General features: G+C 59.3%; 48 protein-coding genes (1 of these 48 running past the window's edge). 20 read left to right on the top strand and 28 right to left on the bottom strand.

Annotated elements, in window-relative coordinates; all coding sequences use genetic code 11:
- Window positions 1-36: 36 nt before the first annotated feature.
- On the top strand, window positions 37-756 hold the full coding sequence (locus VF684_RS00005; RefSeq protein WP_088869933.1) for a substrate-binding periplasmic protein: 720 nt from the start codon (window positions 37-39) through the stop codon (window positions 754-756).
- A 75-nt stretch (window positions 757-831) separates the two neighbouring features.
- Here VF684_RS00005 and VF684_RS00010 read toward each other — a convergent pair whose 3' ends face one another.
- Window positions 832-2,124, bottom strand: coding sequence for an HAAAP family serine/threonine permease (locus tag VF684_RS00010; RefSeq protein ID WP_005338498.1), 1,293 nt, complete (start codon window positions 2,122-2,124; stop codon window positions 832-834).
- A 498-nt stretch (window positions 2,125-2,622) separates the two neighbouring features.
- Between VF684_RS00010 and VF684_RS00015 the strand changes: the two genes are divergently transcribed.
- Window positions 2,623-3,561: a LysR family transcriptional regulator gene (locus tag VF684_RS00015; RefSeq protein WP_058057374.1), complete on the top strand. Its 939-nt coding sequence runs from the start codon at window positions 2,623-2,625 to the stop codon at window positions 3,559-3,561.
- Between the two features lie 73 nt (window positions 3,562-3,634).
- Window positions 3,635-5,047: an MATE family efflux transporter gene (locus VF684_RS00020; RefSeq protein ID WP_139440054.1), complete on the top strand. Its 1,413-nt coding sequence runs from the start codon at window positions 3,635-3,637 to the stop codon at window positions 5,045-5,047.
- 113 nt (window positions 5,048-5,160) lie between these two features.
- Here VF684_RS00020 and alsS read toward each other — a convergent pair whose 3' ends face one another.
- Entirely contained in the window at window positions 5,161-6,831 is a 1,671-nt protein-coding gene (gene alsS, locus VF684_RS00025; RefSeq protein WP_005338504.1) for an acetolactate synthase AlsS, read from the bottom strand.
- 18 nt (window positions 6,832-6,849) lie between these two features.
- Window positions 6,850-7,644: an acetolactate decarboxylase gene (budA, locus tag VF684_RS00030; RefSeq protein ID WP_005338506.1), complete on the bottom strand. Its 795-nt coding sequence runs from the start codon at window positions 7,642-7,644 to the stop codon at window positions 6,850-6,852.
- Between the two features lie 108 nt (window positions 7,645-7,752).
- Between budA and VF684_RS00035 the strand changes: the two genes are divergently transcribed.
- Complete coding sequence (locus VF684_RS00035; protein WP_113738965.1) at window positions 7,753-8,688, top strand: LysR family transcriptional regulator; 936 nt, start codon at window positions 7,753-7,755, stop codon at window positions 8,686-8,688.
- A gap of 42 nt (window positions 8,689-8,730) precedes the next feature.
- On the opposite strand, the gene tyrS is transcribed toward VF684_RS00035, so the two are convergent.
- Window positions 8,731-9,930 carry a tyrosine--tRNA ligase gene (gene tyrS / locus VF684_RS00040; protein ID WP_376898847.1) on the bottom strand — a complete coding sequence of 400 codons (1,200 nt, stop codon included), beginning with the start codon at window positions 9,928-9,930 and terminating at the stop codon, window positions 8,731-8,733.
- Window positions 9,931-10,039: 109 nt separating this feature from the next.
- Here tyrS and VF684_RS00045 point away from each other — a divergent pair, with 109 nt between their 5' ends.
- Both VF684_RS00045 and VF684_RS00050 read left to right on the top strand, forming a co-directional pair.
- Window positions 10,040-11,365: a peptidoglycan DD-metalloendopeptidase family protein gene (locus VF684_RS00045; protein ID WP_376898848.1), complete on the top strand. Its 1,326-nt coding sequence runs from the start codon at window positions 10,040-10,042 to the stop codon at window positions 11,363-11,365.
- Between the two features lie 312 nt (window positions 11,366-11,677).
- Window positions 11,678-12,799, top strand: coding sequence for an anhydro-N-acetylmuramic acid kinase (locus tag VF684_RS00050; protein WP_139440051.1), 1,122 nt, complete (start codon window positions 11,678-11,680; stop codon window positions 12,797-12,799).
- A 22-nt stretch (window positions 12,800-12,821) separates the two neighbouring features.
- Here VF684_RS00050 and VF684_RS00055 read toward each other — a convergent pair whose 3' ends face one another.
- A complete protein-coding gene (locus tag VF684_RS00055) occupies window positions 12,822-13,694 on the bottom strand; it encodes a hypothetical protein (protein WP_213386747.1) in 873 nt (290 codons plus the stop codon).
- A gap of 1,175 nt (window positions 13,695-14,869) precedes the next feature.
- Between VF684_RS00055 and VF684_RS00060 the strand changes: the two genes are divergently transcribed.
- Window positions 14,870-16,135 (top strand): RidA family protein, encoded by a 1,266-nt coding sequence (locus VF684_RS00060; RefSeq protein WP_376898850.1) that lies wholly within the window; start codon window positions 14,870-14,872, stop codon window positions 16,133-16,135.
- Window positions 16,136-16,263: 128 nt separating this feature from the next.
- Here VF684_RS00060 and VF684_RS00065 read toward each other — a convergent pair whose 3' ends face one another.
- The 3 genes from VF684_RS00065 to VF684_RS00075 all read right to left on the bottom strand — a co-directional run bounded on the left by VF684_RS00065 (window position 16,264) and on the right by VF684_RS00075 (window position 18,807).
- Window positions 16,264-16,929, bottom strand: a complete 666-nt coding sequence (locus VF684_RS00065; protein WP_376898852.1) for a PA1136 family autoinducer-binding transcriptional regulator — start codon at window positions 16,927-16,929, stop codon at window positions 16,264-16,266.
- Window positions 16,926-17,789, bottom strand: a complete 864-nt coding sequence (gene hchA / locus VF684_RS00070) for a glyoxalase III HchA (protein WP_376898854.1) — start codon at window positions 17,787-17,789, stop codon at window positions 16,926-16,928. Before hchA ends, VF684_RS00065 begins: the two co-directional genes overlap by 4 nt.
- Before the next feature lie 145 nt (window positions 17,790-17,934).
- Complete coding sequence (locus tag VF684_RS00075; protein WP_042055160.1) at window positions 17,935-18,807, bottom strand: LysR family transcriptional regulator; 873 nt, start codon at window positions 18,805-18,807, stop codon at window positions 17,935-17,937.
- A gap of 135 nt (window positions 18,808-18,942) precedes the next feature.
- Between VF684_RS00075 and VF684_RS00080 the strand changes: the two genes are divergently transcribed.
- Window positions 18,943-19,971, top strand: coding sequence for an NAD(P)H-quinone oxidoreductase (locus tag VF684_RS00080; RefSeq protein WP_376898856.1), 1,029 nt, complete (start codon window positions 18,943-18,945; stop codon window positions 19,969-19,971).
- A gap of 179 nt (window positions 19,972-20,150) precedes the next feature.
- Here VF684_RS00080 and VF684_RS00085 read toward each other — a convergent pair whose 3' ends face one another.
- Both VF684_RS00085 and tkt read right to left on the bottom strand, forming a co-directional pair.
- A complete protein-coding gene (locus tag VF684_RS00085) occupies window positions 20,151-20,723 on the bottom strand; it encodes a hypothetical protein (RefSeq protein WP_440173423.1) in 573 nt (190 codons plus the stop codon).
- Window positions 20,724-20,948: 225 nt separating this feature from the next.
- Entirely contained in the window at window positions 20,949-22,940 is a 1,992-nt protein-coding gene (gene tkt / locus VF684_RS00090) for a transketolase (RefSeq protein WP_376898860.1), read from the bottom strand.
- Window positions 22,941-23,289: 349 nt separating this feature from the next.
- Here tkt and metK point away from each other — a divergent pair, with 349 nt between their 5' ends.
- The 7 genes from metK to ruvX all read left to right on the top strand — a co-directional run bounded on the left by metK (window position 23,290) and on the right by ruvX (window position 28,954).
- Entirely contained in the window at window positions 23,290-24,441 is a 1,152-nt protein-coding gene (gene metK / locus VF684_RS00095; RefSeq protein ID WP_033116068.1) for a methionine adenosyltransferase, read from the top strand.
- 68 nt (window positions 24,442-24,509) lie between these two features.
- Window positions 24,510-25,037 carry a SprT family zinc-dependent metalloprotease gene (locus tag VF684_RS00100; protein WP_376898862.1) on the top strand — a complete coding sequence of 176 codons (528 nt, stop codon included), beginning with the start codon at window positions 24,510-24,512 and terminating at the stop codon, window positions 25,035-25,037.
- A 73-nt stretch (window positions 25,038-25,110) separates the two neighbouring features.
- Window positions 25,111-25,815, top strand: coding sequence for an endonuclease (locus VF684_RS00105; protein WP_216956118.1), 705 nt, complete (start codon window positions 25,111-25,113; stop codon window positions 25,813-25,815).
- 119 nt (window positions 25,816-25,934) lie between these two features.
- A complete protein-coding gene (rsmE, locus tag VF684_RS00110; protein WP_005343824.1) occupies window positions 25,935-26,666 on the top strand; it encodes a 16S rRNA (uracil(1498)-N(3))-methyltransferase in 732 nt (243 codons plus the stop codon).
- Between the two features lie 114 nt (window positions 26,667-26,780).
- A complete protein-coding gene (gene gshB / locus VF684_RS00115) occupies window positions 26,781-27,731 on the top strand; it encodes a glutathione synthase (RefSeq protein ID WP_376898864.1) in 951 nt (316 codons plus the stop codon).
- Between the two features lie 202 nt (window positions 27,732-27,933).
- Window positions 27,934-28,488, top strand: a complete 555-nt coding sequence (locus VF684_RS00120) for a YqgE/AlgH family protein (RefSeq protein ID WP_005349793.1) — start codon at window positions 27,934-27,936, stop codon at window positions 28,486-28,488.
- A 43-nt stretch (window positions 28,489-28,531) separates the two neighbouring features.
- Window positions 28,532-28,954: a Holliday junction resolvase RuvX gene (gene ruvX / locus VF684_RS00125; protein ID WP_005343821.1), complete on the top strand. Its 423-nt coding sequence runs from the start codon at window positions 28,532-28,534 to the stop codon at window positions 28,952-28,954.
- A 60-nt stretch (window positions 28,955-29,014) separates the two neighbouring features.
- On the opposite strand, the gene dtpB is transcribed toward ruvX, so the two are convergent.
- The 3 genes from dtpB to VF684_RS00140 form a co-directional block, all read right to left on the bottom strand.
- Window positions 29,015-30,520 carry a dipeptide/tripeptide permease DtpB gene (dtpB, locus tag VF684_RS00130; RefSeq protein WP_376898866.1) on the bottom strand — a complete coding sequence of 502 codons (1,506 nt, stop codon included), beginning with the start codon at window positions 30,518-30,520 and terminating at the stop codon, window positions 29,015-29,017.
- Window positions 30,521-31,230: 710 nt separating this feature from the next.
- Window positions 31,231-32,193: an HTH-type transcriptional regulator YidZ gene (gene yidZ / locus VF684_RS00135; RefSeq protein WP_127006425.1), complete on the bottom strand. Its 963-nt coding sequence runs from the start codon at window positions 32,191-32,193 to the stop codon at window positions 31,231-31,233.
- 18 nt (window positions 32,194-32,211) lie between these two features.
- Complete coding sequence (locus tag VF684_RS00140) at window positions 32,212-33,384, bottom strand: MFS transporter (RefSeq protein ID WP_376898869.1); 1,173 nt, start codon at window positions 33,382-33,384, stop codon at window positions 32,212-32,214.
- Between the two features lie 351 nt (window positions 33,385-33,735).
- Between VF684_RS00140 and VF684_RS00145 the strand changes: the two genes are divergently transcribed.
- Genes VF684_RS00145 through VF684_RS00155 form a run of 3 tightly spaced genes read left to right on the top strand, consistent with a single transcriptional unit; the run spans window position 33,736 to window position 37,662 of the window.
- On the top strand, window positions 33,736-34,665 hold the full coding sequence (locus tag VF684_RS00145; protein ID WP_372592606.1) for an AAA family ATPase: 930 nt from the start codon (window positions 33,736-33,738) through the stop codon (window positions 34,663-34,665).
- Window positions 34,665-35,660 carry a DUF58 domain-containing protein gene (locus tag VF684_RS00150; RefSeq protein WP_139440040.1) on the top strand — a complete coding sequence of 332 codons (996 nt, stop codon included), beginning with the start codon at window positions 34,665-34,667 and terminating at the stop codon, window positions 35,658-35,660. Before VF684_RS00145 ends, VF684_RS00150 begins: the two co-directional genes overlap by 1 nt.
- Window positions 35,647-37,662, top strand: coding sequence for a transglutaminase family protein (locus VF684_RS00155; protein WP_139440039.1), 2,016 nt, complete (start codon window positions 35,647-35,649; stop codon window positions 37,660-37,662). Before VF684_RS00150 ends, VF684_RS00155 begins: the two co-directional genes overlap by 14 nt.
- Before the next feature lie 66 nt (window positions 37,663-37,728).
- Here the strand turns inward: VF684_RS00155 and VF684_RS00160 are convergent, their stop codons facing one another.
- A complete protein-coding gene (locus VF684_RS00160) occupies window positions 37,729-39,159 on the bottom strand; it encodes an alanine/glycine:cation symporter family protein (RefSeq protein WP_013724018.1) in 1,431 nt (476 codons plus the stop codon).
- 701 nt (window positions 39,160-39,860) lie between these two features.
- On the opposite strand from VF684_RS00160, the gene tal reads away from it, so the two are divergent.
- Both tal and VF684_RS00170 read left to right on the top strand, forming a co-directional pair.
- A complete protein-coding gene (gene tal, locus VF684_RS00165; protein ID WP_139409993.1) occupies window positions 39,861-40,811 on the top strand; it encodes a transaldolase in 951 nt (316 codons plus the stop codon).
- A 160-nt stretch (window positions 40,812-40,971) separates the two neighbouring features.
- Window positions 40,972-41,154, top strand: coding sequence for a DUF3545 family protein (locus tag VF684_RS00170; protein WP_005338547.1), 183 nt, complete (start codon window positions 40,972-40,974; stop codon window positions 41,152-41,154).
- Window positions 41,155-41,468: 314 nt separating this feature from the next.
- Here VF684_RS00170 and accA read toward each other — a convergent pair whose 3' ends face one another.
- The 14 genes from accA to frr form a co-directional block, all read right to left on the bottom strand.
- Window positions 41,469-42,419 (bottom strand): acetyl-CoA carboxylase carboxyl transferase subunit alpha, encoded by a 951-nt coding sequence (accA, locus tag VF684_RS00175; RefSeq protein WP_005338549.1) that lies wholly within the window; start codon window positions 42,417-42,419, stop codon window positions 41,469-41,471.
- Window positions 42,420-42,434: 15 nt separating this feature from the next.
- Window positions 42,435-45,914, bottom strand: a complete 3,480-nt coding sequence (gene dnaE / locus VF684_RS00180) for a DNA polymerase III subunit alpha (protein WP_042081101.1) — start codon at window positions 45,912-45,914, stop codon at window positions 42,435-42,437.
- A gap of 68 nt (window positions 45,915-45,982) precedes the next feature.
- Entirely contained in the window at window positions 45,983-46,573 is a 591-nt protein-coding gene (rnhB, locus tag VF684_RS00185) for a ribonuclease HII (RefSeq protein WP_139440038.1), read from the bottom strand.
- Window positions 46,574-46,692: 119 nt separating this feature from the next.
- Window positions 46,693-47,832: a lipid-A-disaccharide synthase gene (gene lpxB / locus VF684_RS00190; RefSeq protein ID WP_139440037.1), complete on the bottom strand. Its 1,140-nt coding sequence runs from the start codon at window positions 47,830-47,832 to the stop codon at window positions 46,693-46,695.
- Window positions 47,825-48,616, bottom strand: coding sequence for an acyl-ACP--UDP-N-acetylglucosamine O-acyltransferase (gene lpxA / locus VF684_RS00195; RefSeq protein WP_005338557.1), 792 nt, complete (start codon window positions 48,614-48,616; stop codon window positions 47,825-47,827). Before lpxA ends, lpxB begins: the two co-directional genes overlap by 8 nt.
- A 5-nt stretch (window positions 48,617-48,621) precedes the next feature.
- Window positions 48,622-49,083 (bottom strand): 3-hydroxyacyl-ACP dehydratase FabZ, encoded by a 462-nt coding sequence (gene fabZ / locus VF684_RS00200; protein WP_005338559.1) that lies wholly within the window; start codon window positions 49,081-49,083, stop codon window positions 48,622-48,624.
- A 24-nt stretch (window positions 49,084-49,107) separates the two neighbouring features.
- Window positions 49,108-50,127 carry a UDP-3-O-(3-hydroxymyristoyl)glucosamine N-acyltransferase gene (lpxD, locus tag VF684_RS00205; RefSeq protein WP_139440036.1) on the bottom strand — a complete coding sequence of 340 codons (1,020 nt, stop codon included), beginning with the start codon at window positions 50,125-50,127 and terminating at the stop codon, window positions 49,108-49,110.
- 3 nt (window positions 50,128-50,130) lie between these two features.
- On the bottom strand, window positions 50,131-50,643 hold the full coding sequence (locus tag VF684_RS00210) for an OmpH family outer membrane protein (RefSeq protein ID WP_005338563.1): 513 nt from the start codon (window positions 50,641-50,643) through the stop codon (window positions 50,131-50,133).
- A 149-nt stretch (window positions 50,644-50,792) separates the two neighbouring features.
- The gene (bamA, locus tag VF684_RS00215; protein WP_257725388.1) at window positions 50,793-53,324 is read right to left on the bottom strand and encodes an outer membrane protein assembly factor BamA; all 2,532 of its coding nucleotides are present in this window, start codon (window positions 53,322-53,324) and stop codon (window positions 50,793-50,795) included.
- A gap of 34 nt (window positions 53,325-53,358) precedes the next feature.
- Complete coding sequence (gene rseP, locus VF684_RS00220; RefSeq protein WP_107682444.1) at window positions 53,359-54,711, bottom strand: sigma E protease regulator RseP; 1,353 nt, start codon at window positions 54,709-54,711, stop codon at window positions 53,359-53,361.
- Window positions 54,711-55,907 carry a 1-deoxy-D-xylulose-5-phosphate reductoisomerase gene (gene ispC / locus VF684_RS00225; RefSeq protein ID WP_257725390.1) on the bottom strand — a complete coding sequence of 399 codons (1,197 nt, stop codon included), beginning with the start codon at window positions 55,905-55,907 and terminating at the stop codon, window positions 54,711-54,713. The genes rseP and ispC overlap by 1 nt, the downstream gene beginning before the upstream one ends.
- Window positions 55,907-56,764, bottom strand: a complete 858-nt coding sequence (locus tag VF684_RS00230; RefSeq protein WP_026034918.1) for a phosphatidate cytidylyltransferase — start codon at window positions 56,762-56,764, stop codon at window positions 55,907-55,909. Before VF684_RS00230 ends, ispC begins: the two co-directional genes overlap by 1 nt.
- A 27-nt stretch (window positions 56,765-56,791) precedes the next feature.
- On the bottom strand, window positions 56,792-57,568 hold the full coding sequence (uppS, locus tag VF684_RS00235) for a polyprenyl diphosphate synthase (RefSeq protein ID WP_181269129.1): 777 nt from the start codon (window positions 57,566-57,568) through the stop codon (window positions 56,792-56,794).
- A 72-nt stretch (window positions 57,569-57,640) separates the two neighbouring features.
- Window positions 57,641-57,671, bottom strand: the final stretch of a protein-coding gene (frr, locus tag VF684_RS00240) for a ribosome recycling factor (protein WP_005338576.1). It continues 527 nt past the right edge of the window; only the last 31 of its 558 coding nucleotides appear in the window; its start codon lies beyond the right edge, outside the window; it ends in the stop codon at window positions 57,641-57,643.

A 57,671-nucleotide genomic window follows, 5' to 3' on the forward strand; every position in this document is an offset into this window, starting at 1 on the left:
TCTTTAAGGGGTGTTTGACCACAAGGAGTTATCTCTATGAGCCTGAAATGGAAGCACCTCGCCCTGGCCACTCTTCCCTTGTTCGGCATGTCGGCCGCTCAGGCGGCGGTGTTGACCAGCCTTGAATGGCCCCCTTACACCAGCGCAAGCCTCCCTGAGCAGGGCAAGAGCAGTCAGGTGGTGACCGCAGCCTTTGCCCTGGCTGGCGACCCGCTGACCATCAAGTTCTATCCCTGGCAACGGGCCGTGGACGAGGCGACCAACAACCCCGAGGTACTGGGTTATTTCCCCGAGTATCTCGACCCCAAGAGCAGTTGCCTCTTCTCCGACCCCATAGGTAACGGCCCTCTCGGCTTTGCCCAGCGAGCCGATCAGCCGGTCACCTGGCAGACCCTTGATGACCTCAAGGGCAAGAAAATTGGTGTCGTCACCGGCTATGTGAATACCACCGAGTTTGACGAAAAGGTGGCCAGCAAGGCGCTCTCGGCCGACGCCACCAGCTCGGACAGCCAAAACCTGCTGAAACTGGGCAATGGTCGGCTCGATCTGGCGGTTATCGACCAGAATGTGATGACCTATCTGCTGGAAAGCGATCCCCAGCTCAAGGACGTTGCCGCCAACCTCGGCTTCAACGGCAAGATCCTCGAGGACAAATCCCTCCACGTCTGCTTTACCAACTCCGCCAAGGGGAAAGAGGCGCGGGACAAATTCAACAAGGCGCTGGCCAGCGATGAGGTGAAGAAGCTGATGAAGTAGCGGTGCCGCATCCGCTCCATAAAAAAGCCGCCTCTTGCGAGGCGGCTTCTTCATTCAACTTGGTAACCGGAGTTATCAGGCAATCAGCTTGTAGATGATACCGGACATGGCGATCAGGCCGATGATGGTCACGAAGCCGTTGCTGATGTTGCCAGCATATTTGCGCATGGCCGGAACCTTGGTGATGGCGTACATCGGCATCAGGAACAGCAGCATTGCGATGATCGGGCCGCCCAGGTCTTCAATCATGCCGAGGATGCTCGGGTTGATGGTGGCGATGGCCCAGGTGGTCAGGATCATGAACACGGCAGTGACTTTGTTCAGTTGCTTGGTGTCAACGTTCTTGCCCTTCTCGCGCAGCGCCTTGGCCATCAGGCCGTTCATGCCTTCTTGCGCACCCAGGTAGTGACCCAGGAAGGATTTGCTGATGGCAACCATGGCGATCAGCGGAGCCACAGTACCGATAACCGGGTTATCGAAGTGGTTGGCCAGGTAGGACAGGATGGAGATGTTCTGTTCTTTGGCAGCAGCCAAGTCAGCCGGGGAGAGGCTCAGTACGCAGCTGAATACGAAGAACATAACGGTCATCACCATCATGACGTGGGCGCCCAGCAGGATGTTGCTGCACTTCTTCTCGGCACCTTCACCGTAACGACCTTTGTTGTCCACCGCGAAGGAGGAGATGATCGGGGAGTGGTTGAAGGAGAACACCATTACCGGGATAGCCAGCCACAGGGTCTTGATGAAGTCACCGTTGAAGGCGTCGGACAGGGCCGGAGCTTCAGTGATGATGGCACCGTTCCAGTGCGGGATCAGGTAGAACGCCAGACCCATCAGGGTGAGCACGAACGGGAATACCAGCACGCTCATCGCTTTGACGATAACCTGGCCGCCCAGACGAACAACCGCCATCAGACCGAGGATCAGGGCCAGTGACAGAACGGCACGGGGAGGTGCAGACATACCCAGCTGGTGAACAATCACGCTTTCGACGGTGTTGGTGATGGCGACTGAATACATCAGCACGATCGGGTAGATGGCAAAGAAGTAGAGCAGGGTGATGAATTTGCCTGCGGTCTTGCCGAAGTGCTCTTCTACTACTTCAGTGATGTCGCCATCACGGGTAGAGCCGGACAGCACGAAGCGGGTCAGACCACGGTGAGCAAAGAAAGTCAGCGGCAGCGCCAGGATCAACATGGCAACCAGCGGCCACAGGCCACCTACACCGGCGTTGATTGGCAAGAAGAGCACACCGGCACCGATCGCGGTACCGTACAGACCCAGCATCCAGACCACATCGGCCTTGTTGACGCCGCGGGAGGTGTTGCTGGCTAAACGACCATCAGCTGCAATATTCATGTCAGACATACGTTGTTCCTGTCATCTAGGAAAATGGGATTCTTGTTTGGTCGGGCCTTGGCCCGGTTCCATCTCCCTGGAACGCCTGCTGTCCGTCCTTGATAATAACCTCTCGCCCCCCGGCAACCTGGCCATCACTCCTTGTGACAACAGGATTGCAACAAACAACAGTGCGAGATTTTGACCCTGAGGGTCGGCGACCGTCTCACTTAACAACTGATTAACGTGCGCCACTCTTGATGGGCTGACTTTAATTAAATGCCCTTATTAATCACAGCGTTTTTTTGAATTAATCAACCAAAGTTTGATTTTGGTCGCCTTTCGGACGACCAAGATCACACTCAAGGCGCCTTATTGTGAGTTTTTTTTAACAATTCAACTTAGTTTCACTGGAATCAATGGCCTGCGAGCAGCTACATATTTGCAACAAGCCACCCATTTAGCGCGGATTGTGTGCAGCACGGCCTTGGCGTACCCTTGTGACTCACGCCTTTTTGTTGATTGATGATGACCATTACCCGTACCGATCTCGCCGAACTGGCGGTGTTTGCCGCCGTCGCCCGTCACCGCAGTTTCAGCAAGGCCGCCCTCGAACTCGGGGTCTCCGCCTCCGCCCTCAGCCATAGCCTGAAGGGGCTGGAAGCCCGTCTGGGAGTACGGCTGCTCAACCGCAGCACCCGCGCCGTGGTGCCGACCGAAGCGGGCCAGCGGTTGCTCAAGCAGCTGCTCCCCACCCTCAATACCCTTGAAGAGGCGCTTTGCGAGCTGGCCCGCAACAGCGATGAACCGGTGGGACGACTCAAGCTCTGCGCCCCCCGCGGCGCCATCGACAGCCTGCTGGCACCGGTGCTCATCGACTATCTGGCCCGTTATCCGCGGATGCAGGTGGAGGTAGTGGAGCAGGAGCTGATGCCCCGGCTGATTGAAGATGGTTACGATGCCGCGCTCTTTTATGGGGATCTGCTGCCCAAGGAGATGATCGGCATCCCCCTCGGCCCGCCCCAGCGCTATCTGGTGGTGGGCTCCCCGGCCTATCTGGCGGAGCACGGCGCGCCAGAGCACCCGAGCGAGCTGAGCCGCCACGCCTGCATCGGCTATCGCCTCACCCCGCACCACCACTATCGCTGGGCCTTTGCCGCCGACGGCACCATGCTGGAGATTGAAGTGACCGGGCCGCTCACCACCAGCACCCCGGCCCTCTATCTGGGCGCCGCCGAGGCGGGGCTAGGGCTCGCCTACTGTCTGGAAGAGGAGGTAAGCCAGAAGGTCGCGGAGGGGAAACTGCTCACCGTGCTGGAGCCCTGGTGCCCCACCTTTGCCGGCTTCTATCTCTTCTATCCCAGTCGGCATCAGCTGGGCAGCGGCCTGCGCATCCTGATCGACATGCTCAAGGCGCACTACCAAAACCCCGGATTAGTGAGTAATACTCAGCAATTCATCAAGTGAAACCCTGATTATCACCAAATAAGTATTAATCTAGACTAGCTGTTCGATAATCGAACTCCCCGAGAGAACAGATATGTCTGCCTATTTAACACTGCGGCAACGGGCCATGACCCGTCGCTTCTGGGCTTACGCCCTCCCCTCCATTCTTGCCATGCTGGTCTCGGGGGCCTACTACCTCATCGACGGCATCTTCGTCGGCCACTATGTCGGCGCCGCAGGCCTCGCCGGGATCAACCTGGTCTATCCGGTCATCATGGTGCTGATCGGTCTGGCCGCCATGATCAGCATGGGGGCGGCCACCGCCATCTCCTTCCAGCAAGGGGCGAAAAACGACACGCTGGCCCGTCAGGCGCTGGTCAACGCCCTCTGGCTGCTGGCCGGACTCGGGGGCGTTGCGCCGGTGCTGCTCTATTACACCCACACCGATATCCTGCTGGGGCTGGGGATTGAACAGGGCACCGAGACCTGGAAGCAGGCGAGCGACTACCTCACCTGGATTGGCGGCGGTACCCTGCTGCTGGCCAGCAATCTGGCTGTCCCCTATCTGCTGCGCAACGATGGTCGCCCGAAACTGGCCATGGTGCTGGTGAGCAGCGGCGCCGTGCTCAATATCATCCTCAACTACATCATGGTGGGTCGGCTGGGGCTGGGATTGATCGGTACCGCGCAAGCCACCCTGATGGCAGAGGGTGCGGTGAGCCTGATCGGCCTTGGCTACTTCTTTACCCCCTGGGCGCGGCTGCGCCTCAGCTGGCGGGATCTGGTGCCCAACCTCCCCGCCATGCCGCACCTGCTCTTTACCGGTCTGCCGAGCCTGATTGCCCAGTTCAACCTCGGCCTGCTGCTGATGCTGCACAACAGCCAGCTGATGGTGTATGGCAATGTGAAGGATCTGGCGGGTTTTACCGTGGCCGGTTACACCGAGGCGGTCTTTATCGTCATTCTGCAGGGGCTCGCCTTCGGCATTCAGCCGCTCATCAGCAAGGCGGCGGGGGCCAAGCGCCATCGCAACCTCAAGTACCTGATGGAGATGGGGCTCAAGTTCACCTTTATCTACGGCATGCTGGTGTGGCTCACCATCCAGCTGCTGCCGGGACAGGTCGCCATGCTCTATACTGGCGACAAGGATCCCGAACTGCTGGCCGCCGCCATCAGCAGCCTGACCCTCAACCTCGGCGCCATTCCGCTGGAGGGGATCATCATGTTCGGCATAGTGCTGCTGCAATCCATGGCGCGTACCCGTCAGGCGCTGGTCATCTCCATCGCCAAAACCGTGTTGCTGCTGCCGCTCATCTTCCTGCTGCCGCAACTGTGGGGCCGTGATGGGGTGCTGATGGCCCAGCCCGCGACCGTGCTGCTGCTCACCCTGCCGCTCTGCTGGCTGCTGTGGCGCGAGTGGCTGCGCCTGAAGATGGCCTGCGCGCCAAAAGCCAAACACCGCCCACAACCGGCCCGCGCACGCGCCGCCGTCCAGCTGGCCCGTTAAGGCCACCCATCCCGCGTAGCAATAAAAACCGGCATCACCTGATGCCGGTTTTTGCTATATGGGCGGGTCTGCCTGCTCTTACACGAGGATTCAGGTCAACACCGCGGCCCACACTATGCCAATACTTCTGGCCTGAGCTGGGCCATCAGCCCCGGGTTGTCGGAGTAATCCACCGGGATCGCCACCACCGCAGGCCCCTCCACCGCCAGCGCGGCCCGCAGGGTAGCGCGCAGCTCGTCGGCCGAGCGCACCGCAAACCCGGCCGCCCCGAACGATTCGGCATAGCGTTTGAAGTCGATGGGACCAAAAGAGACGCCGGAAGTGCGGCAATACTTCTGCTGCTCCTGCATCGCGACCATGTTGTAGCCGTTATCAACCCAGATGATGTGGACGATATTGCTCTTGAGCCGCACCGCCGTCTCCAGCTCCATGCTCGACTGCATAAAGCTGCCATCACCCGATACCGAGATCACCTTCTCACCCGGCCGCACCAGCGCCGCACCGATGGCCCACGGCAGTGCCACCCCCATGGTCTGCTGACCGTTGGAGATCAACACCTGACGAGCACGGAAGCTGTAGAGGTAGCGGGCAATCCAGATGTGGAAGCTGCCCATGTCGACGCAGAGGGTCATGTCGTCGCGCACCAGATCCTGCAGCTCGCGCACGATACGCAAGGGGTGAACCGGATTGCCGTGCAGATCGTCGGCCCGCATTGCCAGTCGCAACCGCTGCTGGCGTACCCCTTGCAGCAGCCGATCCACCTCGGGGGGACGGATTTTCGGATTGCCCATGATGCGGGTCAGCTGCAACAGGTTGGCGCGGATCGACCCCACCAGCTCGGCGGTCGGGCAGTAGCTGCTGTCGATATCGGCTGGCAGCACGTCGATATGGAGGATGCGCCGCTCCCGATCGCCATTCCACAGCACGGGGTCGTACTCGATGGGGCTGTAGCCGATGCAGATCACCAGATCGGCCCCTGCCAGCAGCTGATCCCCCGGTTGGTTGTTAAAGAGCCCGACCCGTCCGGCAAAGTCATCGAAGTGGCAGCTGTCCACCACCCCGGCGGCCTGATAGGTACCGGTCACCGGCAGCCGCGCCTTGTCGAGGAAGGCGCGCACTGCCTCCGCATTCTCCGGCCGGCTCGCCATCAGGCCGAGCAGCACCACCGGATTCTGGGCGTTGCGCAGCAGGGTCAATGCCTGCTCCATATTCTGTTCGTCGGCGCAGCCCGGCTCCGGCACCTCGCGGGGCACCAGCACATTGCCCTGCACCGGCTTGTTGATGATATCCATCGGCAGGCTGACAAACGCCGCCCCCGGCCGTCCCAGCTCGGCGGCGCGAAAAGCGTTGGCCATCACTTCCGAAATTGCCGCCCCGCTGTTGACCTGAGCGCTGAACTTGGTGACCGGACGGCAGAGGTTGACCGTATCCATGCTCTGATGGGTGAGTTTGAGGCCATCGGCACGGCGCACCGCTCCGCCCAGCGCCACCATGGGGTCACCCTCCGAGGTGGCAGTCGCCAACCCGGTGATGAGGTTGGAGCAGCCGGGGCCCGAGGTGACCAGCGCCACCCCCGCCTTGCCGGTCAGGCGCCCCACGGCGGCCGCCATAAAGGCGGCGTTCGCCTCGTGGCGCACCACTATGGTCTCGATGGGAGAGTCCTCCAGCGCATCGAACACCCGGTCAATCTTGGCCCCCGGGATCCCGAACACCTGCTTGACCCCTTGCGCCTCCAGATGACGAACCACCAGCTCGGCACCGCACTTCCACTGTCTGTTTTCCATGATATTGCTCCTTGTCTATCAGCCTTCGGCGGCCTGAATGGCGCGGTCGAGATCGGCGGGGTTGAGGTCGGCCTGCCGGAAAGCGGGATCCGATGGCAGGGCCAGATTGAGGTGACGCACCACAGAAAGTCGCAGGGTGCCGTGGGCCATGGTGTAGTCGAGCAGATGACCGCCCCCCTTGCGATCGGCGGTGATCATGTGCTCGTGAAAGCCCGCTACATTAACTCCCTGCACGAACGGCGGGCAGCGAAAGCCCACCAGAGTTCCCGCCACCGCGGCAAAGCGGAACAGCGGCTGCTGTTCGATGGCTTCCAGCATGGGACGATAAGGGGGCTCCTGACGCGGCACGGTTCGTACCTTGGCCGTTTCAAACTGGCCGTCGAGGCGCAGGGCGACGAAGACGTTGTCGGATCCCACCAGCCGATCCACCCACTGGTGGATCTCGTCACGGCTGAGGGGGTGATCGAAGCGACGCTCCAGACAGGGGCGAAAATGGGTCATCACCGCAAAGGGGGTCTTCTGATCGGCGCGGGCGGGCCGGGCCGAGCCATCGGAGCGCAACTGGTGGATCTGGCGCTCGAAGGCGATCAGCTCGCCATCGAGGTGATTGAAGGTGCCGAGGCCAAAGTCGCCGTGGCGCAGCAGCTCGCTCATGGTGGTCTCCCCTTCGTAGACCCCCGCCAGCAGGGCGCTCATCAGGGAACTCTGGTAGATCTCGCCACCGTCATGCTGCCTGCGCCAGCGGGAAAACTGCTGGCTCACTTCGAGGGCACAGCTGCACCCGGCACTGTCAGATGTTGCAATATGTTCCATTCGGGTTTCACCTCCACCGTGAATCCTGTTAGCGTTCGGATCCAATGGTGACTTGGTTCACATTTCAACACCAATACGCTGATCCCATGACTTTGAGACTCAATCGATATGGAACTTCGTACGCTCCGCTACTTCATGGCCGTTGTTGAAAAGCAGAATTTCACCCGCGCAGCCGAATCACTCAATATGGCCCAGCCGCCCCTGAGCCAGCAGATCCGCAAGCTGGAGGAGACCCTGGGCACCCCTCTGCTGCGCCGTTTGACCCGCAGTGTCGAACTGACCGAGGCGGGCGAGAGCCTCTATCGGGATGCGGCGCAGATCCTGGCGCTGGCCGATGCGGCAAAACTGAAGGTAAAGCGGATTGCCCGGGGCGAGCAGGGGGCACTGCGGATCGGCTTTGCCGGTTCCACCGTGCTCCACCCCGCGGTGCTGACCCTGCTGCACGACTATCGGGAGCGCTACCCCGAGGTAGCCCTCAGCCCGCAGGAGGGCACCATGCCGGCACTGGTGGAGGCGCTACGCAACGATCGGCTGGATGCCGCCATCTTGCGGCTGCCCTGCCGGGGTAGCGAGGGCTTTGCCCATCACCTTATCGAGCAGGAGCCGCTGCTGATCGCCCTGCCGACCAGCCACCCCAAAGCCAAGCCGGGCCCCTTGTCACTGGCCAGCCTGAAGGACGAGAGTTTTATTCTGTTTCCCCACGCCATCGGGCCCGGGCTCTATGACGGAATAGTGGGTCTCTGCCGGGAGGCGGGGTTCGAGCCGATACTGGGGCCCGAATGCCCGCAGGTGATCTCTACCGTCGGCATGGTGCAGGCGGGCTTTGGCGTAACCCTGGTGCCCAGCTCGGTGGCGGCGCTGCGCCCGCTCGGGGTCAGTTACCACCCCATTGAGGGCAACGGCATGATGACCAGCATCAGTCTGGCAACACGGCCACACCCAAGCAGTGCCGTGCTGCGGCACTTTATCGCCCAGATCCGTGCCGCCCAGATACAACAAGGCCTCCCGAAGGAGGCCCTGTTGAACAAGCTTGAACCGGCCTGATGACCAGCTTGCCTGATGCGACTGCTTATTTGACGGTACTGCTTATTTGACAGTCACTCGGGCAAACTTGCGCTTGCCGACCTGATAGACGGCGGTACCGGCACCGATGAGTGCCTTGCCATCTTCCAGCTTCTCGCCATCCACCTTGACCGCGCCCTGCTTGATCATCCGCAGCGCTTCGGAGGTGGTGGCCACCAGATCGGCCTCTTTCAGCAGGTTGGCAATGGCCAGACCTTCGCCTTCCAGTGCCAGCTCGATTTCCGGCATTTCGTCCGGAATGGCGTTCTTGGAGAAGCGCTGGGTGAAATCTTCATGGGCCGCTTCAGCCGCCGCTTCGTCGTGATAACGGGCAATGATCTCTTTGGCCAGCCAGATCTTCACGTCGCGCGGATTGAGAGTACCGGCAGCGATACCTGCCTTGAACTCTTCGATTTCAGCCAGCGGACGGAAGGAGAGCAGCTCGTAGTAGTTCCACATCAGATCGTCGGTGATGGACATGATCTTGCCGAACATCTCGCCCGAAGCGTCGTGGACGCCGATGTAGTTGCCTGCGGACTTGGACATCTTCTTGACGCCATCCAGACCCACCAGCAGCGGCATCATCAGCACGCACTGGGTCGCCATGCCGGCATCTTTTTGCATCTCTCGGCCCATCAGCAGGTTGAACTTCTGGTCGGTACCACCCAGCTCAACGTCCGCCTTCAGCGCGACCGAGTCATAGCCTTGCAGCAGCGGATAGAGGAATTCGTGAATCGCGATGGATTGGCCGCCGGTGTAGCGCTTTTTGAAGTCGTCGCGCTCCATCATGCGGGCCACGGTCTGCTTGGCCGCCAGCTTGATCATGCCGGTCGCACCCAGCTCGCTTAGCCAGGTCGAGTTGTACTCGATGCGGGTCTTGGCCGGGTCGAGGATCTTGAACGCCTGCTCGGCATAAGTGAGGGCGTTGTGCTTGATGGCCTCTTCGGAGAGCGGCGGACGGGTGGCGTTCTTGCCGGAGGGATCTCCCACCATGGCAGTGAAGTCACCGATCAGCAGGATCACTTCATGGCCCAGATCCTGGAAGGTCTTCAGCTTGTTGAGGATCACGGTATGACCCAGGTGAATGTCGGGGGCGGTCGGGTCCATGCCCAACTTGATGCGCAGCGGGCGCCCTTCCTTCAACTTGGCGACAAGTTCTTCTTCAACCAGAATTTCTTCCGCTCCGCGCTTGATCTCGGCTAGCGCCACCTCGAGCTGGGACATTTTTTGACTCTCCATCACGATTTCACAGGGCCAAACATATTACTGGAATGGCGGGCCAATTGGAAAGGCTGTAAAATCCGTCCATTCTGCCCGACTTCATCTGCTTCTCATGGTTATTTGGCACGCCTTCAACGCACTCCCCCACTGGCACCGCAAGATGGTGCTGATCTTGAGCATCATGATCATGATGCTGGCTGCCTGGCCCAGCGAACAGGCAGTAGCAATACGGGTCGATGAAAACGGCAACGAAATTGCCCTGCGGGAACCGGCTAACGACAACGCGCTGAACGACGAGCTGACGGCCGAAGCCGCCCAGCCCGTTACCCCGCCCAAGCCGCGCTACATCACCAAGCAGGTGAAGGTACGCCGTGGCGACAACATGGGGGTAATCTTCCAGCGCATTGGCCTGAGCACCACGGATCTGCACCTGATCGACCAGCTCGAGGGCAGCGATCCCCTGCGGATGCTGCAACCTGGGCAGGAACTCACCTTCAAGCTCACCGAGAACGGCGAGCTACACAGCCTCTATTACCCCCACAGTCTGGAGCAGGCGCTCAAGGTGAGCCGCAAGGAGGAGACCTTTGTCGCCCGCAACGTCAAAATCGCCCTCGACACCCGCGAACAGGTGAGCAAAGGCGAGATCCGCTCCAGCTTCTGGGGCGCCGCGGTGGATGCGGGGATGACCGAAGATCAGATCATGGACTTGGCCACCATCTTCGGCTGGGACATCGACTTTGCCCAGGACTTGCAGCCGGGGGACAGCTTCCGGGTGGTCTATGAAGACAAGTTCCGCGACGACGAGCGGGTCGCCTCCGGCGATATTCTGGCGGCGGAGTTCGTCAACCAGGGCACCGCCTACCGCGCCGTGCTCAATGAAGATGGCAACTACTACACCCCGGAAGGCAAAGCGATGCGCAAGAGCTTCCTGCGCGCGCCGGTCAACTTCAAATACATCAGCTCCAACTTCAACCCGCGCCGCCTCCATCCGGTGACCGGCAAGATCCGCCCCCACAACGGCATCGACTATGTGGCGCCGGTGGGCACCCCCATCATGGCGGCGGGCTCAGGCAGCGTGGTGGCCGCCGGTTACAACCAGTTCAACGGCAACTACGTCTTTATCAAGCATGCTGGCAACTATGTGACCAAGTACCTGCACCTCTCCAAGCGCACCGTCAACAAGGGGCAGCGGGTGAAGCAGGGCCAGACCATCGGCACTCTGGGTGGCACCGGCCGCGTCACCGGCCCGCACCTGCACTACGAATTCGTGGTGGGCGGCATTCACAAGAACCCGCGCACCCTCACCCTGCCACAGGCAGAGACCCTGAGTGGACGCGAGCTGGCCAACTTCAAAAAGCTGGCGATGCCACAACTGGCCAAGCTCGATAACCCCGCGCTGCAGCTGGCCCAGAACAAGCGGGATGGTCGCGGCAACTAAGCCATCAGGGCTGGCAGGGTGAAGGCCCTGCCAGCCCCTTTTATTGAACCCGCACTAGGCAGCCAGATTGAAATGAGTCCACTCTCAAGCGTAAGATGAGATGGAACACTGGGAGCGGCATGTGGCACGGGCGTAAGGGTTTATCTATCCTGTCTCTCTCACTCTTTTTCCGGTCCGCATTGAGGATGCCCCATGGTTGAGCGTTATATCGGTCTGATGTCAAAGATCACGCCATGTGGCATGGGATGAAAGCTGTTCCCCTCTTCACCCTCTCTGCACACCGCATTTTCAAGCAGCAATGTAAGGAGACACATGGCTGAACGCTATATCGGTCTGATGTCGGGAACCAGCATGGACGGCATTGATGCCGTGCTGGTGATGATCGCCGGGGATGAACTGCGGGTCGAAGCGGCGCTTTGTCACCCCTGGCCGCAAGAGACCGCCCGCACGCTGCATGCCCTCTGCACCCCGGGCGACAACGAAATCGACCGCATGGGGGTGGCCGATAATCTGGTGGCGCGAGAGTTTGCCGCCGCCACCCACGCGCTGCTGGCCAAGGCGAAGCTCGAGCCCAAAGATATTCGCGCCATCGGCAGTCACGGCCAAACCATCCGCCATCGCCCCCAGCTCGGGTTTACCCTGCAGATCGGCAACGCCGCCCTGCTGGCCGCCCTGACCGGCATCGACGTTATCGCCGATTTTCGCACCATGGATATGGCCCTCGGCGGTCAGGGGGCGCCGCTAGTGCCCGCCTTCCATCAAGCGCTGTTTGCCAAACCCGGCGCCCTGCGGGTGGTACTGAACCTCGGCGGCATCGCCAATATCTCGGTGCTGCCGGGCAATCCGGGCGGCGTCTATGGTTTTGATACCGGCCCGGCCAACACCCTGCTCGATGGCTGGTATCGCCGCCATCAGCCCCACGACGGCAGCTATGACGCCGGTGGCAAATGGGCCGCCAGTGGCAAACCAATCCCGGCCCTGCTGGAGAAACTGCTGGCTCACCCCTACTTCGCCGCCCCCGCCCCCAAGAGCACCGGACGGGAGATGTTTACCCTCGATTGGCTCGATGGGGAGCTGGCAGGTACTTCATACACCCCCGTGGATGTGCAGCGCACTCTGCAGGCGCTCACCTGCCACAGCATCGCCCACCAACTGCCCGCCCGGCCCGAATCAGTCGGTACCAGCCAGCCGAAAGCCGAGCTGTTTGTCTGCGGCGGCGGTGCCCATAACGCCCCCTTGCTGAAGGAGTTGGCCAGCCTGCTGCCCGCATGGCGCATCGCCAGCACCGCCGAGCTGGGCCTTGCCCCCGACTGGGTGGAAGGCGCTGCCTTTGCCTGGCTGGCCATGTGCTTTGTTCACCGCAAGCCGGGCAACCTGCCCGCCGTCACCGGTGCCAGCCGTCCGGCTGTGCTGGGGGCGCTTTATCCCGCCTAAGTGATGACAAGGGGGCTGCGGATCAGTGTGCCCCCTTGAACAGACGCACAACCTGTTGCCGGATCGGTGCAAACAGCGGGGGCTTTGGCGGCTCCAGATTGATATGGCGCCGCCCGGCACGGGTTTCACAGCGAAGCAGATTCTGGATGTAGTGGTGGTGGGAGCGATGGATCAGCTGTGAGGCTTGATACGCCCACTGTCTGGGAACGCCCCACAGGGTGCTGGCAATCGCCCCGACGATGCAGAAGAAAGCGGGCTCCTGAATTCCCATCCGGCTGGCGTTCTCCAGCGCCTCCTTGAGCGAGTTGGAGTGGGCAATACAGGTCATGATATTGACCATGAAGGCGTCGTAATCATCCTCCCCACCCTTGCCAACCCGCGCCGTCAGGGTCGCCGCGGGTTGATAACCAAACTGATGGCCGATATTTTCCAACACCGTATTCCGCTGGCGGATCACCTTGCCATAAAACATCAGCATCACCATGCAGTCGATCGCCTTGCACAGCGCCTCGTAGTGGGGATGGCTCTTCTTGGGACGCGGCGCCGTGGCGAGAGCCAGCTCTTCAGAGATGGCCAGCAGGCCCACAGGTACGGCGGTGCTGACAAACGAGAGATCAATCGACAGCTCCAGCCCCTCCTCCTCTTCCATGCGGGCCACAATCACATGTTCGCCAAACAGCCGACGCTGGCGCTCGATAAAGGCGCCAAAGACCAGATCACGAAACTGCTTTTGCGGATAAGGGGTATCGAGCAGGCTCTCGATGGTCATGATGGCGGCGGATACCCGGCCGCGCAGTCGGTAATCGGCAGGAATGGGAAAGCTCTTTCCCAGGCGAGGAGGTAACCGCTGCCCAGATGTTTGACAATACATATCGCCCAGAACGAAACCCAGCATAAATCCTCCACAGTCAGGTAATGATGATCGCGATGCGATCTCGCTTGCCAATCCTGGGCAATGGCCTGCCGGTGCATCGATGCTCTCCGTCAGGGCTCCTTGATTACCTTATTAATCATACGATTAATAGCGATTGAAAAAAGCGACCTGACTCGCAATCACGCCACTAATTAACAGTTTCATCAAGAAACCATAAGAAGCGGTCGATAAATCCATTTTTCGACGCATTTCCCTTTAAAAACAGCATATTGAGCTTTATTCCTGCGAAATCACCTGAGCTGTTCCCGAGCCCTAAAAACCATCCCAATCATCACAACCAGCCACAGATAAGAGGGAGATCAGACAAAGCCGCAAAAAAGTGGAAAAACCTATGACGCGGGGCAACCCCACCCATCGGAGGATGCAACCGGCGTGAAGATAAGCGGATTGCCACCACCGCCCCTCATCCAACGCCACCTCTCATCCAGCACCACAGCTCCCGCACACCGTCACGCCAACGCCAACGCCAACGCCATGCTCCCCACTCCTGTGCAGCAGGAGCAGATCCGCCGTGCAAATTCATGGCATAGAATTTTATGGCGTTAATAACAGATCCCGGCTGCCAGCAAGGCATCATCGAGTATGCCGGAATAATCATTAACAGAGAGGAATGCAAAAGCCGTGAATTATATTCCAGAGGTATCTTTAATAAGGTGGATATGCATATTAACGGGAATTTTCATAGCCCCTTAAAAAATCTGAAAACAGATATTCATGCACCATAATATGCATTATTTGCACATCGGCGCATAATATTAACCCTTTATTCACACGCCAATATCCCGAAGAGGGGGAGAGCAAACCCAGTCAGGGCAAGGCTGTCCGCCGGTTCGGCACCATTTGCGCACAAATTGGCTCCTATTTCGGGTGCATTGAATAGCAGTATGATTAAATTTGCGCCCATTGAGCCATCTCATAGAAATGCAATCAGCGGTTTGCAACCTCTGATAGCCACTCATAGAATCGCAGCGTCTGAAATATCTACCCTGTCCTCTTCTCCCTTATTCCTCTCAGTAATTGAGTGGATCACAAATAATAACCGGGGATGCCGCCGCTGGCGCAGTGGCCGTGGCGCACAACAAGATGGGGTAAACCTGTACCTGAATGAACAACAAATATTAAAAAGAGGCATATCTATGAGTGGCACCATCATCAAGTCGGCAAGAAATACCCTCCATGCACCCCAGGACCTGGGCCCCAGCACCCAAACGGTGGCGTTTTCTCATTACAACAATATCTCCGCCCAGCTGCCGGTCGATCCCGCCACCGGCAAGATGGTGAGTGGCGATGTCACCGCGCAGGCCAGACAGTGCCTGAGCAACCTCAAGGCGATCATCGAGAGCATCGGCCATGTGATGGACGATATGGTGAAAGCGACCATCTTCCTGAAAGAGATGGCGGATCTGGAGGCGGTCAACGCCGTCTATCGCGAATTCTTCCCGGGCTATCTGCCGACCCGCACCACCCTCGCCGTCGCCGCCCTGCCGCTGGGCGCGCTGGTGCAGATCGATGCCATCATCTCCAACGGCGAAGGCACCTTCCCGCAAGCCCCCTGCCCGCTGGTGAAGCTCGCCCGCAACAGTGACAAGGCGCCGCACAATCCGTTCTCCACCCACACCGTGGCCTTCTCCCACTACAACAATATCGGCGCCCAGCTGCCGGTCGATGCGGCCTCTGGCCAGCTGGTTGCCGGTGGCATCAAGGAGCAGGCGGGCCAGTGCCTGCGCAATATCAAGGCGGTGCTGGAGAGCATCGACGTGCCGTTTGACGATATCGTCAAGGTCACCGTCTATCTGACCGATCTGGCAGATCTGGAGGCCGTCAACGAGGTCTACACCACCTTCTTCCCCGACTCCGCCATCGCCCGCGCCGTGGCCTATCTGCCCGCCCGCTCGGTAGTCAGTGCCGCCGCTCTGCCCATGGGGGCACGGGTGCAGATGGATGCGGTCATCTCCCACGGTGACGGCACCCCGCCACAACTGGTGGAAGACCGTCACAATCTGGTGATCCGTGCCCGCAATACCGACAAGGCACCGCGCAGCCCCTTGCACACACAGACCGTCGCCTTCTCCCACTACAACCATCTCTCTGCCCAACTGCCGATTGACCCCGCAACCGGCAAGATCCTGGCTGGCTGCATCAAGGAGCAGACCGCCCAGTGCCTGAGCAATATCAAGGCGATTGTGGAGAGCATCGGCCATGTGATGGACGATATCGTCAAGGTCAATATCCAGCTCGCCAATATCGCGGATCTGGATGCGGTCAACGCCGTCTACACCAAATACTTCCCGGGTTATCTGCCTGCCCGCACCGTGATTGGCGTGAGCGAGCTGCCCGCTGGCGCCCTGGTGCAAATGGATGCGGTGATGTCCAACGCGGAAAGCACCCCGCCGCAGGCGTAAAGGTTGCGGAAATAAAAAAGAGACCGGCTATATGCCGGTCTCTTTTTACATGCCAGACAAAGGGGTAGCCCCTCAGCCCTCAATATCGCGGTTCCTGATCGCCACTCTGACCGCCTCTGCCGTGGTGGCTAACCGAGTCGACGGCGGGCACTGCGCAGATGGTTCTCGACCGTGCGCACCGAGAGCTTCAGGGTGGTGGCGATATCGGCATGGCGCCAACCCCGGGAGACCCACTCCAGCACTTCGCGCTCGCGCCCAGTGAGGCCACGCTCGTGACCCGCTACCGGCATCTCCATCAGCCGACGAGCTGCATGAAAAGCCGCCGCCGCGATCAGCGCAAGGCCAACCCGAGTGTGGGCACTGGCATCGATCTGATCGCCGCCAAAGCTCATCGCCCCTTCCAGTCCCAACGGCCCATAGACGGGAACCTGCAAGCCATGTCGGCCAGGCCCCTCAGGCTGGCGAACGATACGGTACTGCTCGCCAACGGCGCCAACCGTTTTGCTCCAGAAGAAGGGCTGGTCTCGCTCCCTGATATGCATCGCCATCGGGCACTCGCGCATATAGGTATGCAGGTCGACCGCCTCGCCACTCTCCAGCCGCTCCCCCTCCAGCCAGTAGAGGTGCTCGACCACCCCCTCCTCGCTGGCACTGATGGAGAAGAGCGCAAAGCGGTGATATCCCAGCGGGGTGGCGAAGGCGCGCACCAGTTGCTGGATCTCCTCAAGCCGCTGGCACCCTTCCAGCGCCACCGCGACCTGCAACGCATTCGCTGGCGATGACGACAACCTCATCGCTTGGCAACCGCCTCCAGCAAGGTGGTGGCGGCCAGCTTGCCGAGGTTATTGCCCGCCAGCGGGCTGTCACCGGTCAGCAGATTGCGATCCCGACACACCTCCCCGGAGATGCCGTTGTTGACGATCTCAAAACCTATCTCTTTAAGCTTCTCGCCAAACTTCCAGGTGAGGTGGCCCGGCATATAGCCAATTGCCGGGGTCTGGGCATCCAGCTCGTCGGGGAAAGCGCAGATCTTGTAGCCCGCGAAGGTCTCTGGATTGGCCACCGCCAGCAGCGCAGCAGGCCCGTGACAGAGGGAGATGATGAAGCGATCGTTGGCCATCGCCCACTCCAGCAGCGCTTTCACCTCGGCACTCTCCGGCAACCCCATCAGGGCGCCGTGCCCGCCGGGAATAAAGACGCCGATATAGTCCGAGTCGGCGGCCAGCGCCTCTTTCAGCAGCTCGGCCAGCTTGGCCGGTTGGCGGAACTGCGCCTGATATTTGGCATAGAGCCCCAGTACCTCTTCGTCTTCGCCGGGCATGGCCCACCACTCGAACTTGAGCGGATTGCCGGAGAGGGTGGCCACATCAAAGGCAAAGCCCGCCTTGTCGAGGTGATACATGGGCAACAGGGTTTCGACCGGATGGTTGCCGGTGGAAAACAGGGTGCCGTTGTCGGTGGGCAGATAACGCTCATCGGCACCGATCAGCAGGATCTTCCAGCGCCCCTCCCGATAGGGAGCGGGATAGTCAGCCCCGGCAAGGTCAGATTTGCGCGAGGTGAACTGGCTCAGGGAGTAGGGCGACGGGAAGAAGGCATTCTGCTCTGCCGGATCCGGGGTCGGTTGTTTATCGTCAACAAGCATATCGGTCATGGGTCAGGCTCCAGTAGTGGTGGACTCGGTCTCACAGTATTAACTGTCAGAGACCAAGTAAATGAGGGTTTTCCCTCAACCGCCATGACTATGGCAAGGGATGTGACCGTGCTGCGACAAAACCTGAACAGAACGCCCGCCAGACTTAGGCCATCGCTGCAAATGCCCTGACGATGGCATCCATGACCGCTCTGACCCGCGCGGCATGCTGCACATCCTGATGGGTCACCAGCCACACATCGTAGGATTGTTGTAACTGCCGCTCGGGCCAGACCCGCACCAACCCGGCTTGCTCAGCGAGCGGAACCGCCACCTCGCCAAGCCCCAGCCCCATCAGCAGGGCCTGACGCAGCATCAGGCTGGTATTGACCCCCGCGGCGACCGTGGCCCCCTCGGCCGCCTCTTCGAGCATCATTGGCGAGCGAGCGCTCTGCCAGTGGGGCTCATACACCACCAGCGAATGGCCCGCAAAACCGGTGCCCGCTTCGGGTATACCATGGCGAGCCAGATAGTCGGCGGAGGCATACAACCCGACCGGCCAGGAGGCCAGCTTGCGAATAATCAGGTCGGGATTGTCCGGCTTCACCGTCCGGATCGCGATATCCGCTTCCCGCAGAGACAGATTGACCACCTGGGTCGAGGTATTGAGGATGACCCTGATATCGGGATAACGCTGATGCAGCTCGGTCAGAGCCGGTATCAGGAAATCCATCCCCAGGGTGTCTGTGGTCGCCACGCTGACCTCCCCAACCAGACGGTTGTCGACCCCTTGCGCCGCCCGCACAAAATCAATGGCCGCCAGCTCCATCTGCTGGGCGCTGGCCAGCACGATCTCCCCGACATGGGTCAGCACATACCCTTTGGATGTGCGGAGAAACAGCGTGGCCGCCAGACGATGCTCCAGTGCGGCAATCCGTCTGCCAATGGTGGCCTGATCGACCCCGACCACACGGGCGGCGCCCCTCAGGCTCCCTTCCCGATGCAACGCCAGAAAAATTTTCGCATCATCCCAGTTCATCACGACTCCCGGTTGAAATGCATTTTTGCATTACAGGTGAGGGATAACACTGCGTTTATTCATCAGCAATCTCCACTATCTTGGTGCTCATCCCACTCGGGGAACCTCATATCACCTCGTTACAAGGAGCCGCTGATGCATAACGCCTATTCCATTCCCGCCACCATGAGCGCGGTAGAGATTACCCAGCCAGGTGGCCCCGATGTCTTGCAACTGACCACCCGCGCCACACCAGCGCCCAAGCCGGATGAGGTCTTGATCCGGCACTATGCAACCGGCATCAATGGGCCGGATGTGATGCAGCGCAAAGGGCTCTACCCGCCTCCGGCAGGAGCATCGGATATTCCCGGGCTGGAGGTCGCCGGGGTCGTGGTCGCCAAGGGGGAGCAGGTGACCCATCTCAAGATTGGCGACAAGGTCGCCGCGCTGATTTCAGGTGGCGGCTATGCCGAGTACAGCGTCGCCCACCAGAGCAATGTCCTGCCCCTGCCGCCCGGATTGAGCTTTGTCGAAGCCGCGGCACTGCCGGAAACCTTTATGACGGTCTGGTCAAATATGTTTGAACGGGGCCAGTTTAAAAAAGGCGACATCATCTTGATTCATGGCGGCGCCTCCGGCATCGGCACGACCGCCACCATGCTGGCCAAGGCATTTGGCGCCGCAAAAATCATCACCACGGTCGGCTCACCCGAGCAGCAGGCCGCCAGCATCAAGCTGGGCGCGGATGTGGCCGTGCTCTACAAGGAGGAGGATTTTGTCGAGGCCGTGCATGCCGCCACCGATGGCCATGGCGCCGACATCATTCTCGATATCATTGGCGGGGAGTATGTCGCGCGCAACTATGCGGCGGCGGCCATCAATGGTCGCATAGTCCAGATCGGCATAATTGCGGGCGCCGCCCCCAATCTGGATCTGTTTCCCATGCTGCAAAAGCGACTGACCCATATCGGCTCTACCCTGCGCTCGCGGACTCCGCAGGAAAAAGCCGAGCTGATTGCCCAGCTGCAAACTCATGTCTGGCCATTTATCGAACGCGGCGAGATCAAACCGCAGGTTTACCAGACCTTCCCACTGGATGAGGCCGCCGCCGCCCACCATTTGCTGGATTCAGGCCGTCATATCGGCAAGCTGGTATTAACCATGGCACCGTTATCGTCAGATTGATAAAGCCCATAGTGGAGCAGGCCGAGGTGGATGCGGTGATGTCCAACGCGGAAAGCACCCCGCCGCAGGTGTAAGGGTTGCAATAAATAGAGACCGGCTATATGCCGGTCTCTATTTTGGTAACAGGAAGGGACATTATTTTTATGGCATCGAAATAAACTTCCTTTTCAGATAGGAAATTACACCTTAGAAAAATAATCTGGCAAGTCGTTTATATAAAGCCTCAATATGTCACCTCGTTTTACTCTGCTATTATGTCCAAGATCTTTTCTAACTGCGAAAAGCAGATCTTCTACAGAGGCTAGAATATGGCGATAGTCGCCATCGCTAGGAATAGACATCATGGCCTCACGAAAATCTCCAAATGCTTTTACCATATCATGAGAGCCCCAAATAACGAGATCTCTTGTTGTATCAGCAAAAAACTGTATTGTTTCACTTTCAGTTGGAGCATTTTTTCCAAGCTTTGCTGCAAATGTTATAAGGAAAATAAACTCTATGATTTTTTCATATACTGGAACCTTTTTCTGCCTTAGCTGAGCAGCAATTTCTACTTTTTGCTCTTGTCTTTTTGAGAGCATAACCGTAGCGACAGAAACAAAAATAGTTGCCGATGCAGCAATAATACCTGCAGCGAGAGTCGGATTTATAGCCTGAAAAACAGTCCAAACTTTGCTAACTAATATATAGATACCCAAAAAGAGAACCGCTAACAAAATAAACCCTATAGTTACTTGGAAAAATTTTTTCATTAATAAACCCTCTCCCATACAAAACCGACATATCGCTAAACCATTACTTTTAGTGGCTATAGCGTATCGAATGAAGCCAACTTTGGGAATGTTAGGCACGAAAATATAAGCCTTTAAATTGACCTTTGCTGTTTGAAACCAAAGATAGAAAAAACGCCCACCATCTTGCGATGGAGGGCGTTTTATTTTCCGGCTATTGGGCCAGAGTGGCCCAATGGTCAGCTATTACAGGGATTCTGCGGTCGCAACCACGTTTTCCACGGTAAAGCCAAATTCCTTGAACAGCAGCTCGGCCGGAGCAGACTCACCGAAGGTGGTCATACCGATGATCTTGCCGCCAAAGCCCACGTACTTGTACCAGTAGTCGGCGATGCCGGCTTCGATGGCCACACGCTTGGTGACGGAGGCCGGCAGGACGGACTCCTTGTACTCGGCAGACTGGGCGTCAAACACGTCGGTAGACGGCAGAGAGACCACGCGCACGGCACGGCCCTTGGCAGTCAGCTGCTCATAGGCGGCAACGGCCAGTTCCACTTCGGAACCGGTGGCGATCAGGATCAGCTCCGGAGTACCGGCGCAATCCTTCAGCACGTAGCCACCCTTGGCGGTGTCGGCCAGCTGCTGGGCGGTACGATCCATCTGGGCCAGGTTCTGACGAGAGAAGATCAGAGAGGTCGGGCCGTCGGTACGCTCGATGGCGTGTTTCCAGGCGATGGCAGATTCAACCTGGTCACACGGACGCCAGGTGCTCATGTTCGGAGTCAGACGCAGGGAGGCGATCTGCTCAACCGGCTGGTGAGTCGGGCCATCTTCACCCAGACCGATGGAGTCGTGGGTGTAAACGAAGATGGAACGCTGCTTCATCAGGGCGGCCATGCGCAGTGCGTTGCGGGCATACTCCATGAACATCAGGAAGGTGGCGCCGTAGGGGATGAAACCACCGTGCAGGGCGATACCGTTCATGATGGCGGACATGCCGAACTCGCGGACACCGTAGTGGATGTAGTTGCCGGAGGCGTCGTCGTTGGTCAGGGACTTGGAACCGGACCACATGGTCAGGTTGGACGGCGCCAGGTCAGCGGAGCCACCCATGAATTCCGGCAGCAGCTTGCCGAACGCTTCCAGTGCGTTTTGGGACGCTTTACGGGTTGCGATCTTGGCCGGGTTGGCTTGCAGGGTTTCGATGATCTTGGCAGATTCAGCTGCCCAGTTGGCCGGCAAGTCGCCTGCGGTGCGGCGCTTGAATTCGGCAGCCAGAGTCGGGTGAGCGGCTTCATAGGCGGCGAACTTGGCAGCCCAGTCGGCTTCCAGTTTGGCGCCCTTCTCCTGACCGTTCCACTCGGCAGCGATGTCGGCCGGGATAACGAACGGAGCGTGGTCCCACTTCAGGAACGCGCGAGCAGCGGCGATCTCGTCGTTGCCCAGCGGTGAACCGTGGCAGTCGTGAGAACCGGATTTGTTCGGGGAACCGTAACCGATGATGGTGCGGCAGCAGATCAGGGTCGGCTTGCCGGTCTCGGCCTTGGCGGCTTCGATGGCAGCGTTGATCGCTTCCGAGTTGTGGCCGTCAACAGCCGGGATAACGTGCCAGCCGTAGGCTTCGAAGCGCTTGACGGTGTCGTCGGTGAACCAGCCTTCTACGTGACCGTCGATGGAGATGCCGTTGTCATCCCAGAACGCGATCAGTTTGCCCAGTTGCAGGGTACCGGCCAGAGAGCAAGCCTCGTGGGAGATACCTTCCATCAGGCAGCCGTCGCCCATGAAGGCGTAGGTGTAGTGGTCAACGATGTCGTGACCCGGCTGGTTGAACTGGTCAGCCATGGCCTTCTCGGCGATCGCCATACCCACGGCGTTGGTGATGCCCTGACCCAGCGGGCCAGTGGTGGTTTCAACGCCCGGCGCGTAACCGTACTCCGGGTGACCCGGGGTGCGAGAGTGCAGCTGGCGGAAGTTTTTCAGATCGTCGATGGAGAGGTCATAACCGGAGAGGTGCAGCAGGGAGTACAGCAGCATGGAGCCGTGGCCGTTGGAGAGAATGAAACGGTCGCGGTCGGCCCACTTGGGGTTGTTCGGGTTATGTCTGAGGTGGCTACGCCACAGCACTTCGGCGATATCCGCCATTCCCATGGGGGCGCCCGGGTGACCGGAGTTGGCTTTTTGAACGGCATCCATACTCAATGCACGAATGGCATTGGCAAGCTCTTTACGAGAAGGCATCTGAATCTCCTGCGATTGCTTCATTTGATGGCCAAGATTAAGGCGCGTTATTGTCCCAGCAGGGCGCGCGGCGTGCAAATATTATCTGGATGAATAAAGTGGCTTTGGGAGGACAATCGCTTTTCTTGCCCTCTATTGACCAAAGCAACCAGAGAAAAACGTTTGACTTCCATCCCTTTCGGGATAGGAGAGCACCGCTTGTGACCCATTGGACACTGCGCGACAAAATAGTGCTGGCAATCGGGGGGGGCGCTAATTAAAATAGACGTCCAGATGTAGATACCTCTACACCATCCCATTCATCCGGTTATTGCTGTGGCGATAACCCAGACAAGCTGAGACTCTTATCATGGCAAAGCTGTTTACTTCCGAGTCGGTCTCCGAAGGCCATCCCGACAAGATTGCGGACCAGATCTCCGATGCGGTACTGGACGCCATCCTCAAGCAAGATACCAAGGCACGCGTTGCCTGTGAGACCCTGGTCAAGACCGGTATGGTCATGGTGGCCGGCGAAGTAACCACCTCTGCCTGGGTTGATATCGAAGAGATCGTGCGTGATACCGTACGTGAAATCGGCTACACCCACTCCGACATGGGCTTCGACGCTGACTCCTGCGCCGTGCTGAACGCCATCGGCAAGCAGTCCCCGGATATCAACCAGGGCGTTGACCGCAGCGATCCGCTGGAGCAGGGCGCTGGCGACCAGGGCCTGATGTTCGGCTACGCCACCAACGAAACCGACGTGCTGATGCCAGCCCCCATCACCTACTCTCACCTGCTGGTGAAGCGTCAGGCTGAAGTGCGCAAGAACGGCACCCTGCCGTGGCTGCGTCCGGATGCCAAGAGCCAGCTGACCTTCGCCTACGACGACGCAGGCAAGATCATCGGTGTGGATGCCGTGGTTCTGTCTACCCAGCACGCTGAATCCATCAGCCACAAAGATCTGGTTGAAGCGGTACGTGAAGAGATCATCAAGCCGGTGCTGCCGGCCGAGTGGGTCAACAAGGACACCAAATACTTCATCAACCCGACCGGCCGTTTCGTTATCGGCGGCCCGATGGGTGACTGCGGTCTGACCGGTCGCAAGATCATCGTCGACACCTACGGCGGCATGGCCCGTCACGGTGGTGGCGCCTTCTCCGGTAAGGATCCTTCCAAGGTTGACCGTTCTGCTGCCTACGCCGCCCGCTACGTTGCCAAAAACATCGTTGCCGCCGGTCTGGCCGATCGCTGTGAAATCCAGATCTCCTACGCCATCGGCGTGGCCGAGCCGACCTCCATCAGCGTGGAAACCTTCGGTACCGCCAAAGTCGCCGAGGATCTGCTGGTCAAGCTGGTACGCGAGCACTTCGAACTGCGCCCGTACGGCCTGATCCAGATGCTGGATCTGAAGCGCCCGATCTACCAGGCTACCGCTGCCTACGGTCACTTCGGTCGCAACGAGTTCCCGTGGGAGCAGACCGACAAAGCCGAGCTGCTGCGCTCTGCTGCTGGCCTGTAAGGTTCACGGTTGTGATAAAAGGGGAGCCTGGCTCCCCTTTTGCTTATCCGCTATCTGACGAGATGTTGATGTCTGCCACTCCTGCCCAGCTTGTCGCCCTACTGCAACAACGCGTAGAAGCCTGCTTTGTGCAGGCCGAGGCGCGCCTTGGCCGCACCTTCCCCCGCCCACGGATCTACTGCAATATGCGGGGCCGGGCGGCGGGATCGGCGCGGCTGCAAACCTGGGAGCTGCGCTTCAATCCCGCCCTCTATCAGGCCAACCAGCAGGCGTTTCTGGATGAGGTGGTGCCCCACGAGGTGGCCCATCTGCTGGTTCACGCCCTGTGGGGTGAAGGTCGCGGCAAAAGCCGGGTCTTGCCCCACGGCCGCCAGTGGCAATCGGTGATGCGGGAGGTATTCGGCCTTGAGCCCAGAACCACCCACAGCTTCGATCTGGCGGTATTGGCCGAGCCGACCGTGCCCTATCGCTGCCTCTGCCAGCAGCATCTACTGTCGATACGCCGCCACAACAAGGTGGTGCGCGGCGAGGCCCGCTACCACTGCCGCCGCTGCAAGCAGCCGCTGGAGCGGGAACGGCCGGAGCCAGAGCAGTAAGCCAGCTTGTGTCGCGCCCCTGTGGTAGGGTGCCCGCCATCGTTCGTCAATCATCCCGTTTGCAAGGAATCCCATGCGTTTCATCTCCTCCCTCGCCCTGACCCTGCTGGCCGGTTTACCGCTGCTCAGCGCGCCCCTGCACGCCCAGACCTTTCGCGAAGCCAAACAGGATCTGGTGAAGCTCTATCGCAGCCAGCCAGCAGTCACTACCTTCTACTGCGGCTGCGACATCGACTATCAGGGCAAATCGATGCGCCCGGATCTCGCCAGCTGTGGCTATGAGCCGCGCAAGCAGGCCAAGCGCGCCGCCCGCATCGAGTGGGAACACGTGGTCCCCGCCTGGGAGTTCGGCCACCAGCTGCAGTGCTGGCAGGATGGCGGTCGCAAGAACTGCGAAAAATCGAGCCCCGAGTTCAACAAGATGGAGGGGGACATGCACAACCTCTTCCCCGCAATTGGCGAGGTGAACGGCGATCGGGCCAACTACCGCTTCTCCGACTGGAACGGCAAGCCGGATCAGTACGGCCAGTGCCAGATGCTGGTGGATTTCAAGGATCGTCGGGTACAGCCGCCCAAGGGGCCGGTGCGGGGCCAGATTGCCCGCGCCTACCTCTACATGAGCCAGCAGTATGGGCTGCGTCTGGCAGCGCAACAGCGTAAACTGTTTGAAGCTTGGGACAGGCAGTACCCTGCAGAAGGCTGGGAGTGCGAGCGCAACCGCCGCATCGGCAAGCTGCAGGGCAATACCAATCCCTTTATTGAAAAGCAGTGCCAATAACCCCATTTGACCAGGGAGGGGGATCGCCCCTCCTATCATGAGGCCCTTCCCCACTGCCGCGTGAGCCTTGCTTGCCGCAGGATATAAAGGGTTTCCAAGCAAGAGACTGACAAGCAGCCATGCGCATTCCACGTATCTATGAACCGGCCACCCTGCAAGTTGGCCAGACTATCGCCCTGTCGGAAGACGGCGCCAACCATATCGGCCGGGTGCTGCGCATGCAGCCTGGCCAGCAGCTCGAGCTGTTCAACGGCGATGGCAATCAATATCCCGCCACCATCGCCAGCGTCGGCAAAAAGTCGGTGGAAGTGACCATCGACAGCTGCGACGTTCAATCGGTGGAGTCACCGCTGGCCATCCACCTCGGTCAGGTGATCAGCCGTGGCGACAAGATGGACTTCACCATCCAGAAATCGGTGGAGCTGGGCGTCACCTGCATCACCCCGCTCTTCTCCGAACGCTGTGGCGTCAAGCTGCCGGCAGACCGCTTGGAGAAGAAGCGCGAGCAGTGGCAAAAGGTGGTGATCAGCGCCTGCGAACAGTGCGGCCGCAACGTGGTGCCAGAGGTGCGCATGCCGATGGAGCTGGACGCCTGGCTGGCAGAAGAGACCAAGGAGCTCAAGCTCAACCTGCACCCGCGCGCCGAGTACAGCATCAACACCCTGCCCGTTCCCGAGCATGGGGTGCGCCTGCTGATTGGCCCGGAAGGGGGATTGTCGAGCGACGAGATCGCCCGTACCGTGCAGGAAGATTTCAAAGAGATGCTGCTGGGGCCGCGGGTGCTGCGCACCGAAACTGCCGCCCTGACGGCGATCACTGCGCTGCAGTGCCGCTTTGGCGATCTCGCTTGATACTATCGGCCGCATCAATCAGCCTCATGGCTGCATCGACGCAGCCGCAAGCGGCCGATTACGCTGCGCTAATCGACCCTACAACCCTATCGAGCCATTAAAAAGGAACAGCGGATGACCATTAAACTCGGCATCGTGATGGACCCCATCTCGGCCATCAACATCAAGAAAGATTCCAGCTTTGCCATGCTCGAAGAGGCGCAAAAGCGCGGCTATGAGCTCTTCTATATGGAGATGAAGGATCTCTACATGGAAGCCGGTCGCGCCTTTGGCACCATGCGCCCGCTCACCGTCAAATATGACTATGCCGACTGGTACACCCTGGGCGAGGTGGTGGATCAGCCCCTCTCCAACCTCGATGTGATCCTGATGCGCAAGGATCCGCCGTTCGACACCGAATTTATCTACGCCACCTACATGCTGGAGCGGGCCGAGGATGAGGGTTGCCTCATCGTCAACAAGCCGCAGAGCCTGCGCGACGCCAACGAGAAGCTCTACACCGCCTGGTTTGCCGAGCACACCCCGACCACGCTGGTGACTCGCCGCGCTGACAAGCTGCGCGCCTTCCACGCGAAGCACAAAGACGTGATCTTGAAGCCCTTGGACGGCATGGGCGGTGCCTCCATCTTCCGCATGAAGGAAGATGACGCCAACGTCGGCGTGATTATCGAGACATTGACCGCCCACGGCAGCCAGTACTGCATGGCGCAGACCTATCTGCCCGCCATCAAGGATGGCGACAAGCGGGTACTGGTGGTGGACGGTGAACCGGTACCCTACTGCCTCGCCCGTATTCCGGCGCAGGGGGAGACCCGCGGCAATCTGGCGGCCGGTGGCCGTGGTGAAGCACGCCCCCTGAGCGAAGCCGACTGGGCCATCGCCCGTGCGGTGGGCCCGACGTTGAAAGAGAAAGGCCTCATCTTCGTCGGCCTCGACATCATCGGCGATCGCCTGACCGAGATTAACGTCACCAGCCCGACCTGCATTCGCGAGATTGAAGCGGCCTTCGACGTGCACATTACCGGCATGCTGATGGATGCCATCGAGCGTCGGCTGGGCAAATAATCACCAGGCAGGCTAAACCGACCTGTTCGGGGGTAACCCGCCCCTGACAAGCCCTGAAAAAGAGAGGGTGGCCCGGCGCCACCCTTTCTGTTTCAAGGCAATCCGGAAAGGGGCGGGATCTCGTCCAGCCCAAAAAGCGGTTTTTCCCATGGGGATCAACTGCCATAATTGACCTCAAATACCTTTGCACTATTTGGCCTCTATGCAAACACTGCAAAATCACTTCCTGCTTGCCATGCCAAGCCTGACAGATCCCTATTTCGAGCGCTCGCTGGTCTATCTGTGCGAGCACAACGAAGAGGGCGCCATGGGACTGGTCGTCAACATTCCGGTCGAGATGTCGCTGGAAACCATGCTGACCCAGCTCCAGCTCAATCCGCCCAACAACCCGGAGCTCAAGCAGCCGGTGCTGCAAGGGGGGCCGGTTCACGCCGATCGCGGCTTCGTGCTGCACAGCTTCCGCCCCGGTTTCAACTCCACCCTGCAGGTGGGGGATGAGATGATGGTGACCACCTCCAAGGATATTCTGGAAACCCTGGGTACGAGCGAAGCCCCTGCCCATTGGCTGGTGGCCCTTGGCTATGCCGGCTGGAGCGCCGGGCAGCTGGAGCAGGAGCTGGTGGACGGCGCCTGGCTGGTGATCCCCCCCAATCCGGCTCTGGTGTTCAAGACCCCCATTCACAAACGTTGGCAGCAAGCTGCCGCCAGCATAGGGGTGAACCCGGTTCACCTCTCCAGCGATATCGGCCACAGCTGATCGGCTGGCCCGCTCCGCTCTCTATTTCGAGGATTTATCAGTTATGTCATCACGCAGCATCATGGGCTTTGACTATGGCACCAAGAGCATTGGCGTCGCCATCGGTCAGGAGCTGACTGGCACAGCCCAGCCTCTGCGCGCCCTCAAGGCCAACGACGGCATCCCCAACTGGGACGAGATTGAGAAGCTGCTCAAGGAGTGGCAACCGGACCTGCTGGTGGTCGGCCTGCCGCTGAACATGGATGGTACCGATCAGGAGATCACGGTACGGGCCCGCAAATTCGGCAACCGGCTACATGGCCGCTTCGGCAAGCCGGTGGAGTTCAAGGATGAGCGACTCACCACCACAGATGCCCGCGCCCGGCTGTTTGAGCGAGGCGGCTATCGCGCGCTGGAAAAAGGCAGTGTGGACGGGGTCTCGGCGCAGTTGATCGTCGAAGCCTGGATGGAAGAGCAGTACAACTAAGCCATCAACAGCAAGGCAAGGGTCGCAGCCCTTGCCTTGTCTCGCACTATCCTCCCCTCATTACGCCTGTGATTGACCCGCGACCAGCCCCTCGGCCTCTGTCGGCGTCGCATTCATCATCCGGTTGAGCCAGGGCACCATCAGCCCCATCACTACCGCAATCAGCAGGGTCGCCATCCCGATCTTGCCAAATACGCCGGTGTAAATGGGCAAGGTTTGCAGCGGATCCGTCATCCCTTGCGGCACGGCGGTAAAGGTCGCCACATAGCCACCCAGCAGGGACGCCATCGCTTGAGTCAGGAACCACATTCCAAGAATGAAGCCCATCAGGCGTTGCGGCACCAGCGCGGCGACCATCGCCAGTCCCAGGGCACTGATCATCAGCTCGCCCAGACTCTGGAACAGGTAGATAAGCACCATAAACCAGGGGGAAGTCAGCCCCTGCTCATCGGCAAACCACCAGCCGGAAGCAGCGGCGGTCAGGAAACCGAGCGAGCAGAAGAACATCCCGAGGGTGAACTTGAGCGGCATGGTGAGATCACGCCCCTTGCTGCCCATCCGGGTATAGATCACCGCCAGCACCGGGCTACCCACTACCACCCAGAAGGGGTTGAGCGCCTGGAAGCTGACCGGGTTGACGCTCATGCCCAGCATCTCATGATGCATGTTGTTGATGGCAAAGAAGTTCAGTGAAGTCGGCATCTGGGCGTACAGCACATAAAAGAGCACCGCCTCCAGCATCAGCACGAAGGCCACATACATCTTGTTGCGGCCCACTGTGTCAAGCTTGAACGCCTCGCGGAAAAAGACAATTACCACGGCGATAGTCACCGTCATCAGCACCATGTTGGCGATCACCACGTGGTGCATTAACCAGGCACAGAAGAAGACCATGACCACCGAGCCAGCCAATACCATCAGCAACTTGCCGTAGTTGAGGGGCAGATGATCCGGCTCGGAGCCGATATCTTTCACCATATTGCGGCAGGCAAAGAAGGTAAGCAGCGCAATAATCAACCCCACCCCGCACAGGTTATAGGTCACGGTATAGCCGTAGTGATCGGCAATCACCGGCGCGAGCGAGAGGGAAATAAGGGAGCCGATATTGATCGACATATAGAACAGGGTAAACGCCCCATCCAGCCGCGGATCTTTTGGCTGGTAGCATTTTGACAGCAGGCTGGCCGGATTGGCCTTGAATAGGCAGTTACCGACCGCGATGGTGCCCAGCGCATAGAAAATCAGGTCGGGATTGTAGATCGACAGGCCGGTCATAAAATAACCGACCACCAACACGATAGCCCCGAGCACCATGGTGCGCTTGGTGCCGAGCACATGGTCGCCGACATAGCCGCCGACCGAGATCAGACCATATACCAGCGCCGAGAAGGCACCGAAGGTAATAAAGGATTGCTCTTGGGAAAAACCCAGTTGCTGTACAAAGAAGACCGCCAATATCCCCTGCACGCCGTAATAACCGAAGCGCTCCCAGAGTTCGACGAAAAATATCATAAAGAAGGGTTTGGGTTGTTGTAACAACCCGGTCGGTGCTGTTGCTGGACGCATATCAACCTGCCTTTGCTGAGATTTATTTTTATTAATCTGGTGGTGGCTGCCGCACTATTTTTTGCCCGCCATTGCTATAACGGAGAGCACAGTCAGCCTGCCAATCTGGCTATTTTCGGGTGCACGCGCCCCGTTCGATGAAAGGTGTTTTTCATCTAGCCGGTTTCAATTACGGGTTATCGGGGGATGATGAGTGGCGTCTCCCAGTACAGTTACCGGCTCCGGGTTCTACCTTTGCTGCATCCCTTTACTCAAGCCGGTTTATCAACCTTGATGCTTATTCCCCTCTGCTCCGTCACTCATGGCTGGTGGCCAGATAGCCGGGGCATGGCACGGCCACAGACGACCTGTGGGGCTGGCTCACGCCGCGCTCTAATGGCAGTCACCTACGCAGGCGCTATCTAACCCCGCCATTCCAAGGGGTGTTATGCTATATCACTGCAAATACAGGAACTTAATGGTCGATCACACTTTAAAAGTGACCATTAGTGAAGTTTTCTAATGAAACCACATGAATTTTTTTCGTGAAAAGAGCTTCACTCGAGACGTGCAACCAAGGCCAATCTGTGCATAAAGAGAGTTGAATGGCGCACAGTTTGAACCCGAGCTCGGCACTTAAGTCGTGCCAAAGCCCACTCATCCGGGCGATGCGACAACAAAAAGCCGGAGCAGATGGCTCCGGCTGATCGATGGGCACCGTCACGGCCACATTAGCGTGGCGATTCGTCGTTGTAGAGCCGCCGGATCTCGTTGCGCAGCCACATCACCTTGGCATCCTGATTGTGCCGCTTGTGCCACAGCAGGATGAAGGCGATCTCCAGCTGGGCGTAGAGCTTCTCGGGTAGCGGCAGCGGCATGGCGATCAGATTGCCGTGATGCCGACTGGCATAACCACCGCAGTAGGAAGGAGCCACCGCAATCAGTTCGTGGCTCGACTGGGAGGCAATATGCAGCGCCTGCTCGAAGCTTGAGACCATGATGGGCACCTCCCGCTTCAGCCCCTCGTCCTCCAGCAGACTGTCGAGGGCCCAGGTATCGTTCGCCTCCCACACCATGCTGATCTGGGGGCTGGCCAGAAAGTTCTCCAGCGACCACTTCTGCTCGAGCAATGGGTGATCCTTGCGCAGAAACACCACCGGGCGATCGGTAAAAAGCACCTCGTGATCAATGTAATAAGGCAAGCGGTTGACCCTGGCTTGGGAGCGGCCATGGGTCTCGCGGGCACAAAAGCCGAGATCCGCATCGCCGTTGACGATGTCGTTGAGGGAGTGGTGATCCCACCCCAGCATCCTGACTACCGAGTTGGGGTACTTCTGGTAGATGGTCATGGGCAGATCGCTCAGGAAGCTGATGTAGAAGGGGGACTCCATCACCAGCGTGAAACGAGCTCCGTCGGGGATCGCCTCGCTATTGAGCGAGGTGATGCTGTCGGTGAGCTGGAACCAGACCTTCAGCTCCTCCTCCAGGGTCAGGGAGAGGTTGGTGGGCTGCAACCCCTGCCGCACCCGCACAAACAGGGGATCGTCAAACCACTCCCGCAATTTGGCCAAAGACTTGCTCACCGCCGACGGGGTGACACAGAGCTTTTTGGCCGCCCCTGCCACACTGCGCTCCTGCATCAGGTACTTGAAGACCACCAGCAGGTTCAAATCGAGTTCACCCAGATTGCGCATATCCCCTCTCATCTTCCATCAGCCCTGCGACCGCGCTTCACGAAGCGCGAGCCATGGTACCAGCCCTTTGACAGCCAGGTAACTGAGCAGAGCCAGCAGCAGGGCGCAGATCAGCATCTCGGTCGGGGCAAAGCCAAGTTGGCCCAGCAGCCAGATATAGAGGCCGGAGAGGCTGATCTGCATGATGCAGAGCACGGCGCTGGCAAACGCCACATTGTGCTGACAACCATCGAGCGCCTCCCCCATCGCCACTCCAAAGCCGCAGGAGAAGCCGACACAGACCAAGGCAAATCCCGGCAGCAGCAGATGGATATCGCCTCCCGTCTGCCAGCTGCCGAACAGTGAGCAGGCCGCCAGCAGATAGGAGAGATGAGACACCGCCAGCACCTTGTGCTTACCAAGCCAGCGCAGCAGCAGCGGCGTCAGGAAGGAGGTGGACATGCTCACCCCGGCCATCACCATCATCACGATGGAGTACTGCTCGGTAGTGAAGCCAAACTCCTTCATCAGGATCAGCGGCGAGACGCTGACATAGACCAAAATAGAGGTCACGCTGGCACTGGTCAGCAGGGAGAGCAACATAAAGCGCGGGGAGCGCAGCAGGGCAAATGGCAGCGTTGTGCCCCCCCCCGTTTGCCGGGCCGGGCGGGTCTCCTTGAGCAGCAACCAATTCACCAAACCGCTGACAGCCGCCACCAGCGCCATCGCCACGAAGATCCCGCGCCAGTCAAAATGGGACAGGATGAGGTAACCGAGCACCGGCGCCAGCACCGGGATCACGCAGATGACCCCGTTGATCATCGAGAGCGCCATCGCCAGCCGCTCCTGACTCAGCACATCCCGCAGCACGGTAAAGGTCATGATATAGAGCGCACCGGCCCCGACCCCCTGCCAGAAACGGCCGAAATAGAACTGACTTATCCCCTCTGCACTGCCTGCCACCAGCGAGGCAAGGACAAAAATCAGCGCGCCCCCGAGCACCACCCAGCGCCGCCCGTAGCGATCGGCAATCATTCCCCCCAGCAGCACGGTGGCCGCCATGCCGAACAGATAGATGGAGAAGGCTGTATGGATCTGCGCCTCGCTCGCCTGCAGGGTATCGGCAATCTGGGGCACGGCGACCAGATAGAGATCGATCCCGACCGGATAGAGAATGATCATCAGAAAAGTGCACAACAGGAAAACAGGCATGGATGCTCCATAACAGATTGGCGTGCCGATGCCTGCCAGATCACAGGCGAACAGTGGCGGGGCCAAGATGGCCACAAAGGCAGCAACGCAGCGCGTCGCAATGGGGGTAACTATATGGGCGCCCACCGCCCTCACCTAGTGAAGAGATGGCGATCGGTACATTCCAATCAGGAAATATTGTATTGAGTTACGTGCCATAGCGGCCATATTGAATCGAGCAGACTCAGCAATAAACCGGGTCACCTCCCGCTCATAGCCATCCCTGCGCAGCACTTTTACCGCCCGTCTGTTATCTGCCTTCGCCCATGCGGGCGTATAAGCTGTAGGTGCGACGCAATACAGGGAATGTGTATGAAGGGAATGGAGAGAGAAGAGCAGATTGCCGGGCTGCTGTCAGCACTGGAGCAAGTCATTCTGGGCAAGCCGCTGCAACTGAAAATCGCGCTGGTGACCCTGCTGGCGCGCGGTCATCTGCTGATCGAGGATCTGCCCGGTATGGGCAAAACCACCCTGGCCCACGCGCTGGCACAGGTACTGGGGCTGGCATGCCGGCGGATGCAGTTCACCGCCGATCTGCTCCCCGCCGACCTGCTGGGGTTGCAGATCTTTGACCCCCAGCAGCAAACATTTCGCTTTCACCCCGGCCCCATCTTCACCCAGGTACTGCTGGCGGACGAGATCAACCGCGCCAGCCCCAAAGTACAAAGCGCCCTGCTGGAGGCGATGGCAGAGGGCAAGGTGAGCATTGAGGGGAATACGCATCCCCTCCCCGATCCGTTTTTCGTCATCGCCACCCAGAACCCGGCGGATCAGGCGGGCACCTATCCACTGCCGGAGTCCCAACTCGACCGCTTCGCCGTGCGACTCTCGCTGGGTTTTCCGCCGCGAGAGGCGGAGCGCCAGTTGCTGCGCGGCAACCAGCCGACTGGCCCGTTGCCCGCCATGCTGAATGCCGCCGAGCTGACTGCCCTGCAAGCGGAAGGTGATGCTATCCATGTTTCCGATGCCACCCTCGACTACCTGCTGGCGCTGGTGCACCAGAGCCGCTTTGATGGGGATCTGCCACAGCCCCTCTCCCCCCGTGCAGCCCAGACCTTGCTGGCGGTGAGCCGGGCCTGGGCGCTGGTGGCGGGGCGGCATTTTGTCACGGTAGAGGATGTGCAGGCAGTCTTCCCCTATGTGGCCGAGCATCGGCTGCGGGGCAGCTTTGGCGTGCAGCACGGCGAAGCCTGTCCCCTGAGCCAGCGGTTACTGGCTAGGGTCGATCCGGACAATCCCTGATGAGCAAATTGCTAAACCGTTGGCAGCAGTTGCGAGCCCGCTGGCAGCGACGCTGGCTCGACCGCCGTATTCCCCCGGCCCGCCAGATCACGCTGGGTACCCGCAGCCTCTTTATCCTCCCCACCCGCATGGGGCTGCTCTATCTGCTGGCGCTGCTCGCCATCTATCTGCTAGGCACCAACTACCAGAACAATCTGGTACTGCTGGTGGCCTACTGCCTCGGCAGCCTGTTTATGGCCGCCATGTGGCTTACACACCGCAACCTGTTGGGGCTGGAACTGCTGGGTGGGCCGCTGGTGCTGGGGGAAGCGGGTAGCCAGCTACCTATCCGCATCTTGGTGCAGAGCCCGCGCCCGGTGCAGGCGCTCCGGTTTAGCCTCAACGAAGGCACCCTCTGGCTGGCACAGGCCGACGCTGTGCCCAGCACAGTTATCCTGCCAGTATCGGGCTCGCGCCGTGGGCCACTGCACCTTGGTCGATTGCGGGTTGAGAGCCGCTACCCTCTCGGCCTGTTTCGCTGCTGGTCTCTGCTGGACTTGCAACTGGAGGGCTGGCTCGCCCCCAAACCGGCGTTCGGGGCGCTAAGAGGGGAACATGCGGCCGAAAGCGAAGGGCATCAGGGCCAACCCGCTCCAGCCCCTCTCGGTGACTTTGACTCTCTGCGGACACATCAGGCCGGTGAGCCACTGAGCCGGGTCGCCTGGAAGCAACTTGCCCAGGGGCGCGGCTTGCTGACCAAGCAGTTTCATGAACCGCAGCAGGATGACACCCACCTGACCTTGCAGCGGGCCGCGGGCGGGGATCTGGAGCAGCGATTAGCGGTGCTGGCCTGGTGGTGCGTCGATTACGGCAAGCGGGGCATCCCCTTTACCCTCACGCTGGCAGGTCAGACGCTGGGGCACGATAGTGGTGCCGCCTTTGTGCAGCGCTGCCTGCTGGCACTGGCCCGATTCGATGGCAAGCCACAGGAGAGCAGGTCAGATGCTGCTCGATAACCGCCGCCTGCTGCCAATCATCGCCCTGCAACAGCTGCTGCTGGTCGCGGCGCTCTGGCCTCAGTTGCAACTCTGGGTAGTGGCAGTGGGCGCCATCACTCTCGGCGTCCGGGCCATGATGCTGTGGCGCGGCTTGCAGCCCCTGCCTGCCCGCGGGTTGGCGCTGCTGGCCATCACAACCGTGGTGTTGCTGGGGTTGCAGTGGCGCACATTGGGCACCCTGCCCGCCCTGATCAATCTGCTCTGGCTCGGCTATAGCCTCAAGATGATCGAGGTACGGCGCGAGCGGGATATCGAGCAGGTGCTGCTGCTCGCCTTCTTTCTGATCGCGCTGGCGTTGGTACAGCGACAGAGCATCGGCTGGACGGCCGGGATGGCAGTGACACTTTGGCTGGCAGTGACCGCGCTGGTGGCCGCCGTCGCTCCCGAGCAGAAACAGCCTTGGCGCAGTGCGGGGGGTACCCTGCTGCTGGCGCTTCCCCTGCTCATCACTCTGTTTCTGCTGCTGCCGAGGCTCCCGCCCCTCTGGCAGATGCCCACCACCAGCCGCTCCCTGTCGGGCCTCTCGGAAGAGCTGGCCCCCGGCGATATCAGCGAACTGGTCAACTCCTCGGAACTGGCGTTTCGGGTCACCTTTGCCGATGGCCCGCCCCCTGTCCGCGAGCGCTATTTTCCGGTGATGCGGCAGGAGGTTTTCGATGGTCAGCGCTGGTTGCTGAGCCCCGAGGTCAAAGCATGGCAGCAGACAGTGCCGGTGCAGACCGGGCTCACCCTTCTGGCATCCTCTTCACAAGCCAGTACTCAACTGGCAGATAACCCGTTGCCAGCCGGGAGCTACGAGGTGATCGTCGAGCCCCAGCGCCACCGCTGGGCCTTTGCCCTGAGTGAACCGCGCCTGCTGGCGGGCCCGGTGCTGCTTACCCCTCTCGACACCCTCTATCGTCAGGGGAGCGGCGAGGTGGCGATCCGCTATCGCATTGGCCGCGGCGAAGCGCTGCCCGAGGATGACCACCAAGCCGCCCAGCGCAACCTGCAACTGCCAGCCGAGGGCAACCCGAGAGCGCGAGCTCACGGCCAAGGGCTGGCTGTGCGCTATCCAGAACGCGCTGCGCTGGTCGCAGCCCTGCTCGCGCAGTTTCGCAGCCAATCCTATTACTACACTCTGACCCCGCCACGGCTTGGCAGTGACGGGGTGGATGAGTTCCTGTTCGATACCAAACGCGGCTTTTGCGGCCACTACGCCATGGCGACCGCTTTCGTACTACGCGCCGCCGGTATTCCGGCACGGCTGGTCACCGGTTATCTCGGCGGTGAGTGGAATCCAAGGGGCAACTATTTGGCGGTGCACCAGTTCGATGCTCACGCCTGGGTAGAGTATCTCGATGAAGGGGGAAAGTGGCGGCGAATCGACCCCACGGCGGCAGTGGCACCGGAGCGCATTGAAGACGGCGTGAGGGAGGCGCTGAGCGACGAGTTTACCGCCGCCGACCCCCTCGCTTTGCAGCGTTATCGCAACTGGGCTCTGCTCAATCAACTGCGCTGGTGGGGCAACAATATCGACTACCAGTGGAGTCGCTGGGTGATTGGTTACGATGCGGGTCAGCTCTGGCAACAAATCGGCCTGCGCTGGCCCGCACTGGCGGGACACACTCCCTGGTTTATCCTCGCCAGCCTGATGCTGGTCGCCCTGCTGGTGAGCCTGCCCCTGCTGTTGCCCGCCCGCCTGCCGCCAGAGCGGCGCATCTGGCAGCCCCTGCTCAAACGGGGTAAACGCAGCGGCTACCCACCAGAGCCCGCCGAGAGCATGGGGGCATGGTGCGAGCGGCTGGCACGGCTGCGTCCCGACCTTGCCCATCCCCTGCTAAAGAGTGCGTGGCTCTATCGACTCTGGCGTTATGCCCCCCTCAGCAAACGGCAACAAGGGCGCTGCTGGCGCCAGTTACGACGGCGTGTCAGACAACTCGCCCAGCGCTGGGATCAACAGCCAGCGAGTGCACCGTAAAAGAAGGGGGGAGCCACCGGCTCCCCCCCCTTCAGGTTTTAATCAAGAGGTTTGATTCACCGCTTGTTACTTTTTGGTCGGATTGTCCCAGATCCCCTCTTCCAGCTGGGAGCGGATCTCGGGGTATTTGTTGGCATCGAAGGTGGGCACCTTGCCCAGCCGGAGCTGGTCGTTGTAATCCTTCGCCAGCTTGATGGCGACGCTGGAGAGCAGCAGGATCGCCACCAAGTTGACGATGGCCATCAGACCCATGGAGACATCCGCCATGGCCCACACGATCGGCAACTCACCCACGGCGCCGAACATCACCATCCCCAGTACGAACACCCGGAACAGCATCAGGCCGCCCTTGTGGTTGTGCTCGAGGAACACCAGATTGGTCTCGGCATAGGAGTAGTTCGCCACGATAGAGGTGAAGGCGAAGAAGAAGATGGCCGCAGCAATAAAGATGTTGCCACCGCTGCCAATCTGGGAGGAGAGCGCCCGCTGGGTCAGCTCGACACCGGTCACGCCGGAGCCCGGCTCAAACTGACCGGACATCAGGATGATGGCAGCGGTACAGCTGCAGATGACGATAGTGTCCATAAAGACCCCCAGCATCTGCACATAACCCTGAGAGGCCGGGTGCGGCGGATAGGGAGTGGCAGTCGCCGCAGCGTTGGGCGCAGAGCCCATCCCCGCCTCGTTGGAGAAGAGACCGCGCTTGATACCGTTGATCATCGCCTGGGAGATGGCATACCCCAGCGCACCCGAGCCTGCCTGCTCAATCCCGAAGGCGGACTTGATGATCAGCATGAAGACATGGGGCAACTCGGTGATGTTCATCGCCACGATCACCAACGCCAGCAGGATATAAGCCAGCGCCATAAAGGGCACCACCAGCTCGGCAAAACGGGCGATGCCACGAATGCCGCCGAAGATAATCAGGCCGGAGAGCGCCACCAGCGCCAGACCGCTGACCCAGTCAGGAATGCCAAACGCCACCTTCATCGCCAGACTGATGGAGTTGGCCTGCACCGCGTTGAACACCAGACCAAACGCCAGGATCAGGCAGAGCGAGAAGACCACCCCCATCCAGCGCATGCCAAGGCCTTTCTCCATGTAGTAGGCCGGGCCACCACGGTAGTTGCCATCCTCATCCTTGACCTTGTAGAGCTGGGCCAGGGTGCTTTCGACGAAGGCGGTCGCCATGCCAATAAAGGCAATCAGCCACATCCAGAAGATTGCGCCGGGGCCGCCCAGATAGATGGCGACTGCCACACCGGCCAGGTTGCCGGTGCCGACACGGGCGGCAAGGCTGGTACAGAGGGCTTGGAAGGAGGAGATGCCTGCGTTGTCCGATTTACGGCTGTTTTTCAGCACGGAAAACATGTGGCCAAAGTGACGGATCTGGATAAAACCCAGGCGGAAGGTGAAAAAGATACCGACCCCGATGAGCAGGTAGATGAGCACGGCTCCCCACATCAGGTCGTTTAGCATCGCAATCAAGGTGTCCATAATTCTCTCGTTGTTATTCACATCCATGGCCAGTCTGCGCTGACCGTTTTCTGTCTGTCGTTTAATTAGCGTTTCGCTAAAGGGGCGGAATCTAGCACAGCGGGAGAGCCCGGAATAGTGATCCCGGTCACGCGAGACACAAAAAACGAACGGTAAAAGCCCATAAAGCTCCATTTAAATCGCAAACTTTCAACAAACTCAATAATTCAATCAGACAGGCCACCATTAAGCCCCATAAGAGAACCATTTTGATATATCCCTGATGAGCTATGCGAAAACGCAAACGCTTGCATGAAATGGCTTTCAAACGGAGACATTTCGCCAAACGTTTTCGCTGTAATTAAATTTCAAGTACGTAGCGAGATAATTTATGTGATCGATGACACAAATATGGATATTGGCTAAAAAAGTTCAGCTGAAAGCAAACCGGAGCGAGGTCGGGAGGAAATGTAAAAAACCTTACTAATCATATAGTTTCAAGCCATAAAACGGGATAACTCAACAGCCTGAATGTTTAACAACCAAGCGCCCCTATTGCAGGATGCACCACATCAGTATTAATTAGGCAGGCAATGACGATGGGCCGCCCCCATCGCGCTTTTCTGAGCCTGAGGCACCAAGATCCTGTAATTTTATTTCAGAACCACCGTCTCAAGCCCGCAACCCAGGGATTACTCCCTCATTAAGAGATGATATTCGCTATGGCCGATAAATTAACCCAGCTGAAAGCCCTGACCACTGTTGTTGCCGACACCGGTGATATCGAAGCCATCAAACGCTATCAGCCCATCGATGCCACCACCAACCCCTCTCTGGTTCTGAAGGCCTCCGAGATCCCCGAGTACGCTCCGCTGATCGAAGACGCCATCAACTGGGCCAAAGCCCAGAGCCAGGACAAGGCACAGCAAATCATCGACGCGGGCGACAAGCTGGCCGTCAACATCGGTCTGGAAGTGCTGAAGATCGTTCCGGGCCGTATCTCTACCGAAGTGGATGCCCGTCTCTCCTTCGATACCGAAGCCAGCATCGCCAAGGCCCGCAAGCTGATCCGTCTTTACAACGAAGCGGGCATCAGCAACGACCGCATTCTGATCAAGCTGGCCTCCACCTGGGAAGGGATCCGTGCCGCCGAGGTTCTGGAGAAAGAGGGTATCCAGTGCAACCTGACCCTGCTGTTCTCCTTCGCCCAGGCCCGTGCCTGTGCCGAAGCCGGTGCCTTCCTGATCTCCCCGTTCGTAGGCCGCATCCTCGACTGGTACAAGGCCAAGCACAACCGTGACTACACCGCCAGCGAAGATCCGGGCGTGGTCTCCGTCACCTCCATCTACAACTACTACAAGCAGCACGACTACCCGACCGTGGTGATGGGCGCCAGCTTCCGCAACACCGGCGAGATCCTGGAACTGGCCGGGTGCGACCGCCTGACCATCGGCCCGGCCCTGCTGGAAGAGCTGAGCAAGACCGAAGGCGCCGTGGTACGCAAACTGGACTACACCGGTGAGCGCAAGGCCAAACCGACCCCGATGACCGAAGCCGAATTCCGCTGGGAACTGAACCAGGATGCCATGGCTCACGAGAAGCTGGGCGAAGGCATCCGCATGTTTGCTATCGACCAGGGCAAGCTGGAAACCATGCTGGCAAGCCGCCTGTAATCGGTTCTTTTTTCTGATAAAAACCGGGCCCCTACCAAGGGGCCCGGTTTTTTTTCATGGGCTTTTTTAGCGCTGTCATAGAGTCGTCACGAAAACGTTTTAATTTCAGATTCGTTATGTTATACGGGTGGTGAAAACGATAAAAACCAAGGAGGGAGCCATGGAAATGTTCAACTTCGATTATGACGAGGTGGTTGAACTCGGTTCGCGTAGCCGCGGGACAACGGGAAAAAAACGTAAATGGCGTGAAATCGAGGCGTTGAAAGACAAACATCGCCTGCAGAAGGAGCTGCAATCCATCGATATCGCCTATGAAGGTCTTACAGACGAGATTGAACTGTAATACTGCCAGACACCTGTAAAAGCGCTCCGCACAGCCGGGGCGCTTTTTTATGCCGCAATCGGATGATCACGTGGCTTGTCATGCCATCGCTAGCGATGCCGCAGGATGCAGCGGGCAGGCGACAGACAACGGGTTGCCACAATCCCTGACAGCCCTCACCAACAGCGTGGCATACCAACCCTGCCCCTCACCCGCGAAGAGTGAGCGGCGCCGTTTCAGGGCGCATTGGGGCACTCACTAGAATGGCAGATCAACCGCAACAAAAAGCCCCCGTCGATGACGGGGGCCTGAATACTCGGGATTGACGGCTGCGCTTAGCAGTAACCGTAGCCCAGCAGACGCTGGTAGCGCTGCTCCAGCAGTTGCTCGGTATCGAGCGGACGCAGGGCGTCCAGATCCTGCTTGATGCGAGCCTTGAGGTTTTTGGCCATTTTCTCCACATCGCGGTGGGCACCACCGAGGGGCTCGTCGATCACATGGTCGATCAGCTTGAGCTCCTTCAGACGCTGGGCTGTGATCCCCATCGCTTCGGCAGCCACAGAGGCCTTGTCGGCACTCTTCCACAGGATGGAGGCACACCCTTCCGGCGAGATGACGGAGTAGGTGGAGTACTGCAGCATGTTGACGCGGTCGCCCACGCCGATTGCCAGTGCACCACCTGAACCGCCCTCACCGATCACGGTGCAGACCACCGGCACGGTCAGACCGGCCATCACTTTCAGGTTGCGGGCAATCGCCTCGGACTGGCCACGCTCTTCGGCACCGACGCCAGGGTAAGCGCCCGGGGTGTCGATAAAGGTGATGATCGGCATCTTGAAGCGCTCGGCCATCTCCATCAGACGCAGGGCCTTGCGGTATCCTTCCGGACGCGGCATGCCGAAGTTTCGCTTGATCTTCTCTTTGGTCTCTCGACCCTTCTGGTGACCAATCACCATCACCGGCTCGCCGTCGAGACGGGCGATGCCCCCGACGATAGCCTTGTCATCGGCATAGGCACGATCGCCAGCCAACTCGTCGAAATCGGTGAAGATATGCTCGATATAGTCAAAGGTGTAGGGGCGCTGGGGATGACGCGCCATCTGGGATACCTGCCAGGCACCCAGATCACCGAAGATCTTCTTGGTCAGCTCTTCGTTTTTCTTCTCCAGCCGGCGGATCTCGTCTTTCAGATCCACGGCGTGATTGCCTTCACTCACATGTTTGAGTTCATCAATCTGCGCCTGCAACTCGGCAATCGGCTGTTCAAAATCCAGAAAAAGACTCATAGGGCCTTAGAACCTCTAATCAAAAACCAATTCAACCCGCTCTCGTCCAAGCAGGACTCGCAAGTCATCTATCAGTTGATCGGTGGGCGTCACCCGCCACTCGGTACCGAGCGTCAATCGCACCCGGGAGCCGGGGCGACGATAGTTTACCTGAACCGGACAGACTCCGGCACGGGCGGGCTCCAAAATCTCGCACAAACGCGGGAAAAAGCGATCATCAATCCGCTGTTCATCGAGGGAGATGCGGATTGCTCTGGCAAAACGCTCCCTCGCATCGTTGATATCCAGTAATTCTCGAGCCGACATTTTAAGGCCACCGGAGAAGTCATCAAAGCTGACCTGTCCAGAAACCACCAAAATGCGGTCTTTTTGCATCAATTCTTCATATTTTTCCAGCGCTTCACTGAACAGGGTCACATCAAGGCGACCAGAACGGTCGTCCAGGGTGAAGATCCCCATCTTGTTGCCACGCTTGGTCACCATGCTGCGAGCCGCGATCACCAGCCCAGCCGCCGTGGTCACGGTATCGCGGGAGGTGGGATGCAGATCGCACAGGCGACCCGAGGTATAACGACGCAATTCGCTGCTGTACTGGTTGATGGGGTGGCCGGTGAGATAGAGTCCGAGGGTCTCGCGCTCCCCTTCCAGCCATACCTTGTCAGGCCAGTGCGGCACGTTGGCAAAAGCCTTCTTGACGTCGTCAATCTCTTCGGTGAGCACGCCGAACATGTCGACCTGCCCCACCGCCTGCGCCTTGGCGTGCTGCTCGGCGGCCCGCATCGCCTCCTCCAGGGTCGCCATCAGGGCGGCACGGTGGGGGCCGAGCCGATCCATGGCTCCGGAGAGGATCAGCTTCTCCATCACCCGCTTATTGAGCTTCTTGATGTCGACCCGGTTACAGAAGTCGAACAGATCGCGGAACGGGCCGTCCTGATCCCGAGCGCTCAAGATCGCATCGATGGGGCCTTCACCGACTCCTTTCACCGCCCCGATCCCGTAGACGATATGGCCATCTTCGTTGACCGAGAAGCGATAGCGACCGGTGTTCACATCCGGCGGGATCACGGTGAGCCCCATCCGCTGGCACTCATCCACCAGGGTCACGATCTTGTCGGTGTTGTCCATATCGGCGGTCATCACCGCCGCCATGAACTCGGCCGGGAAGTGGGTCTTGAGCCAGAGGGTCTGGTAGGAGACCAGCGCATAGGCGGCGGAGTGGGATTTGTTAAAGCCGTAGCCCGCAAACTTCTCCACCAGATCGAAGATCTTCATCGCCAGTTCGCCGTCGACGCCATTCTTGACGGCGCCCTCCTCGAAACCGGCCCGCTGCTTGGCCATCTCCTCGGGCTTTTTCTTACCCATCGCCCGGCGCAACATATCCGCGCCACCCAGGGTATAACCCGCCAGGGTCTGGGCGATCTGCATCACCTGCTCCTGATAGAGGATGATGCCGTAGGTCGGTTCCAGAATCGGTTTCAGGCTCTCGTGCTGCCACTTCTCGTCCGGATAGGAGATCGCTTCATTACCGTGTTTGCGGTCGATGAAGTTATCCACCATGCCTGACTGGAGCGGGCCCGGTCGGAACAGGGCCACCAGAGCGATCATGTCTTCGAAGCAGTCGGGGCGCAGCCGCTTGATGAGATCCTTCATACCGCGGGATTCGAGCTGGAATACCGCCGTGGTCTCGTAGCGCTGCAGCAGGTCGAACGACTTCTTGTCATCGATAGGGATGGCGGCGATATCCACCGGCGGCTTGCCCTCTTTGGCAAGACGCGGGTTTATCATGCCGAGCGCCCAGTCGATGATGGTGAGGGTCCGCAAACCCAGGAAGTCGAACTTCACCAGACCGGCGTACTCCACATCGTTCTTGTCGAACTGGGTAACCGGGTGATGGCCTTCATCATCGCAGTAGAGCGGCGCAAAGTCGGTGATCTTGGTGGGTGCGATCACCACGCCACCGGCGTGTTTACCAGCGTTGCGCACCACCCCTTCGAGACGACGAGCCATGTCGATGAGGTCTTTGACCTCCTCATCCTGCTCGTAGAGTTCGGGCAGCTTGGGCTCAGCCTCGAATGCCTTGGCGAGCGTCATCCCCGGATCCGGCGGGATTAGCTTGGAGATGCGATCGACAAAGCCGTAGGCATGGCCCAGCACCCGGCCCACATCCCGCACCACCGCCTTGGCCGCCATGCTACCGAAGGTGATGATCTGGGAGACCGCATCCCGGCCGTACATGTCGGAGACGTGCTCGATCACCTCGTCGCGCCGGTCCATGCAGAAGTCGACGTCGAAGTCGGGCATGGATACCCGCTCGGGGTTCAAGAAACGTTCGAACAGCAGGTCAAATTCCAGCGGGTCGAGGTCGGTGATCTTTAGGGCGTAGGCCACCAGAGAGCCCGCACCCGAGCCCCGGCCTGGGCCAACGGGAATGCCGTTGTCCTTGGACCACTGGATAAACTCCATTACGATGAGGAAGTAACCCGGGAAGCCCATCTGGTTGATCACTTTCAGCTCGATGTCGAGACGCTCGTCATACTCGGGACGACGCTCGGCACGCACTTGCGGATCCGGGAACAGGAACTCGAGACGCTCCTCCAGACCCTCTTTCGATTTGGCCACCAGAAAATCTTCGGTAGTCATGTCGCCAGTCGGGAAGTTGGGCAGGAAGTACTCGCCAAGACGCACCGTCACGTTGCAGCGCTTGGCGATCTCCACCGTGTTTTCCAGCGCTTCGGGAATGTCGGCAAACAGCTCCGCCATCTCCTCCTGACTGCGCAGGTACTGCTGGGGGCTGTAGCGACGGGGGCGGCGTTTGTCCATCAGGGTATAACCATCGTGGATGGCAACCCGGATCTCGTGGGCGTCGAAGTCATCGGCGTTGAGGAACACCACCTCGTTGGTGGCGACCACCGGCAGCTCGAACTCGGTGGCGATGGCCACCGCCATGTGCAAGTAGACCTCTTCGTCGGGTCGACCGGTACGCAGCAGTTCGAGGTAGTAGGCATCGGGGAAGTGGGTCTGATAGAAGGCGACGCACTGCTCGGTCATCTGCCGGTTGCCCTTGAGCAGGAACTTGCCCACATCCCCCTCGCGGCCGCCGGAGAGCACGATCACCCCCTTGGCATGCTCGGCGAGCCAGCTCTTGTCGATAACCGGCCGCCCCTGCACATGGCCGCGCTGGTAACCGCGGGAAATAAGCAGGGTGATGTTCTGGTAGCCGTCGTTATCCATGGCGAGCAGGGTGAGACGGAACTGCTCGTCGCCGAGCTCATCGCTCTGCACCCAGAAGTCGGCACCGACGATGGGCTTGATCCCCTTGCCGTGGGCTGCGCCATAGAAGCGCACCAGACCACACATGTTCATCTGATCGGTCAGCGCCAGCGCCGGCATGTTGTTGGCCGCAGCCGCCCCGACGATGGGGTTGATCTTCTGCAGGCCATCGACCATGGAGAAGTCGGAGTGGACTCGCAGGTGGATAAAACGGGGGTCAGCCATCGTCATGCCCTCTCATTACGCAAGCAGAACCAGCCAAGGCAGAAATCGTTCAGACAGATCAGCATGGATTATTCGAGCCCCAGTGCGCGGCGCACTGGCTTGAAGCTTTTGCGATACTCCGGCAACGGGCCACGCTCGGCCAGAATGGCGAGGTGCTCAGGCGTAGGGTAACCCTTGTGACGGGCAAAACCATACTCGGGATGGCGACTGTCTAGCTCGGTCATCTCCGCATCGCGGGTCACCTTGGCGAGGATCGAGGCGGCACTGATGGCGGCCACCAGACTATCGCCCTTGACCACGGCGCGCGCCTCCATCGGCAGCGCCGGACAGCGGTTGCCATCGATAAAGACCAGCTCGGGGGTGACCTTCAGTCCCGCCACGGCGCGCTGCATCGCCAGCATGGTGGCATGCAGGATGTTGAGTTCGTCGATCTCCTCCGGGCTGGCGCGACCGATGGCCCAGGCGAGCGCCTTCTCTTTGATCTCGTCAAACAGCGCCAGCCGCTTCTTCTCGGAGAGCTTCTTGGAGTCGTTGAGCCCCGCGATCGGATTGGCGGGATCGAGAATGACCGCAGCGGTGACCACGTCACCCACCAGGGGGCCACGACCCACTTCGTCCACACCGGCAACCAGCTTGTCGTCAGGAATATCGATCATCATCTTGTAGCCTTGAATCAAAACAGGCCCCGTGGGGCCTGACAGGGGTCGACTGGCGCGGCATCACCGCTCGGAAAACGGATTAACGGGCTGCGCGGCGCAATCGACGGTCCGAAATAGCGTTATCTGCCGAGCAGATCCGCCACCGCATCGGCGGCCTGCGAGTCGGCATTGCAGCGGATCAGCTGGTGCAGCTCGGTGAAGGTGTTGACCAGCGCACTGTTGTCGTGCTCGAAGTACTTGCTCACCTCTTCCACCAGATTCTCCGCGGTGCACTCGTGCTGGATGAGTTCCGGCACCAGCATGCGACCGGCAAGCAGGTTGGGCAGAGAGACAAATTCGGTCTTTACCAGTCGCTGGGCCAGCCAATAGCTGAAGGGCTTGAGCTTGTAGCCCACCACCATCGGCTTTTTCACCAGCATTGCTTCGAGCGCCGCGGTGCCGGAGGCCAGCATCACCACGTCGGCAGCAATCATCGCCTCGCGTCCCTGCCCTTCCAGCAGCACCATGTCGAGACCCGGCGCTACCTCGGCCTTGATGGCCATAAACTGCTCACGCCGTTTCTGGTTGACCAGCGGCACGATGAAGCCGAGATCCGGATAGCGCACCGTCAGGTGTTTGCACGCCTCGAGAAACAGGGGAGACATAAAGCCCACTTCTGCGGTTCGGCTGCCCGGCAGCACCGCCAGCCAGCGGCGATTGGCATCGATACCGAGATTGCGACGCACGGCAGCCTGATCCGGCACCAGCGGAATATCATCCGCCATGGTGTGACCGACAAAACGGCAAGGGGCATCGAAGCGGTCGTAGAAGGCTTTCTCGAACGGCAGGAAGGCGAGCACCATGTCGGTGGCGGCCTTGATCTTGTGAATGCGGTTCTGGCGCCAGGCCCACACAGAGGGGCTGACATAGTGAACCGTCTTGATACCGGCGCGGCGCAGTTTCAGCTCCACTCCGATATTGAAATCCGGTGCATCCACGCCGATGAAGATATCGGGCGGATTGGCAATAAAGTGGCGCAACAGTTCGCGACGGACTTTGAGGATGCGCGGCAGACGGCCCAGCACCTCGGTGATCCCCATGACGGAGAGCTCTTCCATCTCGAACAGGGCCTTGATGCCGAGGGCCTGCATCCGCGGCCCGGCGATCCCTTCGAACTGCGCATCCGGGTAGCGGGCCTGCAGCTCGCGCACCAGACCGGCAGCCAGAATGTCGCCGGAGACCTCTCCGGCGACGATACCGATACGAACCGGATCAGGCACGGATGATCCCGCGCTCGTTATCTTTGAGGAAGTCCACATAGAGCTGGACGGCCGGTTCGGCTTGCGCCATCTCGATCAGCACCGGCAGCACCTCTTCGATGGTCTTGCCGGAGCGGAAGATCTCTTTGTAGGCACGCTTGACGGCGGAGATGGCCTCGGCGCTGAAACCGCGGCGACGCAGACCTTCGGAGTTGACCCCGAACGGCTTGGCGTAGTTGCCGGCGGCCATCACGTAAGGCGGCACATCCTTGTTCAGGGCGGCGCAGCCACCGACGAAGGCGTGGGAGCCGACGCGGCCGAACTGGTGAATGGCGGAGAGACCACCAAAGATCACGAAGTCACCGATCACCACGTGGCCCGCCAGGGTCGCGTTGTTGGCGAAGATGCAGTTGTCACCGATGATGCAATCGTGGGCAACGTGAACGTTGACCATGAACAGGTTACCGCTGCCCACCTTGGTCAGGGATTGATCCTGAATGGTGCCACGGTGGAAAGTGCAGTTCTCGCGAATGACGTTGTTGTCGCCAATTTCGAGGAAGGTGCGCTCACCGGCGTACTTCTTGTCCTGGCAATCCTCACCGATGGAGGTGTGCTGGAAGATCTTGTTGCCGCGACCAATCTTGGTCGGGCCCTTGATCACCACATGGGAACCTACCCAGGTGTTGTCACCGATTTCCACCTCGGCGCCGATGACAGAAAAGGGGCCGATTTCAACCCCTTTACCGATCACGGCAGACTCATGGACGATGGCAGTATCGTGAATGATGGCAGTCTGGTCGATCACGTGTGTTAAACCTCGCGTTTGGCGCACATCAGCTCGGCGGTACAGACCACTTCACCGTCGACGGTGGCGACACCGGTGAACTTGGCAATACCGCGACGCTCTTTCAGGAACTCCACGTCCAGCACCAGTTGGTCACCGGGGCCGACCGGGCGCTTGAAGCGAGCGTTGTCGATTGAGGCAAAATAGTAGAGTTCGTTGGGAGACGGCTTGCCCACCATGGTAAAGGCCAGGATACCGGTGGCCTGTGCCATCGCTTCCAGGATCAGTACGCCAGGGAACACCGGCTTGGCCGGGAAGTGCCCCTGGAAGATCGGCTCGTTGAACGAGACGTTCTTGATGGCGCGCAGGGTTTTGCGCTCATCGCTGATCTCGTAGTCGTCTACACGATCCACCATCAGAAACGGATAACGGTGGGGCAGCAGATCCATGATTTCCTGGATACCCAGGCTCTTCTTTTCAGTAGTCAAAACAGTACCCTATACCAATCGTGATTATTCTTGATCCAGCTTCTTCTCAAGCTTGCTTAACCGCTTGTGCATCTCTTCGATACGCATCACCCGGGCGGCGGTCTTGCGCCACTCTTTATTGGTTTGCAGAGGGATGCCGGAAGAGTAGACACCGGGCTCGGTAATGGGTCGCATCACCATGGCCATACCGGTAACGGTGGCCTGGTCGCAGATCTCCATATGCCCGTTAAAGACGGAAGCGCCGCCAATGATACAGTATTTGCCGACCTTGAGACTACCAGCCATCACGGTGGAACCCGCCACGGCGGTGCCGTAACCGATCTCCACGTTGTGGGCGATCTGGCACTGGTTGTCGATGATGACGTTGTCAGCGATGTGGGTATCTTCCAGCGCACCGCGGTCAATGGTGGTACAGGCACCGATCTCGACCCGGTTGCCAATGGTCACACCTCCGAGCTGGGGGATCTTGATCCACTCGCCACGCTCGTTGGCATAACCGAAACCATCGGCGCCGATCACTGTGCCGGATTGAACCAGACAGTCGGTGCCCATGGTCACATTGTGATAGAGGGTGACGTTGGCCCACAGCCGGGAGCGGGCTCCCAGCCGGGTATTCTTGCCAACAAAACAGCCCGGGCCAATGCGTACATCGTCACCCAGCACGACGCCGGATTCGATCACTGCATTGGCGCCGATAGCCACTCTCTCGCCCAGTTGCACGTCAGCCGCGATAACGGCGCTCGGATGGATATCCGTGGCCGGCTGCGGGGTGGTGTCCAGCAGTTGGGCTACCCGGGCAAAGCCCACATAGGGGTCTTTGAGCACCAGGGCATTGGTGGGACAAAATGGCAGATCCGCTTCTGTAATGAGCACGGCGGTCGCCTTGCTCTGCTCCAGATAAGAGCGGTACTTCTTGTTGGACAGGAAGGTAATCTCACCCTCCCCGGCCTTTTCCAGTGTCGCTACCTTGCGGATTTCCAGGGTTCCGTCGCCATGGACCTGGGCCCCCAGTTGCTGGGCCAGCTGTGCGAGAGTAAATGCCATCAATTAGTTGCTCTTGCTTACCTGAGAAATAACCTGGCCGGAGATGTCCAGCTTGCTGGCGGCATACGGGGCGGCATTGCGCTCCAGCACCAGATCGTAACCATTGCTCTTGGCGATGGAATCGATGGCAGCCTGCACCTTGGTCAGAATCTTGTTGCGCTCTTCGGACTGACGGCGGCCGTTGTCCTGCTCAAAGGCTTGACGCTTCTGGTTGAACTCCATCTGCAGCTTGGCCAGCTTCTCCTGATTCTGCTTCTTCTGCTCGGCGCTCATGAAGGCTTCATCCTTGCGGAACTTCTCGACCAGCTTCTGGCCTTCCTGTTCCAATTTCTGCAGCTCACGCATGCGCGGCTCGAATTCACCTTTCAGCTTGGCTGCAACGGCTTCACGCTGGGGCAGCTTTTGGAAGACTTCGCCCATATCAACCACGGCGATCTTGGTCTCAGCGAAGGCAGAACCCATGCCGGCAGCCATCAGTGCAAAGCTCAAACCAGCTACTTTCAACGCTTTATTCACACTTACTCCTTGTTCCCTCATGGCGAGGGCTACCTGATTTACCCGATTATGCAAGCGGCGTTAGGACCGTCTTGTTACCTGGTGAGGCACGCATACCGCGCGTCCCATCATTGAAGACCCCCACCGCATGGGTGGGGGCGAAACTCTGCTTAGAAAGTACGACCGATGTTGAAGGAGAAGACTTCGGTGCGATCCCCTTCATATTTCTTGATCGGCTTGGCCAAGGCAAACACCAGCGGGCCCATCGGCGAGAGCCACTGCAGGGAGACACCGGCAGAGACCCGGATATTGCCCGGGTTGGAGTAGTCCTGGCTCAGATAGTTGCAATCAGAACCGGCGGCGCAAGGATATGCTCCGTTGGCAAAATCGGTGCTCCAGACGGTACCTGCGTCCATAAAGACGGTTGAACGGATCTGCGGACGATAGGTCTCGGAGACGAACGGGGTCGGGAAGACAAGCTCCAGTGAGGCGACGGCCAGAGCGTTACCGCCTACCGAGGTGTCGGAACCTTCGTAGTAGCCAGTTTCACACGGCTGAGAACCCGTGCAACTACCAGCACCAGGCTTGTTGTAGGTTTTGTAGATCGCCTTGGGACCAATGGTATTGCTCTTGAAGCCGCGTACTGTATCGAAACCACCGGCATAGTAGTTCTCGAAGAACGGCAGCATGGAGTCATCGCCATAGCCGTTACCGTAGGAGACACGACCCTTGCCGATCATAACCCAGCTGTGATCCGCATCGAGCGGGAAGTAGTGGGCATCCTCGGCAGAGAGCTTGTAGTACTGCAGCTCCATGCCCGGTACGGTCACCTTGGCGTTGATACGCTGACGATCGCCAGAAGTCGGGAACATCCCCTTGTTCAGGGTAGAGCGGGTCCAGCCAGCGGTGACATCGACGGTCACAAAGTCGAGGTTGGAACCATCCTGTGAGTAAGCATTCCAGAACTGATCCATCTGTACCGACTGGCGGTTATCATTCCACTGATCCCAGCAGTAGGTATTGCCATCAGTATCCGGATTGTCCTTCAGACACTCCTGATAGTTCTGGGCATTGAATGACGGGCGACTCAGCTTGGTGCTCTCGATACCGGTGCTGAAGTCGAGACGGTTGAACTCGTTGACCGGGAAGCCGCTGGAGAGACGGAAACCGATGGTTTCGTTCTCGTAATCGACAATATCGGCATCATCGGCGCGGAACTGGTTGTAGTAGACCCGACCACCCAGGCTGACACCATCCACTGTGAAGTAGGGGTCGTTGTAGCTCAGGTCAACGTTCTTGGAGTAGTCGTTGGTGCTGGCGTTGATGGAGACCTTTTTACCGGTACCCATAAAGTTGTCCTGGGAGATCCCCGCCTGCAGGCTCAGACCCGATTCGGTACCGTAACCGATACCGGCGTTGATGGAGCCTGCTGGCTGCTCCTTGACCTTGAAGTCGAGGTCAACCAGGTCATCGTTGCCCGGCACCCGCTTGGTGTCCACTTCGACGCTCTCGAAGTAGCCAAGACGGTTGAGACGACTCTTGGACTGCTCGATGTTGTCGGAGGAGAGCCAGGTACCCTCCATCTGGCGCATCTCGCGACGCAGCACCTGATCTTCGGTGGTGGCGTTACCGCTGAAGTTGATGTTGCGCACATAGACACGGGGGCCAGGCTCAACGTTGACGATCAGCTCCACTTCTTTGGTCTTGTCATTGACCTGCGGGAAGGTGACCACTTTCGGATAGGCGTAGCCGTAACGGCCGAGGAACTTGGAGAGCACCTCTTCGGTATGAGTCACCTGACTGGCGGAGTAGGTGCTGCCGGCAGCGATCGGGATCAATCCCTTCATCTCGCCACCGCGATCGATCAGGTCACCCTTGAGCTGGACACCGGAGACCTTGTACTGCTCCCCTTCCTTGATGTTGAGGGTGACGTAGACGCCCTTCTTGTCGGGGGTCATGGAGACCTGGGTAGACTCCTGCTGGAAGCGGATATAGCCGCGGTCCATGTAGTAGGAGCGCAGGGTCTCGATATCACCGGCCAGTTTCTGCTTCTGATAGCGCTGGTCGGCGGTAAAGTTCCACCAGGGCACTTCGTCGCGCAGGGAGAGCTGGGCAATCAGCTTCTCTTCAGGGAAGACGCTGTTGCCGACAATGTTGATCTGCTGGATCTTGGCCGATTCCCCTTCCACGAAGGTGAACTTGAGGTCGACCCGGTTGCGCGGCAACGGGGTGACGATGGCCTTGACCTTGGCTGAGTATTTACCCACGCCATAGTAGAAATCTTCCAGTCCCTTCTCGAGGGAAGTGAGTACGGTGCGATCCAGCGGATCACCCACACGGATACCGGAGGACTCCAGACTCTGGGTCAGTTGCTCCTCTTTGATATCCTTGTTGCCGGCAAACTCGATGCTGGAGATGGTCGGACGCTCCTTGACCATCACCTGCAGCACCTGGCCGTCACGGTAAACCTTCACATCCTCGAAGTTACCCGAGGCATAGAGCTTCTTGATGGCGCTGGCCAGAGCCACGGAGTCGACGGTATCACCGACCCGGATCGGCAGGTTCAACAGTGCGGCACCCAGGGTCACCCGTTGCAGACCTTCGACCTGGATATCTTGCACCACAAAAGAGGCAGGGGCCGCCTGGGCCAGGAAACTGGCACCCAGCAGGCAACTCAACACCAATGCTTTTTTAACAGCCATTTTGTTCTTATGTGTCCTTGTTGATGCTCTGGCCTCAGAGGCGAGCGAAATCGTTAAACAGCGCAATGCCCATCAATAACATCAGAATGGCGGCGCCGATCCTGAAACCCACTTCCTGTATTTTCTCTGATACCGGCTTGCCGGTGACCGCTTCGATCAGGAAATAGACCAGATGGCCACCATCGAGCACCGGCAGGGGGAACAGATTGATAATCCCCAGGTTGACGCTGATCAGCGCCAGAAAACTCAAGAAATAGACCAGACCATAGTCGGCACTGCTGCCGGCGCCCTTGGCAATGGAGATGGGGCCGCTCAGGTTGTCCAGCGACACGATGCCACCGATCAACTTGCCAATCATGTCAAAGGTGAGCGTGATCAGGCTCCAAGTCTTGTCCGCGCCATGCCACAGCGCCTGCAAAGGCCCATACTGTAACAGAATTCGATATTCATCCGGTAATGGAACCAGTTGCGGCGAGAGACCGACGAATCCTACCAGCTTGCCCTGCACCTTGCGGCTATCCGGGGTCAGGGTCACGTTGAGATCACTGTTGTTGCGCTCAACCACCACTTGCAGGGGTTCGCCCGGTGCCTGCTGCACCAGCTCGACAAACTGGGCCCACGCGGTAATGGGCTGATCGCCGACCTGTTTGATACGGTCACCGACCTGCAGCCCCGCCTTTTCACTGGCACTCTTGGCCACCACGACAGCCACGACGGGCAGCACTTTGCCACTCAAGGGGACGATCCCCAGACTACCGATGGGCGACTCTTTATCCGGATCGAAGGTCCAGCCGGTCAGCAACAAGGTTTTATCGGTGGCATAGCTGGTATTGGGTGCCTGCACCTTGAGAGTCACTGCATCATCACCCAGATGACTGATAAGAGCGTAGGTGACGCTCTCCCAGTCACCGGTCTGCTCATCGCCAACCCCGACAATCTCCATCCCTGGCAGCACACCCGCCTCGGCCACGATGGATGCCGGACGCACCTCACCAATCACCGGCTTGACGCTCGGCACCCCGATGATAAACATCAGCCAGAGGGCAAACAGGGCAAAGACGAAGTTGGCCATGGGACCTGCGGCGACAATCGCCATCCGCGCCCAGACACTCTTGTGGTTGAAGGCATACTGCTCGTCACCGGGCTTGAGTTCATCGACCCGGCCATCGAGCATCTTGACGTAACCGCCGAGCGGGATCAGCGCCAGCACATATTCGGTGCCATCCTTACCCATCCGGCGCCAGATCGCCTTGCCAAAACCGATGGAGAAGCGCTCAACGCGCACGCCACAACGGCGGGCAACCCAGAAGTGGCCGAACTCGTGCACCGCGACCAGCAGGCCGAGGGCAACAACAAAAGCACCGATATTCCACAACACACCGCCCATCAGCCAAGCTCCTCAATCAAAGTGTGAGCACGGGCTCTTGCCGCACCGTCCAGGGCAAACAGATCATCGAGTGAGCCGACTGCGCTGCTATCCAGCGCCAGCATCACTGCCTCGTTGATCCGGGCAATATCCATAAAGCCGATGCGCCCGGCCAGGAAGGCGGCAACGGCCTCCTCGTTGGCCGCATTGAGCGCAGTGGTCGCCGCTTGTCCCTTCTGGCAGGCATTAATGGCCAACGCCAGACAGGGGTAGCGATCATAATCAGGCCGGATAAAGCTGAACTCTCCGACACTGAAGAAATCCAAAGGTTCCACACTGGAGGGGATGCGATTGGGATAAGCCAGCGCATGGGCGATGGGGGTACACATATCCGGATTGCCCAGCTGAGCCAGCACGGAGCCATCCTTGTACTGCACCATGGAGTGGATCACCGACTGCGGGTGGATCACCACCTGGATCTGCTCTGGCGCCGCATTGAACAGCCAGCGCGCCTCGATGTACTCCAGCCCCTTGTTGATCATGGTGGCGGAGTCGACCGAAATCTTGGCCCCCATCGACCAGTTGGGATGAGCGATGGCCTGCGCCGGCGTCACCTTCGCCAGCTCGCTGATCTCGGTATAACGGAACGGACCGCCGGAACCGGTCAGCAAAATCTTGCTGATCCCCGCCGCAGCCAGATCGCAAAAACCGGGCTGGCGCTGCACAGCAGTAGGCAGACACTGGAAGATGGCATTGTGTTCACTGTCGATGGGCAGCAGCTCGGCGCCATGTTCGCGCACGGCTTCCATGAAGAAAGCACCGGACATCACCAGCGCCTCCTTGTTGGCCAGCAAAATACGCTTGCCGGCACGTACCGCGGCCATAGTCGGGGCCAGTCCGGCCGCACCGACAATGGCGGCCATCACGCTATGGGCGTCGGGGTGAGCGGCCACATCGCACAGGGCAGTAGCACCAGACATGACCCGGGTCGCACTGCCGTGCGCTTTCAGACGGGCAGCCAGTTCACGGGCGGCACCCTCATCGACCATCACGGCAAAACGGGGGGAGAATTCGAGGCAGTCCCGCAACATGGCATCCACGTTGCGGGCGGCGGTCAACGCCAACACCTGCCAACTGCACGGGTTATGGCGCAGCACTTTCAAGGTACTCTGACCGATGGAGCCGGAGGCCCCCAGAATAACCAGTGACTTGTGCATCAAAACTCCTGACTGAGTAGCAGATAACTGAGCAGAAACACCGGCAGGGCGGCGGTCAGGCTGTCGATCCGGTCGAGAATGCCGCCATGACCAGGCAGCAGAGTGCCGGAGTCCTTGATGCCCGCTTCGCGCTTGAACATGCTCTCGGTCAGATCGCCGAGTACGGAGGCAAGCACCGCCAGCAGGGAGCAAAACAGCACGGTGATCATCTTGGCAGGAACAAATCCCATCGACCAGGTAACGCCGATGGCCAGCAGGCTGGCGGTAAAGAGGCCGCCACACATCCCTTCGATGGTTTTGCCCGGACTCACAGCCGGTGCCAGCTTGTGCTTACCGAACGCCTTGCCGAAAAAATACGCGCCAGAATCTGCCGCCCAGACCAGTCCCATCACGAACAACAGGATCCAGGCGCCCATCATGGGGTCATGGTAAAAGTTGTAACCACGGATGGCGACCAGCGACCAGAAGAACGGAACCAGGGTCACCAGACCAAACAGCGACTTGAGCCAGATAGACTCTTTCCACAGCTTGGCGCTTTGGGGATAACGCAGCACCAGCAGCAGACCCAGCAACCACCAGCTTACCGCGGTCCAGAGCACGCCCATCACGAGGGGGTGCAGGTGGGGCGTCCAGAGTTGCTCCACCGGCAGCCAAAAGAGGCTGGCACCGAGCAACAGACAAAATACGATGGGCAACCATTGCTGCGGAGCAGCAGAGACAAACCCACTCCATTCGCGACTGGCCAACAAAAACACCAGCGCAGCCAACAGGGCAAAAAATTTCAATGGCAGAAAGAAGAGCGCCCCCAACACCAGGGGGATCAGCATCAAAGCAGTAATAATTCGTTGTTTTAGCAAAAGAAACCTCTCTCTTGGGAGCGGGGTTTAGCCGGTCTGCTGCTCGGCGATCAATTCCCGTATCTGTTCACCCGTGCAACCGAAGCGACGCTCGCGGGCAACGAAAGAGGCGACCGCCTCACTGAACTCGGCCTCGTTGAAATCGGGCCACAATACCGGGGTAAAATAGAGCTCGGCATAGGCGAGCTGCCATAACACAAAGTTGCTGATACGATGATCGCCACCGGTGCGGATCAACAGGTCCACGGGTGGCAGATCGGCCATGCAAACCTCACGGGTCAACATGGATTCATCAATGTCGTCAGCGGCCAGTTCACCGGCCGCCACTGCTTTAGCCAGCTTGCGGGTCGCCTGGGCGATATCCCACTGGCCGCCATAGTTGGCCGCAATGTTCAGGGTCAACCCCTTGTTATTGGCGGTCAAGGCTTCCGCCTTGGCGATTTTGGCCTGCAACCGCTCACTAAAGCGAGCAGTATCGCCAATCACCTTGAGCCGGATCCCGTTGTTGTGCAGTTTCTGCACCTCACGACCCAGCACTGTGATGAACAGTTCCATCAAGGCACTGACCTCCCCTTCCGGGCGGCGCCAGTTCTCGCTGGAGAATGCAAACAGGGTCAATGCCTCGATCTTGGCACGCGCAGCAAAGGTAACGGCTTCGCGCACTGACTTGACGCCCGCCTTGTGGCCATAAACCCGCATCTTGCCTCGGTTCTGGGCCCAGCGACCGTTACCATCCATGATGATGGCGACGTGACGGGGTAAAGACGAGTTGGCACAATCACCCAACGCAGCCAAAAGCGACATGTAATTCTCCCACAAAGACAAAAGCGCCGTGCAGGGGCACTACACGGCGCTCGTAATATACCTTTCAGACGGTTAGATTTCCATTAGCTCCTTCTCCTTTACG

The organism is Aeromonas sp. Lyrl_2 (assembly GCF_051948815.1).
In the GTDB taxonomy this organism is placed as follows: Bacteria; Pseudomonadota; Gammaproteobacteria; order Enterobacterales; family Aeromonadaceae; genus Aeromonas; species Aeromonas veronii.

Bases quoted from the DNA above. Each gene is read 5' to 3' on its own strand.
- VF684_RS00005 (WP_088869933.1), top strand. From the start codon at position 37: ATGAGCCTGAAATGGAAGCACCTCGCCCTGGCCACTCTTCCCTTGTTC.
- VF684_RS00010 (WP_005338498.1), bottom strand. From the start codon at position 2,124: ATGTCTGACATGAATATTGCAGCTGATGGTCGTTTAGCCAGCAACACC.
- VF684_RS00015 (WP_058057374.1), top strand. From the start codon at position 2,623: ATGACCATTACCCGTACCGATCTCGCCGAACTGGCGGTGTTTGCCGCC.
- VF684_RS00020 (WP_139440054.1), top strand. From the start codon at position 3,635: ATGTCTGCCTATTTAACACTGCGGCAACGGGCCATGACCCGTCGCTTC.
- alsS (WP_005338504.1), bottom strand. From the start codon at position 6,831: ATGGAAAACAGACAGTGGAAGTGCGGTGCCGAGCTGGTGGTTCGTCAT.
- budA (WP_005338506.1), bottom strand. From the start codon at position 7,644: ATGGAACATATTGCAACATCTGACAGTGCCGGGTGCAGCTGTGCCCTC.
- VF684_RS00035 (WP_113738965.1), top strand. From the start codon at position 7,753: ATGGAACTTCGTACGCTCCGCTACTTCATGGCCGTTGTTGAAAAGCAG.
- tyrS (WP_376898847.1), bottom strand. From the start codon at position 9,930: ATGTCCCAGCTCGAGGTGGCGCTAGCCGAGATCAAGCGCGGAGCGGAA.
- VF684_RS00045 (WP_376898848.1), top strand. From the start codon at position 10,040: ATGGTTATTTGGCACGCCTTCAACGCACTCCCCCACTGGCACCGCAAG.
- VF684_RS00050 (WP_139440051.1), top strand. From the start codon at position 11,678: ATGGCTGAACGCTATATCGGTCTGATGTCGGGAACCAGCATGGACGGC.
- VF684_RS00055 (WP_213386747.1), bottom strand. From the start codon at position 13,694: ATGCTGGGTTTCGTTCTGGGCGATATGTATTGTCAAACATCTGGGCAG.
- VF684_RS00060 (WP_376898850.1), top strand. From the start codon at position 14,870: ATGAGTGGCACCATCATCAAGTCGGCAAGAAATACCCTCCATGCACCC.
- VF684_RS00065 (WP_376898852.1), bottom strand. From the start codon at position 16,929: ATGAGGTTGTCGTCATCGCCAGCGAATGCGTTGCAGGTCGCGGTGGCG.
- hchA (WP_376898854.1), bottom strand. From the start codon at position 17,789: ATGACCGATATGCTTGTTGACGATAAACAACCGACCCCGGATCCGGCA.
- VF684_RS00075 (WP_042055160.1), bottom strand. From the start codon at position 18,807: ATGAACTGGGATGATGCGAAAATTTTTCTGGCGTTGCATCGGGAAGGG.
- VF684_RS00080 (WP_376898856.1), top strand. From the start codon at position 18,943: ATGCATAACGCCTATTCCATTCCCGCCACCATGAGCGCGGTAGAGATT.
- VF684_RS00085 (WP_440173423.1), bottom strand. From the start codon at position 20,723: ATGAAAAAATTTTTCCAAGTAACTATAGGGTTTATTTTGTTAGCGGTT.
- tkt (WP_376898860.1), bottom strand. From the start codon at position 22,940: ATGCCTTCTCGTAAAGAGCTTGCCAATGCCATTCGTGCATTGAGTATG.
- metK (WP_033116068.1), top strand. From the start codon at position 23,290: ATGGCAAAGCTGTTTACTTCCGAGTCGGTCTCCGAAGGCCATCCCGAC.
- VF684_RS00100 (WP_376898862.1), top strand. From the start codon at position 24,510: ATGTCTGCCACTCCTGCCCAGCTTGTCGCCCTACTGCAACAACGCGTA.
- VF684_RS00105 (WP_216956118.1), top strand. From the start codon at position 25,111: ATGCGTTTCATCTCCTCCCTCGCCCTGACCCTGCTGGCCGGTTTACCG.
- rsmE (WP_005343824.1), top strand. From the start codon at position 25,935: ATGCGCATTCCACGTATCTATGAACCGGCCACCCTGCAAGTTGGCCAG.
- gshB (WP_376898864.1), top strand. From the start codon at position 26,781: ATGACCATTAAACTCGGCATCGTGATGGACCCCATCTCGGCCATCAAC.
- VF684_RS00120 (WP_005349793.1), top strand. From the start codon at position 27,934: ATGCAAACACTGCAAAATCACTTCCTGCTTGCCATGCCAAGCCTGACA.
- ruvX (WP_005343821.1), top strand. From the start codon at position 28,532: ATGTCATCACGCAGCATCATGGGCTTTGACTATGGCACCAAGAGCATT.
- dtpB (WP_376898866.1), bottom strand. From the start codon at position 30,520: ATGCGTCCAGCAACAGCACCGACCGGGTTGTTACAACAACCCAAACCC.
- yidZ (WP_127006425.1), bottom strand. From the start codon at position 32,193: ATGCGCAATCTGGGTGAACTCGATTTGAACCTGCTGGTGGTCTTCAAG.
- VF684_RS00140 (WP_376898869.1), bottom strand. From the start codon at position 33,384: ATGCCTGTTTTCCTGTTGTGCACTTTTCTGATGATCATTCTCTATCCG.
- VF684_RS00145 (WP_372592606.1), top strand. From the start codon at position 33,736: ATGAAGGGAATGGAGAGAGAAGAGCAGATTGCCGGGCTGCTGTCAGCA.
- VF684_RS00150 (WP_139440040.1), top strand. From the start codon at position 34,665: ATGAGCAAATTGCTAAACCGTTGGCAGCAGTTGCGAGCCCGCTGGCAG.
- VF684_RS00155 (WP_139440039.1), top strand. From the start codon at position 35,647: ATGCTGCTCGATAACCGCCGCCTGCTGCCAATCATCGCCCTGCAACAG.
- VF684_RS00160 (WP_013724018.1), bottom strand. From the start codon at position 39,159: ATGGACACCTTGATTGCGATGCTAAACGACCTGATGTGGGGAGCCGTG.
- tal (WP_139409993.1), top strand. From the start codon at position 39,861: ATGGCCGATAAATTAACCCAGCTGAAAGCCCTGACCACTGTTGTTGCC.
- VF684_RS00170 (WP_005338547.1), top strand. From the start codon at position 40,972: ATGGAAATGTTCAACTTCGATTATGACGAGGTGGTTGAACTCGGTTCG.
- accA (WP_005338549.1), bottom strand. From the start codon at position 42,419: ATGAGTCTTTTTCTGGATTTTGAACAGCCGATTGCCGAGTTGCAGGCG.
- dnaE (WP_042081101.1), bottom strand. From the start codon at position 45,914: ATGGCTGACCCCCGTTTTATCCACCTGCGAGTCCACTCCGACTTCTCC.
- rnhB (WP_139440038.1), bottom strand. From the start codon at position 46,573: ATGATGATCGATATTCCTGACGACAAGCTGGTTGCCGGTGTGGACGAA.
- lpxD (WP_139440036.1), bottom strand. From the start codon at position 50,127: ATGGCATTTACTCTCGCACAGCTGGCCCAGCAACTGGGGGCCCAGGTC.
- bamA (WP_257725388.1), bottom strand. From the start codon at position 53,324: ATGGCTGTTAAAAAAGCATTGGTGTTGAGTTGCCTGCTGGGTGCCAGT.
- rseP (WP_107682444.1), bottom strand. From the start codon at position 54,711: ATGGGCGGTGTGTTGTGGAATATCGGTGCTTTTGTTGTTGCCCTCGGC.
- ispC (WP_257725390.1), bottom strand. From the start codon at position 55,907: ATGCACAAGTCACTGGTTATTCTGGGGGCCTCCGGCTCCATCGGTCAG.
- uppS (WP_181269129.1), bottom strand. From the start codon at position 57,568: ATGTCGCTTTTGGCTGCGTTGGGTGATTGTGCCAACTCGTCTTTACCC.